Source organism: Achromobacter sp. GbtcB20, assembly GCF_019091095.1.
Taxonomy (GTDB): Bacteria; Pseudomonadota; Gammaproteobacteria; order Burkholderiales; family Burkholderiaceae_B; genus Achromobacter; species Achromobacter mucicolens.
Genome location: NZ_JAGXJZ010000007.1, coordinates 167,688 through 219,212 on the forward strand (window position 1 = coordinate 167,688; position 51,525 = coordinate 219,212).

Below are 51,525 nucleotides of genomic sequence, written 5' to 3' on the forward strand. Positions count from 1 at the left end.
GCCGAACTGCTGCAACTGCAGCGGCCGTACTGGGTCCCCGTCAGTTGCCTGGCGATCATCCAGGGCGCCAGCCTGCGCGCGGCGTGGAGCCGGCAGATGCACCGCATCCTGGGCACCGCCGTGGGCCTGTGCGTGGCCTGGGCGCTGCTCAGCCTGCCGCTCAACGTCTGGACGCTGAGCCTGGTGATGATGGCGCTGTCGTTCGGCATCGAAACGCTGGTGGTGCGCCATTACGCCAGCGCGGTGGCGCTGATCACGCCCTTGACCATCTTCCTGGCCGAGGCGCCGCATCTGGGGCAGGGCTATCCCGTCGATGTGATCGAGGCGCGCTTCGTGGACACGGCGCTCGGGGCATTCATCGGCGTGCTCGGCGCCGTGCTGCTGCACAGCCAACGCATCCGCCCGACGCTGTCGCGCTGGATGCGGGCGGTGCTGCCGCGGCGGGTGAGTTGACCGCCGCCCTGCGCCGGCTGGACGCCGCGGCGGTCGATTTTCCCCGCCGGCTCGGATAGGATGGGTGTTTGCGCAACCTGGAGGCACTCATGGATTGTTCTGTTGAAGGAAAGGTCGCGTTCGCCGACGGTCATTCGTATCACTTCGCGACCGTCGACGCGGCGCTGGCATTCGCGGAGTGCGTCAAAAGCACCCAGAATCCCGCCCAATGCGCCGCCACGCATGGCAGCACCCGTCAGGTCAAGCTGGAAGACGTCGCCGCGCAGGAAGCCGCGGAGCGGCTTGAACAGGAACCCGGCGCGGGGACTTGAATGTCTTGACGCGGCGCGGGTGTCAGCCCTTCGCGGCGGATTTCGCGCCGGCACTTCGCCGCCGCCCGCGCGGCGGCGCCGCATCATCAGCCCCGTCGCCCGCCAGATACGCCTGCACCAACGTGATGATCCGTTCCGCCGTAGGCGACAAGCTGCGCCGGGCGCGATGGATGACGCTGTAGGTCAGCGGACCTGACGCCGGGTAGGGCAGCGGCAACGGCACGAGCGATCCTTGCGCCAGTTCGGCGACGATGGCCTCGCGCGTGCAGAACAGCACCACGTCGCTTCCCACGGCTACGTCGCGCAGCGCGCTGACGCTGTCGCATTCAAACGCAATCGGCAGTTCATCCACGCCGGCCACCTGATACAGCTTGGCCAGATACTCCCGCGCCCGCTGCGGCAGGTCGGTGGCGGCCAGGCGATATTGCGCCAAGGCGGCGCGCAGCTTGGGTTTTCGCACCGATTGCAGCGGATGCCCGGCCCGCACGAAAAGGCCGCCGTGCTGCGGCGGCAGCGCACGCACGATGAAGTCGGCCGGCGGCGGCAGGCTGTGCGTCACCGCCACGGCAAAGTCCAGCTTGTCCTGCAACAGCTTGTCGAGCAGGCGCTGCCAGCTTTCGATCTCGACATGCACGCTCAGGCCGGGATGGTCGTGCGCCAGGCGGACCAGCAGCGGCGACAGAAACCCCGCCGCCGGAAAGGCCCCGACGCCGAAGCTCACGCGTCCCGTGTCGTGGCCCCTCAGCAATTCGGCCTCGCGCCGAAGGGCGAGGACATCGCCCAGGATGCGGCGCGAACGATCGAGAACCATTTTTCCCGCCTGCGTCGGCGTCACGCCGATCGACGCGCGATCCACCAGCACCAGGCCCAGCGTCTCTTCAAGGGACTGGATGCTGCGCGTCAGCGCCGACTGCGTCAGATGCAGCCGCTGGGCCGCCCGAGAGAAGTGCCGCTCTTCGGCAAGGACGGAAAAGTGCTGGAGCGAACGGATCGTCAGGCCCATGTATTTTTCTCATCGGAATTGCGCCAAATATGCAATTGATTCGAGTCAATTGCAAGACTAAAACAGCTTGACCACGGGTCGGTGAAAACGCTGCAAGAACCCGGGAAAACACGACACAGAGCGCTGCGCGGCCCCGCGACACGCCAACCTCGCAGGAGGAGACAACATGAACCGCAAGCCGATCTTCCATCTGGCGGGCTGGGCCGCCGCGCTGAGCATGCTGGCCTGTACGGCCGCCGTCGCGGCGCCATCCCCGCAACCCGACGCCTGGCCCGCCGCGGGCAAGCCGATACGCATGGTTGTGCCGTTCCCGGCGGGGTCGGGGTCGGATTCGCTGGCGCGCATGCTGGCGGCCAAGGTATCGCAGCAGACAGGCGCCTCCGTCATCATCGACAACAAGCCGGGCGCGGGCACGATGATCGGCGCGCAGGACGTGGCGCGCGCCAAGCCGGACGGCTATACGCTGCTGTACACCATCGTGGTCACGCACACGCAGAATCCGCACCTCTACAAAAAGCTGCCGTACGACCCGGTCAAGGACTTCACGCCGGTGTTGCAGGCGGTCAGATCGGCCACCGTGCTGGTCGCCAACAACAACGCGCCGTTCTCCACGACAGCCGAGCTGATCGCCTACGCCAAGGCAAATCCTGGAAAGCTCAACTACGCCTCGTACAGCGCCGGATCAACCTCGCACCTGAATGGCGAGATCCTCAAGATGAAGACGGGCACCGACATCGTCCACGTGCCCTACAAAGGCACCGCCGACGCCAGCCGCGCGCTCTTGGCGGGCGACGTGCAGGTTTACTTCGATGGCACCGCCACAGCGGTCGAGAACGCGCGTGCCGGCAAGGTCAAGCTGCTGGGCCCGCCCACGGACCGGCGCCTGAGCGTGCTGCCAGAACTGCCCACGCTGGAAGAGCAGGGGATCGAGGGACTGAACATCGTGGGCTGGCAAGGCATCTTCGGTCCGGGCGACATGCCGCCCGCACTGGCCGAGCGCGTCGCCCAGGTGTTTCGCGCCGCGCTGGAGACCCCGGAGATCACCCAGACCATCCTGTCGCAGGGCAATGAGGTCAGTGGTGCGGGGCCAAAGGAGTTCTCGGCCATCGTGCAGCGCGACAGCGCGCGGTGGGGCGACGTGATCCGCCGGATCGGGCTGGTATTGGAATAAGGCTGACGGGCCCACGGGCCCCGGGAGACAACGATGCACGATGTAGTGATACGCGGCGGCACGCTGGTGGACGGTTCGGGCGCCAGCGCCCGGGTGGGCGACCTGGCCATCGACGGCGGCACGATCGTCCAGGCCGGCGGCAAGGCGGGCGCGGCGCGGCGAGAAATCGACGCGGCGGGCGCGTTGGTGACGCCGGGGTGGGTCGACATCCATACCCATTACGACGGCCAGGCGACATGGGATCCGTATCTCAGTCCGTCGACATGGCATGGCGTCACCACCGCCATCATGGGCAACTGCGGCGTGGGCTTTGCGCCGGTCAAGCCCGACCGGCGCGAATGGCTGATCAAGGTGATGGAAGGCGTCGAGGACATTCCGGGCTCGGTACTGTCGGAAGGCATCGAATGGGACTGGGAGACGTTCCCCGAGTACCTGGACGCGCTGGACCGGCGGCCCAAGGCGCTGGACATCGGCGCGCAGATTCCGCACAGCGCGGTGCGCGCATACGTGATGGGCGATCGCGCCATTCATCACGACGAGGCGTCTCCCGCGGACCTGCTGGCCATGCGCGAGGTCGTGCGGGCCGCCTTGCAGGCAGGCGCGGTCGGCTTTTCGACGTCGCGGACCTTCCTGCACAAGTACGACGAGCGCAAGTATCCCCCGGGCACGTTCGCCACCGGCGAAGAGATCAGCGCGCTGGGATCGGTCATGGGCGAGGTCGGCCACGGCGTGTTCCAGATGACGGCCAACCATCCCGCGATGGAAGGCGAGATCCCCTGGCTGGAACAGCTTGCCCGCCACAATCGTCTGCCGGTGCTGTTCAACCTTCAGCAGACCGACGGCGCGCCAGACGTCTGGAAGCAGATCGTGCGCACGCTGGACAAGGCGCGCGACGAAGGCGTGCCGCTCATGGCCGGCATCAGCGGCCGGCCGCTCGGCATCCTGTTCTCCTGGCAGAGCTCGCTGCACCCCTTCATTGCCCATCCGACCTATCAGGCGCTGCACGCGCTGCCCCTGCCGGAAAAGCTCGCGCAGCTGCGCGATCCGCAGGTCCGCCAGAAGATCATGAGCGAGCAGCGCGGCCTGCTGGACCGCCGGGCCGAAACGCTATTCAGCAGCTTCCACAAGATCTACCGGTTGGGCCAGGATCCCGACTACGAACCGCTGCCCGAAGACAGCGTGGCGGCCATGGCGGCGCGCACCGGGCGCCCGCCGCTGGAGCTGGTGTACGACCTGATGCTGGAGAATGACGGCCGGGCGATTCTTTATTACCCGTCCTTCAACTACTCCTATGAGAACCTGGATCACCTGCACCAGTTGATGCAGCACGCCAATACCGTGAACAGCCTGTCCGACGGCGGGGCGCATTGCGGCTACATCTGCGATGTCAGCATGCCGACCTTCATGCTCAGCCACTGGACGCGCGACCGCCGCCGCGGCCCGCTATTGCCGCTGGAACACGTGGTGCGCCGGCAAACCCGCGATACCGCGCTGGTGTATGGCTTGCACGACCGCGGGCTGTTGCAGCCGGGGTTCAAGGCCGACATCAACGTCATCGATCCCGATGCGCTGAAGGTCCACTGTCCGGAAATGGTCTTTGACCTGCCGGGCGGCGGGCGCAGGCTGGTGCAGCGTGCCGATGGTTACGCGGCCACGCTGGTCAACGGCCTGCCGATCTTCGAACGCGGACAGGCCACGGGCGAGCTGCCAGGCAAACTGCTGCGCGGCGCCGGACCGCAACGCGGCTAAGCATCCGGGCATTCCCGAATATATTGATTGCACCGATTAATCCACTGGAATTTCTCATTTGTGGCGCAGGATTGCGCTCCCTATGATCGGCAGGGTTGCTTCACCAGCAACCCAAAAATCAAGGGGAAAAAAAATGAAGAAGTGGAAACTGGCCGGCGCGGCGCTGGCCGTGCTGTCCTGCGTGGCCACGGCCTCGGGCGCGCAAACCGCCTATCCGAAGGGCCCGGTCACGCTGGTCGTGCCTTTCGCGCCCGGCGGGTCGACGGACGTGATCGGACGGCTCCTGGCCGAGCGGCTGGCGGTGGCGCTCAAGCAGCCGGTGGTGGTCGAAAACCGCTCGGGCGCGGGCGGCAACATCGGCGCGGCCATGGTGGCCAAGTCCGCGCCCGATGGCCAGACGCTGCTCTTTGGGACGACGGGCATCCTGGCCATCAACGAGTTCCTCTACAACAACCCGGGCTACAAGGCCGACCGCGACCTGAAGCCCGTGGTGTACACCGCGTCCATCAGCAACGTGCTGATCGTGAACAACGACATGCCAGTGTCCAGTGTGGACGACCTGATCAAGCTGGCCAAGGCCAACCCCGGCAAGTATTCCTTTGCGTCCTCGGGCGCGGGCAGCTCCACGCACCTGTCGGGCGAATTGTTCAAGAACATGGCGGGCGTGGACCTGATGCACGTGCCGTACAAGGGCAGCGGCCAGGCGCTGGTGGACCTGGTCGGCGGCCAGATCAACATGATCTTCGACAACGCGCCGTCGGCGGTGCCGCTGGCGCAATCCGGCAAGGTCAAGGCCCTGGCCGTCACCAGCACCACGCCGCTGTCGGTGCTGCCGGGGATTCCGCCGTTGACCGAGGCCGGCCTGAAGGGATACGAGTCCCTGTCCTGGACCGGCGTGGTCGCACCCGCCGGCACGCCGCAGGCCGTGGTGGACCGGCTCAACAAGGAGGTCAACGCGATCCTGGCCGACGAGGCCGTGCGCAAGAAGCTCACCGAACTGGGTGCGCAGGCCACGGGCGGCTCGCCCCAGGACTTCACCGCGCACATCGAAGCCGAACGCGCCAAATGGGGCAAGCTGGTAAAGGAAGCGAAGATCGCGGTGCAGTAGCCACCGGCGGCGCAGGTGTCAGACACCGGCAGACGCCGCCTTCCTGGTCCTTTTCCCCGACACCTTCACCCCCGCCGGCACCGGCTTTTCGTTGATCACGTCCCGCATGTACTGCAGGAACAGCTCCGAACTTGCCGACAGCGACCGCAGCCGCCGCGTAATCAGACAGACCTCGCGCGACAACCGGGGCGAACTCAATTCCCGAAACACGAACGTCCCCGGTTCGGTCCCCCGCGTCTGCGGCGGCGCGATGGAACTTGCCGCCAGCGCCGGCAGAATCGAGTAGCGCCCGCCGCCGCGCAGCACGGCGTGTAGCGACGACGTCCGCGACACTTCGTCGTGCTGCTGCTCAAAAAACCCAGGCTTGCCGGCATGCGCGCGCAGGAACGCCCCGATGCCCGTGTCCTCGGTAAACCCCACATATTCCGCCGGATCCAGATCAGCCCACTTCAAGGGCTTAGCGCCTTGCGCGTACGGATAGGACGCCGCGCAGATCACGCCGTAGCGGTCCTCGAACAGCGGCGTGTAGACCAGCTCGTCAAAGCCATGATGCGACGTCGAAATCGCAAAATCGATGTCGCCGTTGGCTATCATCTTTTCCACCTGTTCCGAGCCGGCGTCGTGCAACGAGAACGTGATCTTGGGATAAGCCTGGCGGAACGCCGCGATGGCATCGCCCAGGAAGTAGTTGGTGACCGACGCCACCACCGCGATCCGCACATGCCCCTGACGGCCTTGCGACAATGCTTCCAGGTCGCTCAAGGCGCCGTCGAACTGGCTGAGGATGCGCTCGGCCTCGGCCTTGAAGCGCGCGGCCTCCGGCGTCATCGCCACGCGCCGTGTGCTGCGGTCAAACAGCTTGACGCCGACCGCGTCCTCGAACTGCTGGATTGTCGCCGTCAGCGAAGACTGGGTCAGGAACAGCTGCGAGGCCGCCACGGTGAACGAACCCGTGTTGGCCACGGCGACGAAACTGCGAAAGTGCCGCAGGGTGATGCTGCGTTTGGCCGTCATGCTGCCCACCGTTTCATATATTGGTGAAACCGAATAATAAGCAAAAACCAACAATTTGTAGTGAAGAAAACCGCGCTCTAGAATTTCCTTCGATCTGGCGCATCGCGCCGTCTCCACCGCACGCAACAGGGAGCGAACTGAAATGAGCGCTGCAGGCGTATTGCCCACATGAGCACACCACAACCCTTGCGCATCCTCATGTCCGCATCGACGCGGGACCGGATCGGCGACGCTATCAGCCAGGCCCTGGACGGGCGCCCCTTCGAGGCCGTCATTGCGGCCCAGACGCACGGCAACGAGCCGGCGGATGTGGATGCCGCCTTCATCTCGCGCGACGTGACGGGCCTGTCGACCAAGCATCGCGTCCTGGAACCCCTGGAGGCGTTTTACGTCACGCTGCGCCGGTCGCCGAAGCTGGCCTGGGTGCACGTGCATTCGGCGGGCGCCGACCGCCCGATCTTTGGCGAACTGAAGGCGCGCGGCGTGCGCGTCACGACGTCGTCCGGGGCCAATGCGCAGGTGGTGGCGCAGACGGCGCTGGCCGCGATCCTGTCGCTGGCCCGCGAGTTTCCCCGCCTGTTCGACGCGCAGCGGGCGCGCACGTGGACGCCACTGATCGGCAGATTGCTGCCGCGCGACCTGGCCGGGCAGACCGCCGTGATCGTGGGGTGGGGACCGATCGGCCAGACGCTAGCCGGGTATCTGCGGGTGTTGGGCCTGAACGTCATCGCCGTGCGCAGCGCGGCCACGCCGCCCGCCGATGGCGTCGAAACCTATGCGTTCGAGGATCTGGCACGCATCGCCGGACGCGCCGACTGGCTGGTGTTGGCCTGTCCTTTAAGCGATCGCACACGCGGGCTGGTAGACGCGCGTGTGCTCGCCGCCATGGCGCCGCATGCCCGGCTCGTCAACGTGGCGCGCGGCGAGATCGTGGCGGAAGCCGATCTGATCGACGCCCTGCGCGCAAAGACGCTGGCAGGCGCGTATCTGGACGTGTTCGAACACGAACCGCTGGATGCCGAATCGCCGCTATGGACGCTGCCCAACGCATTCGTCACGCCGCATTCGGCAGGCCACTCGGATGGCAACGAGGCGCGCGTGGACCGGATCTTTCTTGATTACCTGCGGCAGTGGCGGCAGTAACGCCAGCCTGATTGCACCCGCACCTCACCTGCTTGCAACCCGTCAATTCCAGGACCTTCCATGATCCAGACCGCCGCGCGCATCCAGCGCATCAAACCCTCGCCCAGCTCGATGGCGGGCCAGCGGGCCCGTGAACTTCGCGCCACCGGCCGCGATATCGTCGCGCTGACGGCCGGCGAGCCCGACTTCGATACGCCCGACAACGTCACGCAGGCGGTTGTGCGCGCGATGGCGCAGTCGCGCACCAAGTACACCGACGTGGGCGGCACACCCGAGCTCAAGGCCGCGATCCGCGAGAAATTCCGCCGCGACAACGGCCTGGACTACGCCGCCAGCGAAATCATCGTCGGCAACGGCGGCAAGCAGATCATCTTCAACGCGCTGCTCGCCACCGTCGACGAGGGCGACGAGGTGATCGTGCCGACCCCGTACTGGGTGTCGTATCCCGACATCGTGCTGCTGGCGGGCGGCACGCCGGTCTTCGTGGCCTGCCCGCCCGCGCAGGGATTCAAGCTGCAGCCCGCCGACCTGGACAAGGCGATCACGCCCCGCACACGCTGGGTGATCCTGAACGGTCCCAACAACCCCAGCGGCGCGGCCTATTCGCGCGAAGAGCTGCTGGCGCTGGCCGAAGTGCTGCGGCGCCATCCGCATGTCTGGTTGATGTCTGACGACATCTACGAACACATCCTGTACGACGGCCGGCAGTTCGCCACCCTGGCGCAGGTGGCCCCCGACTTGAAGGCGCGCACGCTCACCATCAACGGCGTGTCCAAGGCCTATGCGATGACCGGCTGGCGTATCGGTTACGGGGCGGCGCCGACCGACCTGATCAAGGCGATGACCAAGCTGCAGTCGCAGAGCACGTCCAACCCGTCTTCGATCAGCCAGGCGGCCGCGCAGGAAGCGCTGTCCGGCCCGCAGGATTTCATGGCCGAACGAACCCGCATCTTCCAGACGCGCCGCGACATGATCGTGGCCAGCTTGAACCGCATCGACGGCATCGACTGCCACATGCCGGAAGGCGCGTTCTACGTGTTTCCGTCCTGCGAGGGGCTGCTGGGCAGGACGACGCCCGCGGGCAAGCAATTGAAGACCGACGAGGACTTCATCATGTACCTGCTCGACGAGGAGAACCTGGCGGTGCTGCAAGGCGCGGCGTACGGGGTGTCGCCGTTCTTCCGGATCTCGTACGCGGCGTCGATGGAACAGTTGGAAGAGGGCTGCGCGCGCATCAAGCGCGCTTGCGCGAAGCTGGGATAAAGGCGGTTGGGGCGGGCGTTTGCGCCGGACGATTAGGCTGCCGCCCCGCAATACGGGCAGTCGGATTCACCGGGCTGCGCGGGCGCCATCCGTTCAGCAGCCGGCTTTCCCGGCGCGGGACGCACGTCAGTGGGCAGGGCGGCATCGCCGCCGTGCCCGCCGTGAAAACACTCGTGCGCCAGCCACTGGCTCAGCCGTTCGTAGCTTTCCATGTTGCTGCGCCAGTTCGGCGCGCAAAGATAATAGCCAAGCGGGCTTTCAAAAGTCCGGTCGAAAATGTCCACCAGTTGCCCTGTGGCCAGTTCCTTTTCGATCAGGCAATGCGGCATTAGCGCCACGCCAAAGCCGGAAGACGCGGCCTGGATAATCATCGAAAACAGATTGAAGCCCGGGCCGAACCGTGCGCGGTCATAATCGCCCAGGTAGGTCGAGAACCAATATTCCCAGGACAGCGGAATCTCGATGTGCTGCAGCAGCGTGCATTGCTTGATGTCTTCGAGACTGCCGATGGGGTGCTGATCCAGATATTCCCGCGAGCACACCAGACGGGTTTCACGGCCCGTCAGGTATTTGGCGTCGCCATCGTGCCAATCGCCATACCCATATTGGATCGACGCATCGAAATCGAGCTCGGTGCTTTTGTAATCCGCCACGCTGTAGCGCACGAAATTGATGGAAATGTCCGGGTTGACCTCGCGGAACGTCTTCAATCGCGGAAACAGCCATTGCGCCGCAAAGGTGGGCGCGGCCGATACGTTCAGGGATTTTGCCGACTGCTGCGTCGCCATGACCTGCGACGTGGCGCTTTCCAGCGTATGCAGGGCCGGCCGGATCAGGCTGAGATAGGTGGCGCCCATGCGGGTGAGCTGCAGCCCGTTGGTGCCCCGGATGAACAGCGCGTGTCCCAGGTAGCTTTCCAGCGTGGCGATATGCCGGCTGATGGCGCTTTGCGTGACGAACAGTTCCTTTCCCGCCTTGGAAAACGACAAGTGCCGGGCCGCCGCGGAGAATGCGTTTAACTCAGAAAGGGTGGGGCAGCGACGTCTCATAGGGGGGTATGAGTAATGCTCATAAGGCTGTTCAAATTTGTGTCGAACGCATAGGGGGAGACCCGGTAGCGGACCCCCGAATTGTACCGGTAGAGTTCGGCATGCCGTGATTTCCCGGCGTTTTGAACTGTTTACGTGGTCGATTTATGAAGCCGGTTGTCATCAAGAATTGCAGGATCCTCAATACCCGAACCTTGGCCCTTGAAGCCGCCGCGACCGTGCTGGTCGAGGATGGCGTGATCACCCGCATTGGCGCCGATGAACCGGCTGCCGCGGATGCACAGGTGGTGGACGCCAAGGGCATGACCCTGATGCCCGGCATGATCGACTGCCACGTGCACGTCGTGGCGTCGTCGTTCAACCTGGGCCGCGTGGCGGCCCTGCCCAACGCGCTGGCGCTGCTGCGCGCGCTGCCCATCATGCAGGGCATGCTGGACCGCGGCTTCACGTCCGTGCGCGACGCGGGCGGCGCGGACTGGGCGCTGGCGCAGGCGGTGCTGGACGGCACCATCGACGGCCCGCGTCTCTTCTGCTCGGGCAAGGCTCTGTCCCAGACCGGCGGCCACGGCGACTTCCGCCAGCGCAACGACGAGCTCGATCCGTGCCCGTGCTCGGTCAAGATCGGCAACATCGGGCGCGTGGTCGACGGCGTGGACAACTGCCGCCTGGCCGTGCGCGAGGAAATCCTGAAGGGCGCCACGCAGATCAAGGTCATGGCGTCTGGCGGCGTGGCCTCGCCCAACGACCCCATCCAGAACCTGGGCTTCTCCGAAGCCGAGCTCATCGCCATCGTCGAAGAGGCCAATAACGCCAATACCTACGTGATGGCTCACGCCTACACCCCGCGCGCCATCACCCGCGCCGTGCGGTGCGGCGTGCGCACCATCGAGCACGGCAACCTCGTCGACCGCGAGGCCGCCGAGGTCATGAAGGAACATGACGCCTACATGGTGCCCACGCTGATCACCTACGAAGGCCTGGCCAACGATGGCGAGCGCTATGGCCTGCCGCTGGACTCGGTCAAGAAGATCGCCACCGTGCGCACGCAAGGCCTGACCGCGCTGGAGATCCTGGACGAAGTCGGCGTGAAGATGGGCTACGGCAGCGACCTGCTGGGCGAAACCCACTACATGCAGTCCGACGAACTGGTGCTGCGCAGCCGCGTGCTGGGCAATGCCAAGGTCATCCAGCAGGCGACGCTGATCGGCGCCGAGATCCTGAACCAGGAAGGCCTCCTGGGCGAAGTGTGCGAAGGCGCCTACGCCGATCTGCTGCTGATCGATGGCAATCCGCTGGACGACATCGAACTGCTGACCAAGCCCGATTTGATCAAGCTCATCATGAACCGCGGCCTGCTGCACAAGAACGCCTGCTGACGGTCCCCTTCCTTTTATCTCCGGAACTTCCCCATCATGTTTTCCGTATCCGACCGCCTGGAGCGGTTGCCCTTCAGCAGCTTTCATTTCCGGCTGCTGATGATCGGCGGCCTCGGGCTCGCCTTCGAAGCACTGGACGCCGGCATCATCGCCTTCATCATTCCCTCGCTGCGCACGCAGTGGGGCCTGACCACCGGCCAGATCGGCTGGATCGCCAGCAGCACGTACGTCGGCTTCCTGGTCGGCGCGCTGTTCTCCGGCATCCTGGGCGACCGCTACGGCCGCAAGAAGATCATGATGTGGGCGCTGCTGCTGTTCTGCGTCGCCACGTTCGTCAACGCCTTTGCACGCAACTATCACGAGTTCTACATCCTGCGCATGATCGCCGGCATCGGCATCGGCATGGGCGCGGAAGGCGCCATCATCGCGCCGTACCTGGCCGAGTTCGTCAGCAGCAAGTACCGAGGCCGGTTCACCGGCGCGCTGGCGGGCTTCTTCTCGTTCGGCTTCGTCATGTCGGCGCTGCTGGGCTACTTCATCGTGCCGATGAGCGACGACGGCTGGCGCTACATCATGATCATCGCTTCGGTGCCGGTCGTGTTCCTGCTGTGGTGGCGCAAGTCGCTGTTCGAGTCGCCCCGCTGGCTTGAGCACACCGGCCAGACTTCCGAGGCCAACCGCATCTGCGAAGCCATCGAAGCCGAAGTGCTGCAAAGCACCGGCCGCCCGCTGCCCACGCCTGTCGCCACGCGCAAGGCTGCGTCCTCGCCCGCTGACCAGCAGACCGCCATGGCCAAGCTGGCGTCGCTGTTCTCCAAGCAATACCTGGGCACCACCGCGCTGGTGTGGGTGTTCTGGATCACCGTGCTGTTCTGCTACTACGCCTTCCTGGTGTGGATCCCCAGCCTGCTCGTCGAGCGCGGCTTCACCATCACCAAAAGCTTCTCGTACACGATCCTGATCTACCTGTCGCAGATCCCGGGCTACTTCTCGGCCGCGTACTTCAACGACAAGATCGGCCGCAAGTACACGATCCTGGCGTACATGCTGCTGTCGTGCCTGTCGGCGCTGGGCCTGGCGCTGGCTAGCGGCGAGCATCAGATCATCATGCTGAGCATGCTGCTGTCCTTCGGCATGAACGGTGTGATCGCCGGTCAATACACCTACACCGCCGAAATCTATCCCACGTCGATCCGCGCGACCGGCATGGGCGCGGCCTCCGCCTTTGCCCGCATCGGCTCCATTGCATCGCCCACCATCGTTGGCGTGGCGTATCCGGTCCTGGGCTTTGCCGGCGTGTTTGCCATGATGACCGCGATCCTGCTGGTCGGCGGCCTGGGCATCCTGTTCTACGGCAAGAACACGCGTGGCGTCGTGCTCGAGGAAATCAACGCATGACCAAGGCCTCCGCATTCAACGCGTTGGCTGGCCACGCCCGCGATCTGGCGCTGGCCGGCGACCGGCAGGCGCAGTGGGGCGTGATCTCCAACCTGCTGCAAGACTGCTTTGGCCACAAGCTGTTCACGGCGCTGCTGTACTTGCAGGACCACAAGCTGATGAAGCGTCTGCACACGTCGGACGACACCATCAGTCCGCTCGGCGGCTTCAAGGCCACCGGCAACGGCCCGTGGTCCCGGCTGGTACTGGAAGAAGGGCGCCTGTATGTCGCCAGCAACGAAGACGACGTGCGTACCGTTTTCTCCGAAGCGCCGATGCTGATCGAGCGCGGGCTGCAGTCGGCGTTCAACATCCCGGTGCGGCACGCGGGGCGGGTGATCGGCTCGCTGAACATGCTGGCCGCGCGTCATGCCTATGACGATATCGATCCGGATCTGGCGGCGGTCGTGGCTGGGTTGTGCGCGCCCGTGTTCATCGAAGCGATGCAGGACGCGGCGTCCGCGGCGGCAAGCGTGGACCGGTCCGCGTTGGACAGCGTGTGAATTGCGTAATTTGAGTATCGGTCCCGGTGCGGGACGATGTTTACGGGCCGCTTTCGAAGCGGCCCTTTTTTCGTCCGGAAATAGGGACGGCCCCGGTTTTGCACATTGTTGCGGGAACTGGTCTGAATTGTTGCGTGTTACCGCGTTTTTGCAAGAGGGGGAGCGAGCTTTAGAAGTCTTTCGATGTGCGAGCTTGCGCGACGTCAAGAGAATGGTCGCTTTTTTTCGTGGCGGTTCGGCGTTGCTGCACTTGGCTGGCATCTGGCTTTTCGCATCTCCGAGGCCGCGCACGGGTTACGGAGCTTGCAATGCATTTCCCCCTTTCCCCGGTTGTCGCGGCGATTCTCGCCGCCACGGTCCCGGCCTTTCCCTTGATGGTGTTGGCGGCACCGGCAGCGCCTATCCTCATTGATGACCCGGAAGGCAACACGTCGATGGAGGTGTTCCCCGGCGCGAGCATCAACGTCAACACTGGAGACGCAATCCGCGTCAACAATCAGGGCAATAGCATCTTCGTAAACGGTATCACCGTGACCGCAGAGGCGGACGCCCGAGGCGCCCATGCCCAAAGCGGTGGCTCGATCACGATCACGGACAGCACGATCCAGACGCAAGCCGGGCCTGCATTGTCCGCGTCCCAGGAAAATAGTTTTGTTCACGCCGACATTTCCCTCATCTCCTCGGAGGCAACGGCCGTGCTTGCGACCGATGCGGGCCGCATCAATCTGCTTGGCGGAACGGTGTCGGGATCGGGCGGCTTCGAGGCGACAATCCGCGCTTCCGAGGGCGGGGTCATCACGGCAAGAGACCTTGAGATCAAGAGTATTGATCGCAACGGGGTGAACAGTTACGGCGTACGCTCCCAGTTAGGGGGGCGCGTCGAGTTGTCCAACGTCATTCTCTCCAGTGAGGATGAGATGGGCACGGCGACGGGTGCGCACATCTCGGTCCAAGACGCTGATTTCATGATGACGGACAGTCACGTCAAGGCAGGAAGCGTACCGGGTGATGCGGCGTCTCTGCATGTGTCCGGCAGCGCCGTGGCGACCGTGCAAGGAAGCGTCATCGAAGGCGGCGTTACCGCTTCTGACGGTGCAACCCTGAGCATCGCCGACACGGTCGTGGGAGGGCCGCACAGCGTCTTCATTGGGGTCTACTTGTTGGGCACGACGGCATCCACAGCGTCACTCGATAACGTGACGATCGGTAGCGAGGCCGTCGCCGTCACTGACGGCGTCGTCGGGCGGGCCAACCAAGTGATCAACGCGAAGGACGTGGATATTCACGCCAGCCGGTACGGGATTCGCACTGCCAACGGGTCGGCTCAGGTTCAAGGAGGCACGCTGCGTGCAGGACAAGCCGGCCTGTATGCGTTTTCGGAGGATGACACGGCGCCAACAACGATTGCCGCCGTCGGCACGCATGTGCTGGCCGAAGCCACCAATGCGGTAGGGGCGAGCGCCGCACAACGCGGCGCCCAAGTTTCGCTGGACGGCGTCACGGTGGACGTGTCCGGCACAGGGGGAAGGGCGCTCCGGGCCACCGACGGGGCGCACATCGACGCCGTCCATTCCCAATTGAATGGCCAGTCCACAAACGCGACCGGCGTGCAGTTGCTTGGAAACATAGGCTCCGGCGACACGGCTGTTTCGCTGAGCGACACGCAAGTCATCATGACGGGTCAGAACGCAAACGGCGTACAGAGCGTGCGCTACGAGCCGCAGGGCGCCAACTCGGTCGTATTGGCCGACGGCAGCAACCTCCAGACCCACGATGGCGTGGGGTTTCTCGTCAGGGGTGGAGATCACGACATCTCCGTCCAGAACGCCACGGTGATGACCCGATCCGGCGGCGACGAAGCCAGCGGCATCCTACTTAGAACGCAGGCGACTCCCAACGCGGGAATCGTCCCCGGGCAACCGTACCAGACGCAACGCGTCACCCTGAACGCCACAGACGCGCTCATGACGGGCGACGTGCTGACTTCCGACAGCGGCCGCGTCGACATTGGCCTGGCCAGCGGCACTGCGTGGACCGGCGCGGTGCGCGCGGGGCAGGGTTCGGTGGACAGCGTCAAGTTAGACGGCAGCAGCGTCTGGAACATGCGCGGCGATTCGGTCGTCAAGACCCTGACGAACGCGGGCGTCGTCCGGTTCGTGTCTCCCGATGCGCAATCTGGATTCAAGACGCTGACCGTCTCCGACTACATCGGCGGCGGCACCTTGGTCATGAATACCCAGCTGGGCGACGATACGTCCTTGACCGACCGGCTCGTCGTGGACGGCGGCGCGGTCACGGGCACCACCGGGCTGCGTGTCTTGAACGCCGGCGGGGCAGGCGCGTTGACCACGCAAGGCATCCGGCTCGTGCAGGCCACCAACGGAGCCACGATTTCAGGCAATGCTTTTTATCTGGACGCCAACTCGACTGGCTACCGGCCCTCAACCATTAGCCTCGGTTTGAATGGCTACGACTATTTCCTGGTTCAGGGCGGCACGGGCGGCGTTGCGTCCGATTGGTATCTGACGTCGACGACGCTGCCGGGAAGTGGCATTGAAACGCCGCCGGGCAGCGGTACTGAAACGCCTCCTGGCAGTGGTACTGAAACACCTCCGGGCAGTGGAACCGAAACGCCTCCCGGCAGTGGTACTGAAACGCCTCCCGGCAGCGGTACTGAGACGCCTCCCGGCAGCGGCATTGAAACGCCGCCGGGTAGTGGCACCGAAACGCCACCGGGCGGTGGTGTGACTACGCCTCCCGGCAGTGGCGGTGGCTCAACCGGTTCTACCCCGCCGGGATATCTGCAGAACGTCTCGCCGGAAAACGGCGCGCATATCGGCAATCAGGTCGCGGCGACCCGGATGTTCGTGCATCGCCTGGCGGATCGGACCGTGGCGCAAACGTCGGCAGGTCAATCAGCACCCGGCAGCGCGTCCCGGCAGGTGTGGGCACGTACTGCGGGCGCGCGCCACACCGGCATGAAACTTAACGAAGGTCACGTCAGCATCGACACCGACACCGCCATGCTGCAGATGGGCGCCGACCTCGTGAGCACGCGACTGGGTCAGCAAGGCGTCCTCAAGGCGGGGGTCATGGCCGGGGCGGGCGATGCGCGCACGCACGCCACTTCCCAACTCATCCACCCGGGAACCGGCATGGCGATGCGTGCCGATGCCCGAGGCAAGGTCACCGGGTATTCGATGGGCATCTATGCCACCGCTTACGCCGACGATGCCACCCGCTTGGGCGCATACGCCGATTCGTGGTTGCAGTTCGGCCGCTATTCCAACGAAATCAATAGCGAACTGGGCTCGGCCCGATACCGCTCCAACACCTGGACCGCGTCGGTGGAAGCGGGATATGCGTTCAAGCCCTTCGCCGCCGATTCCGCGTTGGGTGCGATGGTCGTGGTGCCGCAAGCGCAACTGGCCTACACGCGATACGACGCCCAGGACGCTGTGCTGCCCAGCATGACGCTGAAAAACTCGCCCGCCAGTTCAGTCACTTCGCGCGTGGGTGTCCGCGCATACCCGCTTGGCAACGACGCCGCCACGTCCGCTGTGCGGCCTTACGTCGAAGCCAATTGGCTGCACAACTCGGGCAGCGCGAAAGCCAACGTGGGCGCATCGACCTTCCAGGCCACGCCCATGCGCGACGCGGCGGAACTGCGAATCGGCGTGGCAGGCAATGTCCGCGAGTCGTGGCAGGTCAGCGGCGAGCTGTTTGGCCAGGCTGGAAACGGCGGCCAGCGGGGCTACGGCGGCATGCTGAATGTTGGGTATCGCTGGTAACCACAAACCGCGCAGGCCGCGCCGTGCGGGCGGCCTTTGCCAGCCGGGGCTGTCTGCGCTCCCACGTCAGGCACCCCGGCGGTTCACGCCGCGCGCTTGTTGAAGATCACCAGCGACACGCCGGTCAACACCAAGGCCGACGCCGCGATCAGCAACGCGGTCATCGGTTCGTCCAGGAACACCGTCCCGCCCAGCGGCGCCAGCACGGGCACGCTGAGCTGTACGGTGGCGGCGCGCGTCACGGTCAACTGTTTGAGCGCGGCGTACCACAGGATGTAGCCCAGCCCCGAGGTCACCGCGCCAGAGGCCACCGCATAGGCCGCGCCGGCGGTATCGAATCGAACGTGGGAGGCGGCCAATTGCGCAAGCAGCAGCGCCACCGCGACGGGCGCTGCCCGGATGAAATTTCCGGCCGTCGCGGCGGCCGGGTTCTTTGCGCCTCGGCCCAACAGCGAATAGATGCTCCATGCCACCCCGGACAGGATCATCAGCAATCCGTAAAACACCGGTGGCGCATTGGCGCTGGGCCACATCAACGCGACGAGTCCGGCAACCGCCAGCGCCGTGCCGGCCCATTGCATCGCCGCCAACCGTTCCCCGGCCACGAGGCCATACAGAATCATGCTGATTTGAATGGCCCCGAAGAGCAGCAGCGCACCCGTGCCCGCAGGCACATGCGTATAGGCATACGAGAAGGCGAGCGCATAACCCACCAGCGCCAGCGCGCCCGCCCACGTGCCTTCGACACGCCCGGTCTGCCGGCGAAGCGCCAGCACCAGGCACAGCATCAGCGCGCCCGACACGATGCGGATGGTGAAGAAGGTGGTGGGATCAATGGCCGTCTGCTTGAGTGCGACCCGGCAAAGCAGTGAGTTGCCGGCAAAGGCCAGCATGGCCAATAGGGTGAGCGCGAAGAGGCGGAAGGTCATGGCGAAGGACGCGGCTGCCGCTTCCTTTACTGCGCGGCCTGGGCGGTTTCGCGGAACCGCTGCACCAGCGCGGACCCATCCTCCGAACGATACGCCAGCAATACCTGGCTTTGCGCATCCGGCGTGTCCAGTTCGCGATAGGCCACGCCGGGAATGCCCGTCTTCATGTAGGTGTCGGGCAGGATCGAGATGCCCATTCCTGCCGCCACCAGGCCGATGATGGTCGCGCCTTCGCGCGCTTCCTGGCCCACTTGCGGGGCAAAGCCCGCGCGGCTGGCCAGCACGCCCACGTGGTCGAACAAGCCGCAGCCCAGCCCGCGCGGGAACAGGATGAAGGACTCGTCCGCCAGGTCGGTCATCGACAACGGCGCGTTGCGGCGCGCCAGCGGATGCGATTGGGGCAGGGCGGCCATGAGCCGGTCGGTCCACAGTGGCAGCGTCGCGATATTGGGCGGCGGCACGAACAGGATGGATGGGCGCAGAAAGCCCACGTCGATGTCCTTGGACGCCAGCGCGCGCAGTTGCTGTCCGGTGGACTGGTGGCTCAGGTCCACACCCACGCCCGGAAAATCCGTGCGAAAGGCATGCACGATACGAGGGAACGCGTCGAACATCGGCACAGACGCCGTGAATGCCACGCGGATCTCGCCGGTTTCACCCAGCGCGGACTGCCGCACGACCTCGCCCGCGCGTTCCAGATGCGCCAGCGCGCGGCGCGCCTGATCCAGAAACAACGCGCCCGCCTGCGTCAGTTCCACGCTGCGGCTTGTGCGCGTCAAGAGCGGCGACCCCAGCTCTTCTTCCAGCGCCTTGATCTGCAGGCTGAGCGGCGGCTGGCTCACATGCAGCCGGCGCGCGGCCTGGCTGAAGCTCAGTTCCTCGGCGACGGCGACGAAGTAACGCAGTTGGCGAAAATCCATATCGATTTGGAAAGCAAATAGATCGTCGTGGAAAACGGTATTGGACGGTATGAGTGTACAGCGCGCATCATGCGCCCATACCAACACGCATAACGACATAGGAGACAACCATGAAGGCTTACGCGCCGTCCCGGTCCCGCCGCACCTTTGCCGCCGCCGCAGCAGTAAGCGCCCTGATGGCCGCGATGCTGGCGCCCTTGCCGGCAGCCGCCCAGGGCGCCTATCCCGACAAGCCGATCCGCATCGTGGTGCCCTACGCCGCGGGTGGCGGCGTCGACATCGTTACCCGCCTGGTCAGCCAGAAAATGGGCGACGCGCTGAAGCAGACGATCATCGTCGACAACCGCCCCGGCGCGGCGACGAACATCGGCATGGACGCGGTGGCGCGCGCCCCGGCGGACGGCTACACGCTGCTGACCGCATCGAACACGCTGGCCGCCAACGGCGCGCTGTTCTCCAAGCTGACCTTTGACCCCGCGCGCGACTTCACGCCGGTGGGCGCGATCGGTTACGCGCCGCTGGCGGTGGTGGTGCCCGTCGAATCGTCGTTCAAGACCTTGAAGGATCTGACCGACTACGGCCGCGCGCACCCGGACAAGCTGACCTACGCGTCGGCCGGCAATGGCAGCTCGGGCCATCTGGCCAGCGAACTGCTCAAGCGCGAGAGCAGCATGAAGGCGCTGCACGTGCCGTACAAGGGCGGCTCGCCCGCGGTCACGGATCTGTTGGGACAGCGGATCTCCTTCATGTCGATCAATCCGCTGGAAGTCGTCTCACACGTCAAGGCTGGAAAGCTGCGCGCGCTGGCCGTGCTTGACGACGAGCCGGCGAGCATGCTGCCCGATGTGCCCACCGTGGTGTCGCAAGGCCTGCCGGGCGCGATGGCGACGGTCTGGTGGGGACTTATCGGCCCCAAGGATCTGCCGCCCGACGTCACCGCAAAGCTCAACGCCGCGCTGCAATCCGCGCTGAATGACCCCGACGTGAAGAAGCGCTTTGCCGAGATGGGCGCGGTGGTCACGCCCGGCTCGGACAAGCAGTTTGGCGAATTCGTGGCGGCTGAAACCACCAAATGGACCAAGGTCATCAAGGACGCGGGCATCAAGGCCGATTGATGGGCTTTGCGCCAGCCCGGGGCCGCGGCGCGGTCCGCGGGCGAAACACAGCATAAAGGAACTGAAATGGAACGGCAAAAGAACGCGCTGGTCGTCAGCGCGCACTCCGCGGACTTTGTGTGGCGCGCGGGTGGCGCCATCGCGCTGTACGCCAAGCGCGGCTGGAAAATCACCGTGGTGTGCCTGTCGTTTGGCGAACGCGGCGAATCGGCCAAGCTGTGGAAGCAGCCCGGCATGACGCTGGAGCGGGTCAAGGCCGACCGCCGCGACGAGGCGCGTCTGGCCGCCGGCATCCTGGGCGCCGACATCCGCTTCATGGACTGCGGCGACTATCCCTTGCGCGTATCGGACGAGGCGCTGTTCGAGCTGGTGGACGTCTACCGCGAATTGCAGCCGGAGTTCGTGCTGACGCATTCCCAGAAAGACCCGTACAACTTCGACCATCCGCTGGCGACGCACGTGGCGCAGGAAGCCCGCGTGATCGCGCAGGCGCATGGGCATCATCCGGAGCAAGCGGTGCTGGGCGCACCGCCAGTATTCCTCTTTGAGCCGCATCAGCCCGAACAGTGCGAATGGAAGCCCGAAGTGCTGCTCGATATCTCCGAAGTCTGGGATCAGAAGCGCCGGGCCTTCGAGACCATGGCCGCGCAGGAACACCTGTGGGAGTACTACACCCGCGTCGCCCTGCAACGCGGCGTGCAGGCGTCGCGCAACTCGAACCTGAAGATTAAATACGCCGAGGGCTACCAGCGCGTTTTCCCGCAGGTCACTGGAGAGTTGGCATGAGCCTCGCGGTCAGGAACATCGAGCGGGCGGACAGCACGGTCATCGCACGCCTGGCGTCGGCAGGCGTCGCCACCGCGCACGAAGCGCAGCAACGAACGGGCCTCTTGCAGCCCACTCTTCGGCCCATCTACGCTGGCGCATCCATCGCGGGCAGCGCGATCACGGTGCTGGCGCAGCCGGGCGACAACTGGATGCTGCACGTCGCCATCGAACTCTGCCGGCCTGGAGATATCGTCGTGGTGGCCTGCGCGTCGTCCAATGAAGACGGCATGTTCGGAGAGCTTCTGGCAACTTCCATGCGTGCCCGGGGCGTGCAAGGACTGGTGATCGACGCGGGCTGCCGCGATGTCGCCGCGTTGAAGGACATGCAGTTTCCGGTGTGGTCCAAGTGCGTATCGGCCAAGGGCACGGTCAAGGCAACGCCGGGATCGGTGAATGTGCCGGTCGTGTGCGCTGGGGCGCTGGTGCAACCCGGGGATGTCGTCATTGCGGACGACGATGGCGTGTGCATCGTGCCGCGTGCGCGGGCGGCGCAAGTGGCCGATGCGTGCGACGCGCGCCTGCGCAACGAGGCGGACAAGCGCAAGCGGCTGGCCGCCGGGGAATTGGGGCTGGATATTTACGGCATGCGCGAAAAGCTGGCGGCTGCCGGGCTGGTGTACGTGGACCGCACCCCGGGAGGCTGAAACGCCGGCGCTGCTTACCGGGTGGGCGTTAGCGCTGCCCTTGCGCGTCCACCGGTCCGGTCACTGTAATCACCAACGGGACGCCATTGATTTCGCGGGGCAGGCGCGCCGCGACGTTGGCGTCCGTCACGCCCACGGCAAGCGCTTCTTCGCCGGGGCGCCCCGTGGTGACGCCCACCGAGACGACGCCCGGCGTGGCAAGCAGCCTTGCTTCCTCGCTGGCAAGTATCTGACCAGCGGCGCCGGCCGGCTGCGTTTGATCCGGGTTGTATTCGACGGCGCCTGCGCCGGAGAAGTCGGGTCCGGGTTTTCGTGTGTCGCTCATGGCTCCAGCTCCTCGTGCTTCGGATATGGCTTGATAAGCGGCCGCCCTGGTTGGGCAGGGCGGCCGGAACGTCAATCAGGGCAATAGCCTGATGTTCAGTGCGGACAGCACGGACGCAATCGGATTGGCAAACGTCGTGCCGCCGCCGCCCGCAAACAGCAAAGCGACGGGTCGCACCCCGGATGCCCAGTGCCAGATCAGCGAGCCGGAATCGCCGCCCGCGGAGAACGGGTTGGCGTTGACGGACTGAATGGCAATCTGATTACGGAACAGCGCGACGCGGCCGCCGCCATAATTGACGTTAACCGACACGCCAATCTGTGTCACGCGGCCCTGAGTCAGACCCGTGGTACGGCCGCTTTTGCCGACGATCAGCCCCAGCGACGCGGCAAGCGGCGCCGTGCCGGTTTTGTAATACGCGGCGCTGCCCCCCGATAAATAATATTGATCACCGCGGATACGCTCGTGCCACGCCCAGCCGAATGCGGCGTCCACAAAATTCGCCGCGCCGCCAAATGCAATGGGAACCCAGCGTGCCAGCACGGCAATCTGATCGCCCGGATGCCGGCCACCGTCCGCCGTCCCCGGCTGGATGATGCTGTCGTTCACGCTGGCGACGTTGGAGTTTGCCAGCACGTGGTTGTTGCTGAGGATCAGATGGCGATTGGTCCACGGCGCCGTCAGCCCGATCGCCCGGCTTCCGAGCGTACCTGCCGTGACGTTGACGTGACCGACCGACACGCCGGCAGGCGCGGGCCGATGCCGCGCGCGATGCGAATACGCATCCACCACGCCCACCGGCACCTGCTGCACCGGCACACTCGATAGGGCGCGTGTACCTGCCGCCTGCGCCACCTGGCCAAGCACCGCCTCCTGCGGCATGGCGCTTTCGGTGAAGATCGTCAGCACGGGCTCACCGGGCCCGCCCGGTCCGAATGTGACATTGGTGGGGTCCGGCAATCCTATGCCGACCCCGACGATGCCTTCGGAAGAGCCAGCATCCGAAAGCGTCCGGAATTCGCCGGACGCGGTCAGCAACTGCGCCTCGATCGCGTCCCGCAGCGCCAGCAGATCATTGGATACGCCCGCTTCGGCAAATACGGCTTGTTGTTCCGCCTCTTGGCCCAGCGCTTCGAGTCCGGCGGCGTCAGAGTCCGGGTTCTCGGGCGCCCCGGAAGCGGACTTGCCGTTGGCCGGCCCGCCTTGGTCTTCTTCGCCCGGGTTGTCCACCCGTGGGGTGTTGTTGTTCTTTCCTGACATGACAATGTCCTCCAACTGATTGGGTAAGCGTTAGCTAGAACCGTGTGATTGCCACTAAATGGTTTGTCGATGGCTCCTTGTGATGGATGGCCGGTCTGGCCGGACAAAGGCAGCCCCAGCCCGCGGGCGCGCCTTGCGGCGAGCGCACCAGGCAGTTGGCGGCGGGCGGATCGGGGCTGGAGAGAAATGTCGGGGAGGGGCTCGGAGAAGGCGGCAGGGCTGGACGCCGCGCCACCGGCGTGTGCTGCGGTAGCCCGCCGGCTATCGGCCTCGGCGCTCCGCAGGAAGGGGAAACGCGCGGCAGTCCGCCCGATGCGCGGGCTGCCAGGCGCTTCAAGCCGCGGGATCTGGCGGCGGATTAGGCCTTTTGAGCGGTCATGCGGCCATTATTTGACGGTGCCCCGCGCTTTGGTATGGACAACTTTTGGTATGGACATCAAGCGATTGGCGGTGGCGGATGAGATCCGGATTTCGCGACATTGATGCGTCCGCACCACATCCAGACAAACCCCCGTAGCGATATGTAATAAGAATGCTTATCATGCGCGTTTTATATAAAAGAACGCATGGGGTGGGGCTGTGGGTAAAGCATCGAATGGCCGTCAAGGCAGGCAGAAGGGCGTCGCCCTGGCGGTGAAACAGGCGTTGGCGGGCAGCGCCGCGCTCTACGCCGCCTCGGTATCGGCGCAGACGCAGGCGCCGGCCGCGATCACCGTCCTGCCCACCGTCACGGTGACCAGCGCGCCCGTTGCCCTGGGCGAGGCGCCCGCGCCCATCGCCGGCGGTCTGATCGGCGGCGGCGCCCGCATGGGCATCCTGGGCAACACGTCCGTCATGGACACCCCGTTCAGCGTCACCAGCTATACCGCCCAGACGATCGAGAACGAGCAGGCCCGGTCGGTCGCCGACGTGGCCACCATGGATCCGTCCGTGCGCATGAGCAGTGCCCGGTCCAACATCAACGAAGACCTCACCATCCGCGGCTTCAATGTGCCGACCGCAGACTTCGCGTTCAACGGCATGTTCGGCCTGACGCCCTATTGGCGCGCACCGGTCGAGACCCTGGAACGCGTGGAGATCATCAAGGGACCGTCGGCGGCGCTCTTCGGCATGACGCCGGGCGGCAGCGTGGGGGGCGTCGTCAATCTGGTGCCCAAACGCGCCACCGATGAGCCCATCACCCGGGTCACGGGCTCGGTCATGTCGGACTCCGTCTTTGGCGTGCATGCCGACGTGGGACGCCGCTTCGGTCCCGACAACGCGTTTGGCATCCGCGTGAACGGGATGCTGCGCGACGGCGACACGCCAATCAAGGACCAGTCGACACGCGAAGCGCTGGGGTCGGTTGCGCTGGACTATCGCGGTGAAAAGCTGCGGTCCTCCCTGGACCTGATCTGGCAGAAGGAACGCATCGACAACGTCGTGCGCCAGTTTCAGCTTGGCGCGGACCTGACCTCGATTCCCGAGGCGCCTAGCAACAAGAATCCGTATCCGGGCCTGGGCTGGAGCGACGGCCGCAATACCGCCGGCGTGTTCAAGATCGAATACGACATCACCGACTACCTGACTGCCTACGCAGGCTACGGCCAACGCAAGCTGGACTGGGACGCCTTCGCCGCCAACCCCGTGCTGCAGAACACGCAGGGTGATTACTCCTTCTTCGGCGGCTGGCAGCGGATGACGGTGGACAGCAAGTCCACCGAAGCCGGCCTGCGCAGCAACTTCAAGACCGGCCCCGTGAGCCACAAGGTCGCCTTCAGCTACACGCTGCTGGACCAGAAGTCCGATCTGGGTTTCTACACCGGTTTCCCGCCGGGCAATTCCAATATCTACGCCGGCAACATCTTCGACACGCCGTCCATCTCCGGCATCAGCAATCCGCTTAACCGCTACCAGAGCACCAAGCTGACCAGCTACGCGCTGGCCGACACCCTGGGTTTCATGGACGACCGGCTGCAACTGACGCTGGGCGCGCGCCGCCAGAACGTGCAGGGCCAGAACTACAACTTCGCCAACGGCGAGCCCAGCGGCCCGCGCTATGACAAGAGCGCCACCACGCCGCTGGCCGGCGTCGTATTCAAGGTGCGGCCGGATCTGTCGGTCTACGCCAGCTACGTCGAAGGCCTGTCGCAAGGCGACACCGCGCCCACCAGCGCGGCCATCACCAATCCAGGCGAAATGCTGTCGCCCTTCAAGTCCAAGCAGAAGGAACTCGGCGTCAAGTACAACCTGAACGACGACATGCTGGCCACTGTCGCGCTCTTTGAGCTGACCCGCCCCAGCTCCGGCATCTCGGGCAACACCTTTGGCGAATTCGGCGAACAACGCAACCGAGGCGTCGAAGCCAGCTTTGCCGGCGAAGTCGCGAAGGGCGTGCGCCTGTTGGGCGGCATCAGCTACATCGACGCCGTCATCAACAAGGCCACCACGCCTGGCCTGCAGGGCAACAAGGCCATCGGCGTGCCCGACTGGCAATTCAACCTGGGCGCCGAGTGGGACACCCCGTTCGTCCCGGGCCTGACGGTGTTGGGCCGCGTCATCTACACCGACAGGACGTATGCCAACGCCGACAACACCTTGTCGGTGCCAAGCTGGACCCGCGTTGACGCCGGAGCGCGCTACGAGACCAAGATCAGCGGCACGCCCGTCACCTTCCGCTTCAACGTCGAGAACCTGTTCAACCGGAACTACTGGGGCACCGCCACGGCAGGCTACCTGTTCGTGGGCTCGCCGCGCACCTACACGTTCTCGACCAGCATCGCCTTCTAAGGAAGCCGAGATGTCCACGCAAGCCTGGTCCTGGATACACAAGTGGAGCAGTCTGGTCTGCACGGTCTTCATGCTGCTGCTGTGCCTGACCGGACTACCCCTGATCTTCCACGAAGAGATCGAGCACCTGTCGGGCGTGGTCGAAGCGCCGCCCATGCCCGCCGGCACGCCCAACGCCAGCATGGACCAGATCGCCCAGACCGCGCTGGAGCGCCGCCCGGGCGAAGTCATCCGCTACATGTTCTGGGATCAGGACGAGCATCCCGACATTACGTATGTCTCCATGGCCAGCGCCGTCGACGCGCCGCCCGAGGAAAACAACGCCGTCGTCATCGACTCGCGCACGGCCAAGGTCCTGGACGAACCGGCCACCGACGAAGGCTTCATGTACGTCATGCTCAAGCTGCATACCGACATGTTCGCCGGCTTGCCGGGGATGCTGTTCCTGGGCGCGATGGGCCTCTTGATGGTGGTCGCCATCGTGTCCGGTGTGGTGCTGTATTACCCCTTCATGCGCCGCCTGAAATTTGGCGCGCTGCGCACGCAGCGCAGCACCCGCGTCAAATGGCTGGACTGGCATAACCTGTTGGGCATTGTCACGGTGGTGTGGCTGCTGGTCGTTGGCATCACGGGCAGCATCAATACGCTGAACCGCGTCGTGCTTAGCCTCTGGCAGATGGACCAGATGGCGGAAATGACCGCGCCGTTCCGCGGCCTGCCGCCCGTCACGCAGCCCGCGCATCTGGAAGCTTCCATCCGCACGGCACGCGCCGCCGTGCCGGACATGGCGGTGAGCCTCGTCGCGTTTCCGGGGACGATGTTTTCCAGTCCGCATCACTACACGTTCTTCATGAAGGGCAACACGCCCGTGACCTCGCGCCTGCTAAAGCCCGCGCTGGTGGACGCCACTAACGGCGAGCTGACCGACACGCGAGAGATGCCCTGGTACGTAAAGACCTTGTTCCTTTCGCAGCCGCTGCACTTTGGGGATTACGGCGGCCTTCCGCTCAAGATTCTTTGGGCGGTGCTGGATCTCTTTGCAATCGTGGTGCTGGGTAGCGGACTGTATCTGTGGCTGCGCAAGCCCAAGGCCGCAACGGCTTCGAAACCGTTGACCCCGGATGCCGCTGAGACCGCCAACGCGCTGCGGCAGGGTGATCGGCAAGGGGCAGCGCAATGAGCAAGAACGTTGATGCGCGCGGCGCGCGAACCGAGAACCTGCAAACGGCGGGCGAGGTGTTCCGCGTGCCGATCTGGCTAGGCGTGGCCTCGGTGGTGGGGCTGGTGTCGGCGCTGCTGGGCGATGGGGTGTGGGACGGGGTGTCGTGGTTGGCGATCTTTGCGCCGATCGGGGCGGTCTGGTGGGCCTGGCGGCGCCGGGGCGGATAGGGCCGCCTTCTTATTCGGACGGCTTGGCGTCAATGGCGCGCGGCCATCAGCGTAAGCACATCGCTCAGCGAACGTACGGACTCCGCTGAATTCGATGTTGCCGCGTGCCGATCCAGGTGATACCCGTGCATACCGAACTTCCGAGGCCCGATCATATCGGCCTCGATGGTGTCGCCGATCATCAGGACTTCCTCGGGCTGGCAAGCAATGCCCTCGCACAGATGCTGATAGATCTCAGGCTGCGGCTTCACTGCCCCGGCCTCGTACGACCAAGCGCAAAAGTCCGGCTGAAACGGCAGCAAGTCCAGGACGGGCGGGCCGTACGGCGCTGCCAGGTTGGAACACAGCGCCACCTTGATGCCGCGCGCCTTCAGTGCCAGTAACGTTGGCACGGCGTCCGAGAACAACGTGATGGATTCAATCTCTTCGCGCAGCTCGGCTTCGAGTGCGTTCAGCGCATCTTCGCTGATCATCCCGCCAAACAAACGGGCAGCCTGCCGCAGGTCGATCGCACTGCTCATCGCCCGAATGCCGTCGTCGCGCTGGCGCGGGCGGCCCGCTTCGTGCAGCAAGCGGACCAGCTTGCGGAAGGGACGGGTTGGCCGATCGATGTTGACCAAGGTTCCGAATACGTCGAATGCCACGGCCTTGATTGCCATTGACCTCCTGCGCCAATAAAGCTTTCCGTTGGTTGGCCGGATCGTGATGCCCAGCCTGTCTGCGACGGAATTCTAGCGGTAAAGGTGCGGCAGCTTGATTGCTCCCCTGGTCTTAGGTGAGCAGGGGGGGCACCAGCGCCGGGTGCGGGACTACTCGTCGCGCCCGACCGTGACGAATATCCCGTCGGCTTCATTCAAGCCGCGACCCGCCGGCAGGATCAATACCGACACGTCATCGGGCAGATGGGGCGCCAGGGCTTTCAGCCGTTCGCTGACGACGCTCTCCAACGAATCGCGGCGCGCCTCTGCGGACACCGTGAGGCTTAACCCAACCTTGTTCCAGGCTTCCCAGGATTCCGGCGCTTGCAGGTATGTCAATGTCGTCCATTCCGATGGGTTGATGACGGTGCCATCGGCGAGCCTTGGGGGCGCATCACTCCAGGCTTCGAGCTTCTCGCGTGTGGCGCCGGAATAGATCCACGCGTGGGGCGGCCGGACTCCCTGGGTGGGCTGGGCGGAGATCCCCAGTTTGGAAGCCAGCGCCTCCAAGGCCTGATCCGTGGACAGCTTGGCGTCCCGAAGCCGCGCGGGGTCGATCGAGAGCCAAAGCTGGATGGGTTCCGGCACATTGCTCCAGACCTGGGTGATGGTTTGGTTATCGCCAATCCCACGACCGATCTTGTCGGCCACTAGTTGTTGCAGCTCGGGCCTGCTGAGACGCGGGCTGGCCACCAGCAGGTACAGATCCGCGCTGGGAACGGCGCCCCACACGAGGGTTGGCGGGTGGACGGCGTCTGACGAGGATGCCTGCGCGGCACTTGCGGGCAGGCAGAGGCAGAGGGTCAAAGCGGCAAGCAAACTGCAGCGCGTGGTCTGCAAGCGGGAAATCCAGGTCTTCAGAGGCATAGGGGCTTAGATATTCAAACGCGGGTGAATCCCATGCGCGATGGTCACGAGTAGGGATTCGACGGATATGATCATGGTTTCGACACCGGTCTACCGTCGCGTCGTTTCGCGCTTCTGATGGATCTGACGGTCGAGGGCTCGTGGATTATCCCAGACGAAGAAAAACCCGCAGCGCGTTAGCGGGTGCGGGTTTAAGTACTACTTGATATCAATCCAGACAGATAGGCGTTTGCCGCGCTGCTCAAATGGAACCGAGAGCAACCGACGTTGAAAACCAACGCGCGCATGCAGTCATGCACTCACGCGCCGCGGCAGGGGCCGACCGCGGCGCGTGCATCGATCAACGCCGACGCGCGGTCAGCCAGTCGATCGGCTGCAGCGCCCGATCGACAATACGCACCTCACCCACGCTGCCAAAGAAGCCATCGGCCCGCGCGCCATCCCACGAACCCGCGCCGATCACCCAAGGCATATTGGCAGCCAGCGTCGCAAGGCCCGGCGCGTCCGACGTATTGCGCAGCACCGGCGCGCCTTCCACGTACAGAATGGTTTCGTGCGTGGTGTCGTCGTTCACCACTGCCACGTGCATCCACTTGTCGGGAATGATCTCGCCCGACCAGTTGGCCTTGGCGCCACGCGCGCCCGACACATCGGGCACGACTTCCCACTGAATCTCGCGCAGGCTCGAAATGGCGAACAGCAGCGGCGGCGACTCCGGATCTCCCCCGGTAAATCCTGGCAGATCACCGCGCTTGCCGTCGCGCGTCATGATGTTCATCCACGCATGCTTGGACGCTACCCAATCGCGGTCGATCTTGATGAAGGCTTCCACCGTGTAACCGTTGGGCGCGGTTTGGCCGTTGTCACCGGACAAGAAGTCTGTCCATCAATCGGCGGCTCCCTCGCTCGAATTCGCCTGGCCGATCACTCCCAAAAACTCGCCCACCACCCGGTAGCGATGTTCGTCGTCTTCCCTGTTGAGTTCGATCGGAAGCAAGTCCGGATTGGTGGATCGCGGTTTCAATAGGATCTGCCGATTCTCAGTCCCGTCTCCGGTTCGCACCTTGAAGCTCCGATATTCCTTCACCGTGTATCGCGAACCGGCGTCGCCGTCCTGCGTATCGGCACATTCCACTAGCACGATTTTTCCATTCCGGCTGCCGCCGGGGTTCAAGCGGAACAGGCAGATGGCGCCGTCGGGGATGACCTTGTTCATTGATTCACCGACGACATGACAAGCAAAAATATTCGTTCCCACGGGCATGTCACCTGGCACCGCCACCCAGTTTTCATGTTGGACGTGTTGGAGCGCGCTGAAACCGCCAGCCGCCGCTCTCAGGTCATAGAGCGGGACCGCGTTGACGTAAGGTTCCAAGGACTCGCCGACAGGCCGCGGGAAGGCTATGACGTTGGATTTGTAGCTGTCCACGTGCCGCTTCAGATAGCGCCTCAAGCTATCGTCGCATGCGTAGAGAAACGTGCCGCGTATGCCGCGCAGCATGATGGTCCGGTAGATGTTCAGTATGTACTGCTTGAGCTCATTCGGATCTTCAATGGTCTGCTTACCGTTCCGGTCATGATAGTTGCGCGGGTCAATGACGATCTGGTCCAGCTCATCGTCATAGCGGATTTCGTGGCCGAAGATTACGGCGGTGTAGTTCAGGTCATAGCCTTGGATGGTATGGATGCAGCCCACCTCGTCCGCGGCGCCTTTCGCGTTGATCCAATCCACGGTAGTGCTGTTCCACCGCAGCCGCACGTCACCGATTTCGATGTCATGTTGGTAGGGGGGCTTTCTGGAAACCCAGGGCCAGGAGAAACCGGCCACGAGCCGCGCCAAACCGTAGCTGGCGTCTCTTTGTCCTATCTCCTTCACCATGTCGGAGAGCTCGTCAAAAACCAGAAACTCATATTTGCTGGAGCTGAACTTCTTGTCAGCCGGAAGCCGCATGTGCAGGAGATCATCAACGAACCGCACATAGTGCTGCCCAGCGCGTACCCGGAACTGGGACGCCAGTGTTATGACCGTGCTGTTCGGCGAAGATTTGATCTCCACGAAGTCAGCTGCATCGGCATCGGATGGCTTGATGCTCTGGCCTGGGTCGTAGAAAAAGACGGCTTTGTCTGACTGGCGCGTTACCCAATCCACCTCGCTGCACGTATTCTTGTCCATTCCAAGCGCGGTGCAGGACGCGTCGAAGCTCCCGAAATAGGCTCCCAGGTTTACGCGCTTGCGCAAGCGGTGTGACTCGTCCACCAGGACGATGTCATAGCGCCGTTTTGTCAGCTCGGAAGGACTGATCACCATATCGGGACGTAGGCCCGCAACGTTCCGGAACGCCTTCTTGAGTGTGCTCCTGAAGGAACTCATGGGGACCACCAGCGCCATGCGCGGCTGTGGAATCGACTGCTTGATTTGCCGCAGCAGGTCTCGGACTTCCTTCTCCTCATCGGAAAATTCGCGCAGATCCAGTTCATCAAGGTCGGAGTGAATGAGCTTGAATAGGAATATCGCCAATACCGATTTTCCGGTTCCTGCGCCTCCCTGGACCACGACATGTCTAAGCCGGGGATCAACCAGCGAGCGCATTATCTCGATCAGGCCTTGTTGTTGGTCAGTAGACAGAGATTTATACGGCGAGTATTTAAAAACGTCGGAGTTGTCGATGGCCTCGATCGACCTTTGAGCGATTCCGTGCTGACGCAGCCTGTCCCAGGTCTCCCGAAATATCCTGGAATAGAGTTCGTCCCTCTGATAGTAGTTGTGGTCGCTCAGCCCCAGGTTGCCGTTCAACATGCTGAAGCGGCCATCGGCTGACATGTACTTTATGAGGGAAGACTCTATATCGAGAGTCGCTGACTTGTTGAAGCGTTCACTGCTGACGAGGTGTACCGTCGTCAATGATCGCTTCAGAGGGTGTTTGAGATGCGTACCCAGGCGAGCCAGCGTGTCTGTCGTTTCGCCGACGTAGGCGCAACGTGTCGATCCATCGCTGAGGATATAAACAAGCGGCCAGTTGTTCGCTGCGTATGCGTTGGTCTCGATTTCGGTCAGCGCTTCTACGGAGAACCGATAATGATTCACTTCGACAAGATGCGGCTGGGTCATAGCTCGTTGTATTTTTTCGCGGTGCCCTTTGCTTTCTGTACGGGGTACTTAAGTTCGTTCTTTTCGATCTTCTCCAGAACGATTTTCCTTATGTCGAAGTTGTACGTATCAGATAGCAGCAGCGCATAAGCCAAAACATCGGCCAACTCTTCTTTCACCCTTTCGCGGTCAGCGGCTTCTGGAGGTTTCCATAGGAAAACCTCCAGAAGTTCGCTTGCCTCGACGCTGAGTGCCAAGGCCAGGTCTTTAGGGTTGTGGAATTGTTGCCAGTTTCGCTCATCACGAAACTGGCGTAGCCGTTGAATGACTTCTTCCATTTCCTGTCTTTGCGGATGTGATGTTGTTGGAATGCATGATAGACCGCTTGGCGCCTAGATGCATTTTTGGAGTTTTTGCGGGGGAAGGGGAGATGCGTCGCGAGGGGGCTCCGCGTGTCCGACTTTGGGGAGCAGCGACGTCGTTGTCACGGGGGGGGAAATCTTGCCGGGACGCCGGCACTTCGCCATTGCGGAAGCGGCATCCGGGTTTATCGACCGGGCGATTCCCTGATATCAGGGGAGTTGAAGACTCGCACTCGATGCTTGTAAACACCGACGATCTATAAAGATGGTGCCCGGGGCCGGAATCGAACCGGCACGCCTTGCGGCGGGGGATTTTGAGTCCCCTGCGTCTACCAATTTCACCACCCGGGCTAGGGGGTCGCGAGCGCGTCCAGGTGACGGCTGCGGGAGATGCGAAGACCGCGATTATATGCGGTCTTTGGCATCTTGTCAGGCGAGGGCCGGGCGGCCCTGCCGTTCAGGGGCTGGTCGGGGGCAGCATATCCCCGACACGCAACCCATCGATCCTTACTTCTTCTCAGGCAGGAACCAGTTCATCACCAGCGCGCAGATCCCGCCGGTGGCGACGCCCGATTCCAGCACGCTCTTCACCGAGTGCGGCAGGTGCGACAGGATTTCCGGCACTTGCGACACCCCCAATCCCAGCGCCAAAGACACGGCGATGATGAGCAGCGCGCGGCGATCCAGCTGGATTCCCGCCAGGATATTGATCCCGGACGCGGCCACGGCGCCAAACATCACCATGGCGGCGCCGCCCAGGACGGGTTCGGGCACGGCTTGCAGGACACCGGCCACGACCGGGAACAGGCCCAGCAGGATCAGCATGCCGGCAATCCACACGCCCACATGGCGGCTGGCGATGCCGGTCAGCTGGATGACGCCGTTGTTTTGCGCGAATACCGAGCTGGGGAACGTGTTGAACACGCCGGCCAGCAGCGAGTTCGCGCCGTTGACCAGGACGCCGCCCTTGATGCGCTGCATCCAGAGCGGACCTTCAACCGGCTGCTTCGAGACCTTGCTGGTGGCGGTGACGTCGCCGATGGCTTCCAGGGAGGTGACCAGGTAGATGATCAGCATCGGCACGAATAAGGCCCACGAGAAACCCAGGCCGAAGTGCAGCGGAACCGGGACCTGGAAGACGGCGGCTTCGCGGGCGCCGGTGAAGTCCAGGCGGCCCATGTAGGCGGCGGCGATGTAGCCGACGGCCAGCGCCAGCACTAGCGCGGTGCTGCGGATCCAGACGACCGGGACGCGGTTGAGCAGGATGATGGTGCCCAGGACGAGGCCGGACAGGGTCAGGTTCTCGGCGCTGGCGAAGGTGCCGTTGGCCATGGCGCCGAAGCCGCCGCCCATGCTGATGAGGCCGACCTTGATGAGGGTCAGGCCGATCAGCAGCACGACGATGCCGGTGACGAGCGGGGTGATGAGGCGTTTGACGAAGGGCAGGATGCGGCTGATGCCCATTTCGACGAAGGAGCCGGCGATGACGACGCCGAAGATGGCGGCCATGACGGCTTCGACCGGCGTGCCTTGCTTGACCATGACCGAGCCGCCGGCGATCAGCGGGCCCACGAAGTTGAAGCTGGTGCCCTGCACGATGAGCAGGCCGGCGCCCAGGGGGCCGAAGCGCTTGCACTGGACGTACGTTGCGATGCCGGAGATGACCAGCGACATGGAAACGATCAGGGTGGTGTCGCGGCTGCTGACGCCCAGCGCCTGGCAGATGAGCAGGCCAGGGGTGACGATGGGGACCAGGATGGCCAGCAGGTGCTGCAGGGCGGCGACGAAGGCGACGGGCGGCGCGGGGCGGTCGTCGGGGCCGTAGACCAGGTCGTGGGGGGCGTCGGCGTCGTCGGGCGCACCGTGGCGGGCGGGTTGGGAGAGGGAGGCGGGTTGCATGGCGGGAGGGCCGGCCGGGGAGGGGGAGGTGAGAAAAGTGCGGGATTTTACCGGGGCCAGCCGGTTGTCAGGTTGCAGGGCCGCCACCGTGGCCTTGAAAAGTTCCCATTGGCCCCCACATCAGTAGGGTTTCCCGGCGCCAGCGCAGGCGCATCGCCCTAGCCGCCGGATATTTGTCCCTAATTTATTTTCCGAGCCACGTAGAACTATGAGCCAAACCGCCACGAATTCCGCGTCCGAAACCCTGGGGTTCCAGGCCGAGGTGAAGCAGCTGCTTCATCTGATGATCCATTCGCTGTACAGCAACAAGGAAATCTTCCTGCGCGAGCTGGTGTCGAACGCGTCGGACGCCTGCGACAAGCTGCGCTTCGAGGCCATCGACCAGCCGGAATTGCTGGAAGGCAACGGCGAACTGGCCATCACGGTCAGCTACGACAAGGCCGCCCGCACGATCACGATTTCTGACAACGGCATCGGCCTGTCGCGCGACGAGGCGGTGGCCAACCTGGGCACGATCGCCCGCTCGGGCACGCGCGAGTTCTTCTCGCAGCTGACCGGCGACAAGCAGAAGGATGCGCAGCTCATCGGCCAGTTCGGCGTGGGCTTTTATTCGTCGTTCATCGTGGCGGACAAGGTGACGGTGGTGAGCCGCCGCGCCGGTTCGACGGAAGCGATCCAGTGGGAATCGGACGGCCAGGGCGAGTTCACGATTGCCGCCGCCGAAAAGGCCGGCCGCGGCACGGACGTGACGCTGCACCTGCGCGCCGACGAGGACGAGCTGCTGAACGGCTGGAAGCTGCGCGAGATCCTGCGCCGCTACTCCGACCACATCTCGCTGCCGATCCGCATGGCCAAGGAAGAGTGGGATCAAGAGAAGGGCGAGCAGGTCAAGACCGACGAACTGGAAACGGTGAACCAGGCGAATGCGCTGTGGGCCCGCAACAAGTCCGAGGTGACGGAAGAGCAGTACCGCGAGTTCTACAAGACGGTTTCGCACGACTATGACGACCCGCTGGCCTGGACGCACAACCGCGTCGAAGGCCGCAGCGAGTACACGCAGCTGCTGTACGTGCCCAAGCACGCGCCCATGGACATGTGGGACCGCGACAGCCGCCACGGCGTGAAGCTGTACGTCAAGCGCGTCTTCATCATGGACGATGCCGATCAACTGCTGCCGTCGTACCTGCGCTTTGTGCGCGGCGTGATCGATTCGGCGGACCTGCCGCTGAACGTGTCGCGCGAAATCCTGCAGGAAAGCCGCGACGTGCGCGCGATCCGTGAGGGCTCGGCCAAGCGCATCCTGTCGCTGCTGGAAGATCTGGCCGAGAACAAGCCGGAAGACTACGCAACGTTCTGGTCGGAGTTCGGCCAGGTGCTGAAGGAAGGCGCGGGCGAAGACGCGGCCAACCTGGAGCGCATTGCCAAGCTGATGCGTTTTGCGTCGACGAACTCGGGCGATCAGGCGCAAACGGTGTCGTTTGCCGACTACGTGTCGCGCATGAAGGAAGGCCAGGACAAGATCTATTACGTCACGGCCGACACGTTCGCCGCGGCCAGCAACAGCCCGCATCTGGAAATCTTCCGCAAGAAGGGCATCGAGGTCCTGCTGCTGTCGGATCGCGTTGACGAGTGGATGCTGTCGTACCTGCGTGAATTCGACGGCAAGCCGCTGGTGTCGGTGGCCAAGGGCGGCCTCGATCTGGCGGAGCTGGCCGACGAGGAAGAAAAGAAGCACCAGGCCGAAGTGGCTGAGGACTTCAAGCCGCTGGTCGAGCGCCTGCAAAAGACGCTGGAAGACCAGGTCAAGGAAGTGCGCGTGACGCTGCGCCTGGTGGATTCGCCGGCGTGCGTGGTCGTGGGCCAGAACGAACTCAGCCCGCACCTGTTGCGCATGCTGAAGGCCGCGGGCCAGGAAGCGCCGAACGTGAAGCCGGTGCTGGAGATCAACCCCGAGCACCCGCTGCTGGCGCGTATCCGTTCGGCTGACGACAGCGAGTTCGATCAGTGGGCGCGTCTGCTGCTGGATCAGGCGCTGCTGGCCGAGGGGGCGCAGATTGCGGACCCGGCGGCGTTCGTGAAGCGCTTGAACGCGTTGCTGTTGAAATAAGCGCGTTGGGGTGAACGAAGGGCGTCCGGGAGGACGCCCTTTTTGTTTGTAGGGGGCTTTGCTTCCCGATCGGTAATTTTTGTGGCCGAGGCGTGCAAAACAGGCTGAAAAATTCCCGATCGGTAATATCAATGCGTTTTTCTTTGAATATTTTGCAAAAACTTCCCGATCGGGAAAAACAAGACCCAAATGCGCTCAAACCTAGCTAAAATTCCCGAACGGTAAAAATGGAGGTGGCGATGGCTTCGAACGTCGACGCGTTTCCCGTGACGGTGCAAACCTCGGCCGAAGTGGGCGAACTGGTAAGAGCCGTCCGGCGGTCCCAGGGGTTGCTGCAAGCGGATCTGGCTGGCCTGTCCGGGACCGGCAATCGCTTCGTGGTGGACCTGGAGCGAGGCAAGCCGACGCTGCAGTTGCAGAAGGTGTTGGATGCGCTGGATCTGCTCGGGCTGGAGGTGCAGATCGCACCCAAGCGCGCGAGGCTGCCATGAGCAACGTAGACGCGCTCGATCTCTACCGGGATGGCCAGAAGGTCGGGCGCCTGTTCGACGAGCAGCCCCTGCGCTTCGCGTATGACGACGCGTGGATCGCGCACCCGGACGCCCGTCCAATCTCGCCGTCGATACCGCTTGTGCAAGGTGATCAATCCACTGAAGCCGTCCACGCCTTCTTCGAGAACCTGCTGCCCGAAGGCCACGTGCGCAAGTTTCTGCAAGCCAGCCGGCATGCGACGACGGTGTTCGGATTGCTGCGCAGCGTCGGCGGCGACACCGCGAGCGGTTTGACGATTTTGCCGCGGGGGGAAGTTCCCCAGCCCGCACAGTATCGACCCGTGACTTGGCCGGAAATCGCGGCGCGTCTGCAGCAAACGGGCGTGCCGGCGTTGGTGGCCGAGAACGTTGAAGGCACGCGGATCTCGCTCGCGGGGGCGCAGGACAAGCTTCTGCTGACGGTCATGCCTGACGGTTCGCCCGCACTGCCGCAGGGTGCGGCCCCCTCCACTCACATCCTCAAGCCGGATATCCGCGGACTGGATGGGGTGTGGGCATCGGCCCTGAACGAGACGCTGGTCAAGCAACTGGCGGCAGCACTTGGGTTGGGCGTTGCGCAAGCCGTTTATCAACCGGAAACGCGCGCGTGTCTGATTCAGCGTTACGACCGCATGCCGGACGGACTGGGCGGTTTACGGCGACTGCATCAGCTGGACCTGTGCCAGTTGGCGGGCAGGCCTTCGAACGTGAAGTACGAATCGGATGGCGGTCCGACGCTGTTGGATTGCCGCAAGTTGCTGGCGGCGACGGGTGTCGGTGGTCCGGACGTAAAGCGATTTTTGCAGTGGATTCTGTTCAACCTGATGGTGGGCAACAACGACAGCCACGCAAAGAATCTCTCCGTGCTTCTGGATGGCGACGGAAAATACGTCCTTGCGCCGTTCTACGACTTGATGTGCACGGCAATTTACCCGGGGTTGAGCGCGCGGTTTGCATTTGCCATTGGCGGGGAAGACAAGCCGGGCGCCATAGGCAAGGAACAACTCGATGCCATGGCGAGCGATCTGGGATTTAACCCGCGCTATGTTGCTGCCGTGGCGCAATCGCTTCTCGGAGCATTGCCGGACGCGCTGGCCCAGGTCAAGGCTCGTTTGTGGGACGAAGCACGGTTGGGAACAGAACGGACGCTTCTGGAGCGGCTGACGCGATGGATCACGACCAACACGCGCAAGCACGCAAAGCGCTGGGGACTGCATCCCTGACGGCGCGCCCAGGTGCCGGGTTCGACATCCGCTGATTAATGACCTGAAGTCAAAAGTGTTTGCCCGCCAGACGCCTTTTTCTGCAAGGATCCGACGGTCATACTGCACGCCTGTCTATCCGATGCGCCGGCCATTTCAGGCCGGGCGCGCCCCAGGAACGTCCTGCCGGCGCCGTCGAACCCAAGGAACTTGCATGAATCCCCAAGAAACCCAGCCGGTTAAGGCCGGCCCGCCGTTGTTGGCGCTTGCCGTCGGTGCCTTTGGCATCGGCGTGACCGAGTTCTCTCCCATGGGCCTGTTGCCCGTCATCGCCGAGGGGGTGAACGTGTCCATCCCCAGCGCGGGCATGCTGGTCAGCGCCTACGCCATCGGCGTCATGATCGGCGCGCCGCTGATGACGCTGGCGTTCTCGCGCTGGTCGCGGCGCAAGGCGCTGATCCTGCTGATGGCGATCTTCACCATCGGCAACATCCTGTCGGCGCTGTCGCCCAACTACACGACGCTGCTGCTGGCCCGCTTGGTGACCAGCCTGAACCACGGCGCGTTCTTCGGCCTGGGCTCGCTGGTGGCCGCCAGCGTGGTGCCGCGCCACAAGCAGGCCAGCGCGGTCGCGACGATGTTCATGGGGCTGACCATCGCCAACGTGGGCGGGGTGCCGGCCGCGACGTGGCTAGGGCAGACGATCGGCTGGCGGATGTCGTTCTTTGCGACGGCGGTGCTGGGCCTGATCGCAATGCTGTCGCTGTGGCTGGCGCTGCCTGCGGGTGAGGCCGGGCGTCGTCCCAACGTGCGTCATGAACTGGCGGTGCTGCGCAGCCCCGCCGTGTTGCTGGCCCTGCTGACGACGGTGCTGGGAGCGGGGGCGATGTTCACGCTGTACACATACATCGCGCCGACGCTGGCCGAGATCACGGGCGCGTCGCCGGCTTTCGTGACGGGCATGCTGGTGCTGATCGGTCTGGGCTTCACGCTGGGCAACGGCGTGGGGGGGCGCATGGCCGACCGCTCGCTCGATGGCACGCTGATTTTCTTTCTGGTGCTGGTGATTGCGGACCTGTTGGCGTTCCCGTGGCTGGCCTCGACGCCGGTCGGCGCGGCGATCGCGCTCTTGATCTTCGGCATCGCGACTTTTGCGGTGGTGCCGCCGCTGCAGATGGGCGTGATGCGCGCCGCGACGGATGCGCCGGGGCTGGCCTCGTCGATGAACGTGGGCGCGTTCAACCTGGGCAACGCGGTGGGCGCGGCGGCCGGGGGCGCGGTGATCTCGGCGGGCATGGGCTACGCGGCGGTGCCGATTGCCGGTGCGCTGATTGCAACGGCTGGCCTGGCGCTGGTGCTGGTGCAGCGCGCCGGGAATGTGCGCCGGCGTAAAGTGGCGATGCAGGGCTGCTGAGGTTATCCATGGCCGGACACTGCTAGTTGAGTTGCCGCCGCTCCAACGGTTGTACGGCCAATCGCAATCCCATTGCCTTCAGGATGGCTGTGAGGCTACTAAGACCGGGATTTCCACTTGGGGAGAGTGTGCGATATAGCTGAGTGGGGTTCAATCGCGCCGTGGATGCCACGGTTTGAACGCCGCCGAAGGCCTGGGTAAGTTGACGCAGCGCGATGAGCAGCTCTGCCTGATCCCCATCTTCCAGAACGCTGTTGATCAGGTCCGCGGCCAGTCCGGGATCATTGCGGTACAGCTCGGCCATCGCCTCGTCGTGTGATCTGCTTTTCATGGTCTTTGTTCCCAGTCTGTGCGATAGCGGACGGCGCACGCAAGATCCGCCGATTGGGTGCTTTTGTCGCCGCCACATAGAAGCAGTACGACCCGGCGTCTCACCAGTGTGTAGTAAAGCCGGTAGCCAGGCCCCATGTCGATGCGCAGTTCCCAGATGCCATCGCGGCAAAAGCGGTGGTCACCGAAATTGCCGAGTTCAATTCGTGCAACTCGCCGTATGACGGCGACCTTGATGCGGTTATCTCGCAGACTGTTCAGCCAATCGAGATAAGGATTCGTATGCCCATCAGGCGCCAGGTAATGTTCAATTTCGACCATGCGAATATTCGTTTATTGACGAATTAAAGTCAAGCCGTATGGGGCGCTGACTCCGTGTTCCTTTATCTCCTCGCAAAGGGGCTGCGAGCTAACGGATGATCCGGCGAACGAAAGGAGCGGCGCAATGGTGGTGCGTGATGGATTCATCACGCCGGCGGCCGAGCACGCGGAAGGGGACGATGTCGTTTGTATCTGGGTGAAGGACGAAACCGGACGTATTGGAATCGGCAAGAAAAAAGGGCGTCCCGCAGGACGCCCCTTCACTCCAAGCCAGGGTTCAAACCCAGGACAAGTCCTCAAGCCTCGATCCGCTCCACCTTCCCAACCAGCAAGATATACGACAGCGCACCCAGCAATGCCAGCGAGGACACATACACGATCGCCGGCGCAAAGCTGTCCTTGGACACCAGCAAGCCGATGACGATGGGCGTGCAGATCGACGACAGGTTGCCGACGAAGTTGAACACGCCGCCGGTCAGGCCCAACAAGCGCACAGGCGCCAGTGTCGAGACCAGCGACCACGTGATCGACGCCAGGCCGTTGCCAAAGAACGCGACGGCCAGGAAGAAGATGACCCAGGGCGTGGAGTCGGTGAAGTTCGCGCCGATCATGGACGTGGAGATCAAGAGGCCCAGGATGATGGGCAGCTTGCGCGCCATGCCGACCGTTGCGCCGCGGCGGATCAGGAAGTCGGATAAGACGCCCGAGCACAGCACGCCGATGAAGGCGGCCAGGAAGGGCACCGACGCCAGGAAGCCGGACTTGATGAAGTCCATGCCGCGGTACTTGACCAGGTACGTGGGGAACCACGTCAGGAAGAACCACAGCGTGGAGGTCAGGCAGAACTGGCCGAGGTACACGCCCCACAGCTTGCGCTTGCTCATGACCAACCCCAGGTCGTTCCAATTGAACGGGGCCTTCTTTTCGCGCACGCGCGTGTCCAGGTCGACGACGCCGCCGCCTTGCTGGATCAATTCGATCTCGGCCGCGTTGGCGCCTTTGAACTGGCGCGGTTCGCGGTAGATCATGAACCACAGCACACCCCAGATGATGCCCAGCAGGCCCGTGCTGACGAACACCATGTGCCAGCCGTAGTGGTGCTGCAACCAGGCCAGCACCGGCGTCAGGAACGCCAAGCCGACGAACTGGCCGGACGTGTAGAAGCCGATGGCGGTGGCGCGTTCGCGTTCCGGGAACCAGGTGGTGACGACGCGGTTGTTGATGGGGTAGGCCGGGGCCTCCAGCGCGCCCACGGCCAGGCGCAGGACGAACAGGATGACGAAGCTGCCGGCAAAGCCCATGAAGAACGTGGCCGCGGACCACAGGATCAGCGCGGCGGCGTACAGCACGCGGGGGGACACGCGGTCCACCAGCCAGCCGCCGGGGATCTGCATGGCGGCGTAGGTCCAGCCGAAGGCGGACAGGATCAGCCCTTCATGCCAGGTGTCCAGGCCGAACTCGTCCTTGAGGGCGGGTGCGGCGATGGACAGATTGCTGCGGTCCAGGTAGTTGATGACGACGGTGATGAACAGCATCACCATGATGATGTAGCGGCTGCGGGTCGGGCGCTGGGCGCTCTGCAGGCCGGTGTGGGCGGCGGTGGACAATGGTGTCTCCTCTCTCTTTTATCGGCTTACCATTCGGCGAAGCTGCCGTCGGCGTGACGCCAGATGGGGTTGCGCCAGCGATGACCCACTGCGGCGCGTTCCTTGACGTATTCCTCGTTCACGTCGATGCCCAGGCCGGGACCTTGCGGGATCGCGACCATGCCGTCCTCGTAGGCAAAGACCTCGCGGTTGCTGACGTAGTCGAGCAGGTCGTTGGCGGCGTTGTAGTGAATGCCCAGGCTCTGTTCCTGGATGAACGCGTTGTAGCAGCCGGCGTCGATCTGCAGGCAGGTGGCCAGCGCGATGGGGCCGAGCGGGCAATGCAGCGCCAGCGCGACGTCGTAGGCTTCGGCCATTGCCGCGATCTTGCGGGTCTCGGTGATGCCGCCGGCGTGCGACGGGTCGGGCTGGATGATGTCGACGTAGCCTTCGGACAGCACGCGCTTGAAGTCCCAGCGCGAGAACAGGCGCTCGCCCAGCGCGATGGGCGTGGACGTCAGCGGCGCCAGTTCCTTCAGCGCTTCGTAGTGTTCGCTCAGCACGGGCTCTTCGATGAACATGAGCTTGAACGGATCAAGTTCCTTCATCAGCACCTTGGCCATGGGCTTGTGGACGCGGCCGTGGAAGTCCACGCCGATGCCCACGTTCGGGCCGACGGCGTCGCGCACGGCGGCAACGTTCTCCAGGCACTTCTCGACCTTGTCGAACGAGTCGATGTACTGCAGTTCTTCGGTGCCGTTCATCTTGACGGCGGTGAAGCCGCGTTCGACGGCGCTCTTGGCGGCCGCCGCGGTATCGGCGGGACGGTCGCCGCCGATCCATGAGTACACGCGGATGCGGTCGCGCACGTTGCCGCCCAGAAGCTGCGAGACGGGTACGCCAAGGTGTTTGCCCTTGATGTCCCACAGCGCCTGGTCGATGCCGGCCAGCGCGCTCATGTGAATGGCGCCGCCGCGGTAGAAGCCGCCGCGGTACAGGACCGTCCAGTGGTCTTCGATGTTGCGGGGATCCTTGCCGATCAGGTAGTCCGACAGTTCCTCGACGGCGGCCGCAACCGAATGCGCGCGGCCTTCGACGACGGGTTCACCCCAGCCGACGATGCCTTCGTCCGTCTCGATCTTCAGGAAGCACCACCGGGGCGGCACGATGTAGGTGGTGAGCTTGGTGATCTTCATGCTTGTGTCTCCTGGGCAGGATAGGCGCGTTGCCAGGCCGCGACGAAAGCGCGCGCGTTCTGGCCGGTTGCTTCGGCCGACAGGCCGGGTTTGTACAAGGCGGAGCCCAGGCCGAAGCCGCTGGCGCCCGCCTGGGCGTAACTGGAAAGGTTGTCGGGCGTGATGCCGCCCACGGGAACCAGGGCGATCGGCGGGCGCATGACGGCGCGCCAGGCCTTGAGCACGGCGGGGCCCAGCTGCTCGGCCGGGAACATCTTCAGCACGTCGGCGCCGGCGGCCAGCGCCGCGAAGGCTTCGGTGGGCGTGGCGACGCCGGGGCAGGACGCCATGCCCAGTTTTTTGGCCTGACGGATCACCGCCGGGTCGCTGTGGGGCATGACGATGAGTTCGCCGCCCGCCTGCTGGATGCGTGCGCAGTCGTCGGGATTGAGAACGGTGCCGGCGCCGATGAGGCAGTCGGTGGGCAGCGCGGCGCGCATGGCGCGGATGCTGTCCAGCGGATCCGGCGAATTGAGCGGCACTTCGATCAGGCGGAAACCTGCGTCGTACAGCGCCTGCCCGACGGGCTCGGCTTCGGCGGGCGTGATGCCGCGCAGGATGGCGATCAGGCCGCAGTGGGCCATGGCGGTTTGGAGACCGGGATGGTTCATCGAAGGTTCCTAGGCGGGGATCGGGGTGGAGGGGATGACGAGGCCGGCGCAGATGGCCAGGTGCCACAGGCCGCGTTCGGTCGCGTTCTGCGCCTGTTCGGGCACGCCCAGGCCGTAGTGCTGCATGGCCAGGGTGTAGCGCTTGCACAGCGCCGGGTCGCCGCACAGCACGATGCGCGGCAATTCGCCCTGCTGGCGCAACATCTCGGCCAGCGCGGCGACTTCATGGCCGATCAGGAGGCCCGACAGATAGTCCGCCTGCGATTCGGGGGCCAGTTCGCCCGTCAGGCCCAGCGCGCGTGTGCTGAAGATGGTGGACATGACGCCCGCGCGGCCCGCTGGCGCACCGGCGATCTTGACGCCGCGCTCGAAGGCAGCCAGGTCAGGGGTGGCGGCGTCAGCCATCGTGCGGCCCAGAATGGTGTGGCCGCGCAGCGCCGCGTAGACCTCGCCGGTCATGAATGTGTCGAAGTGGGTGACGCGGCCGCGGCGCGCGTTGACCCATTTGGAGTGCGTGCCGGGCAGCCCGATGAGCACGCTGTCGGCGTTGACGTTGGCTTCTTCCGCCATCACGCCGAACACCTGGGTTTCTTCCCCGCGCATCACGTTGGGCAGGCCGTGGCGCTGGATGAGGCCGGGCACGATGTGGACGGGCGTGCCGCCCGCGCGGTCCACCACGGTCAGCAGTGTGCCGATGCGTTCCAGGTCGACGGGCACGTCCAGGTAGGCGGCTTCCTTCCAGCCTTGCGCGCTGCCGACCATGCCGCAGGCGATGACGGGCAGGGCGGGCTCGGCGCGCAGCCAGTCGCCGCAAGCCTGTTCAAACGCCAGCTCAAAGCCGGACAGCGTGGTGGTGGCGGCGCCGTCCTGCAGCGGTTGCGGCAGGCGCATGATGCCCCAGGGCAGATGGCGCGTATCGAGCGTGCGGCCCGTGGCATCCAGGCGGTAGGCGCGCAGCGAAGAGGTTCCCCAATCCAGCGCGATAAGAGCCGCACGGGCGGGCGATCCGGTATTCATCAGAGTCTGTCTCGTCTCTGGCCGCGCATCGGGCGCCGTCGCAGCGCCGTTATAGGGCGCGGGACCGGGCGAGGGGGCGCGGACCTTGTTGTCTGAAATCTGCCGTGCGCGCGCGGGAGACGCGCAGCGCACGAATGGCAAAAATTCTAGACCAGCGCTTGAAAAATCTCAAAATATAGAATTAAATCCCACATACAGGGAATTTGAAATGATTTTGAAGCGGCCTTGGACGGGTAGTCGACATGACTTGTTCGCCCCGCGAAGCGCCGTGGATTCCCGCTTTGCTCACATATCCGTGCCGCGGCGCCGGGTATGCTTGCCGATCTGTCCCGCCGCGCCGCAACGCCCTCTTCGCAACATGACCGCCACCACTCTGCCCCCCGAGCCATCCGCCCCGCTGGACCCCGACGCCGCCGCGCCCGCCGGCACGCAGACGCTGATGCGCGGTCTTGCCGTGGTGCAAGCCGTCGCCGATGGCGCACGCGACCTGAAGGAGATCTGCGCGCGCATCGGCGTGGCGCGCAGCACCACGCACCGGCTGGCAAGTTGTCTGGTGCAAGAGCGCTACCTGCGCGCGTTGCCGGGCGTGGGCTACGTGCTGGGCCCCAAGCTGATCGAGCTGGGATTCCAGGCGCGCGAGGCTTTTCCGCTGGCGACGCTGGCACGTCCTTATCTGGACAGCCTGGCCGAACTGACCGGCGACACGATCCACCTGGCGGTGCGCGACAACAACGACGTGCTGTATCTGGAAAAAATCCCGGGCAAGAAGGGATTGGAAATGCGTTCGCGGGTGGGTCACCGCATGCCGCTTGCCGCAACCGGCGTCGGCAAGGCGCTGCTGCTGGACGCCGACGAATCGCAATGGAAATCGCTGCATCGCGTGGGCGCGCCCGTTTCATCCCGCGCGCCGGGCGGGCAGCAGGGATGGGAGGCGTTCCGCGACCGCATGCGCGACTACGCGTCGCAAGGTTACGCGTTCGACCTGGAAGACAACGAGCCCTCGATCCGCTGCGTGGCGGCGCCGGTGCGCGATGCGTCCAGCGGCATCGTGGCCGCGATCAGCGTGTCGAGCACCGTGCCTTATATGTCGCTGGAGCGCATGCGCGAGATGGTGCCGGTAGTGCAGGGCGCGGCGGCGGGGATTTCGGCGGAGATGGGGTGGAAGGTGGAGCGGGGGTGAGGGGGGATCGGCTTGCGGGAAGGTTCTATCTTGGACGAAGCCGCAGACCATCTTGATCACACAGGTAAAAACCGCCGGCGAGCCGATCATAGCGGTAGAAGATGTGCTTGTTGGACGCGACGGGAGTAGTGTCGTTGGCAGAGAGGTCTGCCCCTTCGGCACAAAGTCGTTCCACTTCGTCGGGCCATCGAAATCTGGCTGCGTGGTGAGCTGCCCACCGATCGATCAACGGGCCGAATCCCACCCAATAAAAAAACGGATCTCGCGGCATGCGCGAGGGCTTCTTGTACGCAGGCAGATCCGCGGTCGGCTGAATCGCCTCGAGCCCTTCTTTCATGTATCGGCGGATGAATTCGAAGCGACGTGCCGCAAATAGAACGTGCGAGTCATCGACGGCGTCAAAACCCCCGTTAAGCCACAAGACGCCCCTTTGCTCGTAAACCTTGGCCTTGTTGTTGGGGGGGACAGGAAATCCGAGGTCCAGCTTGGCCCGGCCTGGTGGTTTGAACCGCAAGAAAGCGCGAACACTATGCCATGGCACCGTAACGACGTTGCTCTTCCCATCTATGGTTTGCACGACCTGAGCTTGCCTGTTGTACCGGATGCGCTGTGGCGATCGGGCCAAGGCGCCGAGTGACAAAAGGAAAACGCGTTGAACACCGGATAAAGCAGTGCAAAGAACCAATTTGACGGCTCAGTAATAAAGCTCGCCGCCCCGACCACGCAGTAGAGCGTGTGGAGCATGGAGAACAGATAAGTGTTGTCGAGAAGCTCTTCCTGGCCCAGACGGCTTTCGTTGTATCGCTCATTGAATAAAGTTGAATCGCCAATGTCGTTTCCGAATCTGGCGTCGCCTGGCCACATTGCCAAACTTACGGGCTCCATTTCCGCGTTGTCGCCACGCTTCTTCCAAAGTTCGATGCCTTCCTCGAAACTGAGCGAGGAATTGCTTTTACGGTCCATCAGTTCGTAACCTTGTAGATAATGTCCGGGGCGCTGAAGGCGCAGATTCGATAGATCCGGACGGTATTTCCTGGCACGCGCTAGCGGCAATTGCCCGCCGAAGTCGGAATTTTCGGCTCAAGAGCCATGGGAAATTGATGATGGGGGGCTGATAGGAGTTGGGCTAAAGGAGGCACCCGAGCACCGTTGCAATCGCACAGGTAAAAGCCGCCAGCCAGACGGTCATAGCGATAGAAGAAGTGCTTATTGGAGGCAACAGGCGTGGTGTCGTAAGCAGACAGGTCCGCCCCTTCGGCGCAGAGCCGCTCCACTTCGTCGGGCCATTGGAATTTCGCGGCGTGGCGAGCTGCCCACCGGTCGATCAACGGGCCGAATCCCACCCAATAAAAGAACGGATCTCGCGGCATGCCCGAGGGCTTCTTGTACGCAGGCAGATCCGCGGTCGGCTGAATCGCATCGAGACCTTCTTCCATGTACCGGCGGATGAATTCGAAGCGAAGCGCTGCGGATGGAACACGCATGTCATCGAGGGCATCAAAGCGCCCGTCAAGCCACAAGACGCCGTCTTGCTCGTAGATTTTGGCCTTGTTGTCGGGAGGTGGGGGGAATCCCAATCGGAGGCCGACACGGGCGTGCATTCTTAGCCAGAAAAAAGGTTGTACAGCGCGCCAAGGTACGGAGACCACATTGCCGCTCCCATCTACCGTCTGCACCAACTGCGCTTGGCGATTAAACCGGATGCGGCCGCCTGGGCGAGTCAAAGCGGCCATCGACAAAAAGAAAAACGAACTGAACAAGAGGTACGGGAAGACCAGAGGCCAACGTTCCACATTCGTGATGACGCTAGCTGCCACCGTCACGAGACAGAAGGTGTGCCACATCGACACCATGTATGTGTCGTCGAGGAGCTTGTCCTGACTAAGCTGGCTTTCTATGAACCGCTCGTTGAACAAAGCGCTATCACGAATATCGTTTCCGAATTTGGCGTCGCCTGGCCACATTGCCAAACTTACGGGCTCCATCTCCGCGGTGTCGCCCCGCTTTTTCCAGAGATTGATGCCTTCCTCAAAGCTGAGCGAAGAATTGCTTTTACGGCCCATCAGTTCGTAACCTTGTAGAGGATGTCTGGTTCGCCGAAGGCGCATTGCCGATAGATCCAGTCGGTATTTCGTGCCAAGCGCCAGCGGCTTGTGGCTGGTGAGGTTGAAATTCTCGGCTTGGGCGCTACTGGGAGTTTGTGAAAGTGCGCTGATCGGAATCCGGCGTGTCTGCGCCGGACAACGGCGGCAGCCGGACACCATCGCGATCGCATAAGTAAAGCCCGCCGGCGCGGCGGTCATAGCGATAGAAGATGTTCTTGTTGGAGGCGACAGGTGTGGTGTCGTAGGCAGATAGGTCCGCCCCTTCGGCGCAGAGCCTCTCCACTTCGTCGGGCCATCTGAATTTGGCTGCATGGTGGGCCGCCCACCGGTCGATCAAAGGGCCGAATCCCACCCAATAGAAGAACGGATCTCGCGGCATGCCCGAGGGCTTCTTGTACGCAGGCAGATCACCGTTAGGCTGAATCGCGTCGAGACCTTCTTCCATGTATCGGCGGATGAATTCGAAGCGAAGCGCTGCGGATGGAACACGCATGTCATCGAGGGCATCAAAGCGCCCGTCAAGCCACAAGACGCCGTCTTGCTCGTAGATATTGGCCTTGTTGTCTGGAGGTGGGGGGAATCCCAATCGGAGGCCGACACGGGCGTGCATTCTCAGCCATAAAAAGGGTTGCACATCGCGCCAAGGTACGGAGACCACATTGCCGCTCCCATCGACCGTCTGCACCAATTGCGCTTGGCGATTAAACCGGATTCGGCCGCCCGGGCGAGTCAATGCGGCCATCGACAAAAAGAAAAACGAACTGAACAACAGGTACGGGAAGACCAGATACCATAGCGAGGCATTGGTGATGATATAAGCTGCCACCGACACGAAACAAAAGGTGTGCCACATCGACACCATATACGTGTCATCGAGGAGCTCGTCCTGACGAAGCTGGCTTTCTATGAACCGCTCGTTGAATAAAGCGCTATCGCTAATATCGTTTCCGAATTGGCCATCGCCTGGCCACATGGCCAAATTTACGGGCTCCATCTCCGCGGTGTCGCCACGCTTCTTCCATAGATTGATGCCTTCCTCAAAACTGAGCAAAGAATTGCTTTTACGGCCCATCAGTTCGTAACCTTGAAGAAAATGTTCGGACCTCTGAAGGCGCAGGGTCGTTAGGTCCGGACGGTATTTCGTGCCAAGCGCCAGCGGCATGTGGCTGGCGAGGTGGAATTCTCGGCTTAGGCGCTACTGGGAATTTGTGAGTGTGCGCTGATCGGAATCAGGCGTGTCTGCGCCGGACAACGACGACAGCCGGACACCATCGCGATCGCACAAGTAAAGCCCGCCGCCGCGGCGGTCATAGCGATAGAAGATGTTCCTGTTGGAGGCGACAGGTGTGGTGTCGTAGGCAGACAGGTCCGCCCCTTCGGCGCAGAGCCTCTCGACTTCGTCGGGCCATCTGAATTTGGCTGCATGGTGGGCCGCCCACCGGTCGATCAAGGGACCAAGTCCGACCCAGTAGAAAAACGGGTCTCGCGGCAGACCCGAGGGTTTTTTATACGCAGGGAGATCGGCGGTCGGCTGGATTGCATGAAGACCTTCTTCCATGTACCGGCGTATGAACTCGAATCGCAGCGCGGTACATAGCGTATGCACCTCATCGACGGCATCAAAGCCGCCGCCAAGCCACAAGACGCCGTCTTGCTCGTAGACCTTTGCCTTGTTATCCGGCGGGGGAGGAAAGCCTAATCGAAGTTCGACGCGGGCGGGCACCTTCAGTCGGAAAAACGGTTGTACATCACGCCAGGGTACTGCCACCACGTTTCCCTTCCCATCCATCGTCTGCACCAGCTGCGCTTGACGGTTAAACCGCACGCGGCCGCCCGTTCGCGTGAGGGCTCCGAAAGACAGAAAGAATGGCGAACTGAACAACAGATACGGTATGAACAAGTACCAAAGCGCCGCGTTTGTGATGACATAAGCTGTCACTGTCACAAAGCAAAAAGTGTGCAGCATCGACAGCATATAAGTGTCATCAAGGAGCTCGTCCCGACCGAGTCGGCTTTCAATGAACCGCTCGTTGAACAAAGTTCCCTCACTAATGTCGTCCTTGAATTCCGCATCGCCCGGCCACATTGCCAGATCGACAGGCTCCATCGGCGCTGTATCGCTCCGGTTCTTCCAGATCTCAATGCCCTCCTGGAAGCTGGGCGTCGCTTTTCTCGTGCTGACCATCAGTTTTTTACCGTGAAGGAAACTTCTGGATCACTGAAGGCATTCGGCCAGTAGGTCAGCACGGTATCTCCGATGAGAGTTGCCGTCTCTACAGTGAGATACCCCACGCCGTCGACCAGCTTGACCTTGCTTGGGTCGCCGAATTCTCGTTCTTTGTTCGGATCCCCATAGCCTTGCTCCTTGCCTTGGCTGCTGAAGTTCTTGTATTGAGTAAGCGCATAGGCGCTGGCCTGCGGGAGCCAACCGGGGAGGAGGACTGTTACGGTGCGGACAGGCATGAGAGTGACCAGCACCGGTCCGATGACCGGGATGGTGGCTTTGCCGAGTTTCTCGTTGAACAGCATGTCTGACTCAATGCGGGGTTCCTGGTGAAGGCGCGTGAACTCCAGGCGTTCCTTGCTTGCTGAGTCCCACTGCGGATGATTGCCCCATAGGCAATGTTCTAGCCAGTCGCAAACCTTTTGCTCGGATTTCTGCCCTTCGACGTAGCTTGCCCACAGTGTCCGCAGGACGTCGAAGGCGACCAGTCCAACCCCAACGGGACCGGGTGGGCTGGATGAGAATTTAGTGAGGGCCGCAATCCCAAACATTTCGCCCCATTTTCGGCCAAACAAATAAGCGGCGGCGACTGCCGCTTCGCTAAACTGCATAAGGCTGTCAATGATTATGTATGTGCGAACCTTGCCCCGGGCATCAAGTTGATCGCCACCCGCCTTAAGTGCGCCCGCCAGAGCAGACACGCTCAATGCGCCGATCATCCGACGCTCTGCCAGGGTTGTTGCGACGTTTGAGACACTTGTGCCTAGTCCCTTCGCTCGGATCACGGCTCTTTGCATGGCGACATACTGCATTGCGCTCTGGAAACCATAGCCGCTGGCGACAGTGCCCGCGGCGTTATTACCTACATCCAGAAGCCTGGCGATGACATCTCCGTCGTGCTGGCCAAGCCTCTTGATAGCGGTTGAAAGGTTGACCGCGCTGCCCCACATGCCAAGCGTGCTTGCGCCCAGCTTCAGACCGTGCCAGAGGGAAATCCGCCGCTCCAAACCTCGGACGTGTTCAATTCGTTCCGTCTCCTTGGCGCTCGCCGCATGGGCCTCAAAGAACGGCATCGATTCACTTATGACCGCATTGAGCTTGGTGCGTCGAAACGGCGTCAAACTGAGCTAACCCGGGTTTTCCGGACACTCGTAAAAGTAGACAATACTTGAAGGAGGTGTCCAATGGATAAATCCACT

At 63.5% G+C, this 51,525-nt stretch carries 46 protein-coding genes, 1 tRNA gene and 1 pseudogene (1 of these 48 cut by a window edge); 22 read left to right on the forward strand and 26 right to left on the reverse strand.

Annotated features, from left to right (window positions below):
- Together KVT32_RS12220 and KVT32_RS12225 are read left to right on the forward strand one after the other, a co-directional pair.
- Nucleotides 1-453 carry the 3' portion of an FUSC family protein gene (locus KVT32_RS12220; RefSeq protein WP_217618267.1) on the forward strand. It extends 672 nt beyond the left edge of the window, so the window shows 453 of its 1,125 coding nt (coding positions 673-1,125); its start codon lies beyond the left edge, outside the window; the stop codon is at nucleotides 451-453.
- Between the two features lie 89 nt (nucleotides 454-542).
- Nucleotides 543-764, forward strand: a complete 222-nt coding sequence (locus KVT32_RS12225; RefSeq protein ID WP_175156175.1) for a hypothetical protein — start codon at nucleotides 543-545, stop codon at nucleotides 762-764.
- Nucleotides 765-786: 22 nt separating this feature from the next.
- Here KVT32_RS12225 and KVT32_RS12230 read toward each other — a convergent pair whose 3' ends face one another.
- On the reverse strand, nucleotides 787-1,767 hold the full coding sequence (locus KVT32_RS12230; RefSeq protein WP_175156174.1) for a LysR family transcriptional regulator: 981 nt from the start codon (nucleotides 1,765-1,767) through the stop codon (nucleotides 787-789).
- 166 nt (nucleotides 1,768-1,933) lie between these two features.
- On the opposite strand from KVT32_RS12230, the gene KVT32_RS12235 reads away from it, so the two are divergent.
- From KVT32_RS12235 to KVT32_RS12245, 3 genes are all read left to right on the forward strand, one after another.
- A complete protein-coding gene (locus KVT32_RS12235; RefSeq protein ID WP_217618268.1) occupies nucleotides 1,934-2,938 on the forward strand; it encodes a tripartite tricarboxylate transporter substrate binding protein in 1,005 nt (334 codons plus the stop codon).
- A 33-nt stretch (nucleotides 2,939-2,971) separates the two neighbouring features.
- Nucleotides 2,972-4,687, forward strand: a complete 1,716-nt coding sequence (locus tag KVT32_RS12240) for an amidohydrolase family protein (RefSeq protein ID WP_152382737.1) — start codon at nucleotides 2,972-2,974, stop codon at nucleotides 4,685-4,687.
- 133 nt (nucleotides 4,688-4,820) lie between these two features.
- On the forward strand, nucleotides 4,821-5,795 hold the full coding sequence (locus tag KVT32_RS12245; RefSeq protein WP_217618269.1) for a tripartite tricarboxylate transporter substrate binding protein: 975 nt from the start codon (nucleotides 4,821-4,823) through the stop codon (nucleotides 5,793-5,795).
- Nucleotides 5,796-5,813: 18 nt separating this feature from the next.
- Here the strand turns inward: KVT32_RS12245 and KVT32_RS12250 are convergent, their stop codons facing one another.
- Entirely contained in the window at nucleotides 5,814-6,977 is a 1,164-nt protein-coding gene (locus tag KVT32_RS12250; RefSeq protein ID WP_371825583.1) for a LysR family transcriptional regulator, read from the reverse strand.
- Here KVT32_RS12250 and KVT32_RS12255 point away from each other — a divergent pair, their 5' ends adjacent.
- Both KVT32_RS12255 and KVT32_RS12260 read left to right on the forward strand, forming a co-directional pair.
- Nucleotides 6,978-7,952 (forward strand): D-2-hydroxyacid dehydrogenase, encoded by a 975-nt coding sequence (locus tag KVT32_RS12255; RefSeq protein ID WP_217618270.1) that lies wholly within the window; start codon nucleotides 6,978-6,980, stop codon nucleotides 7,950-7,952.
- 60 nt (nucleotides 7,953-8,012) lie between these two features.
- Nucleotides 8,013-9,215 (forward strand): pyridoxal phosphate-dependent aminotransferase, encoded by a 1,203-nt coding sequence (locus KVT32_RS12260; RefSeq protein WP_217618271.1) that lies wholly within the window; start codon nucleotides 8,013-8,015, stop codon nucleotides 9,213-9,215.
- Between the two features lie 32 nt (nucleotides 9,216-9,247).
- On the opposite strand, the gene KVT32_RS12265 is transcribed toward KVT32_RS12260, so the two are convergent.
- Nucleotides 9,248-10,264, reverse strand: a complete 1,017-nt coding sequence (locus tag KVT32_RS12265; RefSeq protein WP_217618272.1) for a LysR substrate-binding domain-containing protein — start codon at nucleotides 10,262-10,264, stop codon at nucleotides 9,248-9,250.
- Between the two features lie 146 nt (nucleotides 10,265-10,410).
- Between KVT32_RS12265 and KVT32_RS12270 the strand changes: the two genes are divergently transcribed.
- The 4 genes from KVT32_RS12270 (at nucleotide 10,411) to KVT32_RS12285 (ending at nucleotide 17,371) form a co-directional block, all read left to right on the forward strand.
- Complete coding sequence (locus KVT32_RS12270; RefSeq protein ID WP_217618273.1) at nucleotides 10,411-11,640, forward strand: amidohydrolase family protein; 1,230 nt, start codon at nucleotides 10,411-10,413, stop codon at nucleotides 11,638-11,640.
- Between the two features lie 36 nt (nucleotides 11,641-11,676).
- Nucleotides 11,677-13,038 (forward strand): MFS transporter, encoded by a 1,362-nt coding sequence (locus KVT32_RS12275; RefSeq protein WP_217618274.1) that lies wholly within the window; start codon nucleotides 11,677-11,679, stop codon nucleotides 13,036-13,038.
- Nucleotides 13,035-13,580 (forward strand): GAF domain-containing protein, encoded by a 546-nt coding sequence (locus KVT32_RS12280; RefSeq protein ID WP_056324802.1) that lies wholly within the window; start codon nucleotides 13,035-13,037, stop codon nucleotides 13,578-13,580. Before KVT32_RS12275 ends, KVT32_RS12280 begins: the two co-directional genes overlap by 4 nt.
- 308 nt (nucleotides 13,581-13,888) lie before the next feature.
- Complete coding sequence (locus KVT32_RS12285) at nucleotides 13,889-17,371, forward strand: autotransporter outer membrane beta-barrel domain-containing protein (protein WP_217618275.1); 3,483 nt, start codon at nucleotides 13,889-13,891, stop codon at nucleotides 17,369-17,371.
- Nucleotides 17,372-17,454: 83 nt separating this feature from the next.
- Here the strand turns inward: KVT32_RS12285 and KVT32_RS12290 are convergent, their stop codons facing one another.
- Both KVT32_RS12290 and KVT32_RS12295 read right to left on the reverse strand, forming a co-directional pair.
- The gene (locus KVT32_RS12290; RefSeq protein ID WP_217618276.1) at nucleotides 17,455-18,300 is read right to left on the reverse strand and encodes a DMT family transporter; all 846 of its coding nucleotides are present in this window, start codon (nucleotides 18,298-18,300) and stop codon (nucleotides 17,455-17,457) included.
- A gap of 26 nt (nucleotides 18,301-18,326) precedes the next feature.
- A complete protein-coding gene (locus KVT32_RS12295; RefSeq protein ID WP_128829353.1) occupies nucleotides 18,327-19,220 on the reverse strand; it encodes a LysR family transcriptional regulator in 894 nt (297 codons plus the stop codon).
- A gap of 110 nt (nucleotides 19,221-19,330) precedes the next feature.
- Here KVT32_RS12295 and KVT32_RS12300 point away from each other — a divergent pair, with 110 nt between their 5' ends.
- From KVT32_RS12300 to KVT32_RS12310, 3 genes are all read left to right on the forward strand, one after another.
- The gene (locus tag KVT32_RS12300) at nucleotides 19,331-20,335 is read left to right on the forward strand and encodes a tripartite tricarboxylate transporter substrate binding protein (protein ID WP_217618277.1); all 1,005 of its coding nucleotides are present in this window, start codon (nucleotides 19,331-19,333) and stop codon (nucleotides 20,333-20,335) included.
- 66 nt (nucleotides 20,336-20,401) lie between these two features.
- On the forward strand, nucleotides 20,402-21,121 hold the full coding sequence (locus KVT32_RS12305) for a PIG-L deacetylase family protein (RefSeq protein ID WP_062841221.1): 720 nt from the start codon (nucleotides 20,402-20,404) through the stop codon (nucleotides 21,119-21,121).
- On the forward strand, nucleotides 21,118-21,807 hold the full coding sequence (locus KVT32_RS12310) for a 4-carboxy-4-hydroxy-2-oxoadipate aldolase/oxaloacetate decarboxylase (protein WP_152382726.1): 690 nt from the start codon (nucleotides 21,118-21,120) through the stop codon (nucleotides 21,805-21,807). Before KVT32_RS12305 ends, KVT32_RS12310 begins: the two co-directional genes overlap by 4 nt.
- Nucleotides 21,808-21,835: 28 nt before the next feature.
- Here the strand turns inward: KVT32_RS12310 and KVT32_RS12315 are convergent, their stop codons facing one another.
- Together KVT32_RS12315 and KVT32_RS12320 are read right to left on the reverse strand one after the other, a co-directional pair.
- On the reverse strand, nucleotides 21,836-22,132 hold the full coding sequence (locus KVT32_RS12315) for a hypothetical protein (protein WP_175156161.1): 297 nt from the start codon (nucleotides 22,130-22,132) through the stop codon (nucleotides 21,836-21,838).
- A 75-nt stretch (nucleotides 22,133-22,207) separates the two neighbouring features.
- Nucleotides 22,208-23,392 (reverse strand): S1 family peptidase, encoded by a 1,185-nt coding sequence (locus KVT32_RS12320; protein ID WP_218895224.1) that lies wholly within the window; start codon nucleotides 23,390-23,392, stop codon nucleotides 22,208-22,210.
- A gap of 579 nt (nucleotides 23,393-23,971) precedes the next feature.
- Here KVT32_RS12320 and KVT32_RS12325 point away from each other — a divergent pair.
- From KVT32_RS12325 to KVT32_RS12335, 3 genes are read left to right on the forward strand one after another with little or no spacing between them, the layout of a single operon-like run.
- Nucleotides 23,972-26,161, forward strand: a complete 2,190-nt coding sequence (locus tag KVT32_RS12325) for a TonB-dependent receptor (protein WP_217618278.1) — start codon at nucleotides 23,972-23,974, stop codon at nucleotides 26,159-26,161.
- Between the two features lie 10 nt (nucleotides 26,162-26,171).
- The gene (locus KVT32_RS12330; RefSeq protein WP_217618279.1) at nucleotides 26,172-27,341 is read left to right on the forward strand and encodes a PepSY domain-containing protein; all 1,170 of its coding nucleotides are present in this window, start codon (nucleotides 26,172-26,174) and stop codon (nucleotides 27,339-27,341) included.
- A complete protein-coding gene (locus KVT32_RS12335; RefSeq protein WP_180097545.1) occupies nucleotides 27,338-27,550 on the forward strand; it encodes a hypothetical protein in 213 nt (70 codons plus the stop codon). The genes KVT32_RS12330 and KVT32_RS12335 overlap by 4 nt, the downstream gene beginning before the upstream one ends.
- Nucleotides 27,551-27,579: 29 nt before the next feature.
- Here the strand turns inward: KVT32_RS12335 and KVT32_RS12340 are convergent, their stop codons facing one another.
- The 7 genes and pseudogenes from KVT32_RS12340 to KVT32_RS12370 all read right to left on the reverse strand — a co-directional run bounded on the left by KVT32_RS12340 (nucleotide 27,580) and on the right by KVT32_RS12370 (nucleotide 34,464).
- Nucleotides 27,580-28,209 carry an HAD family hydrolase gene (locus KVT32_RS12340; protein WP_217618280.1) on the reverse strand — a complete coding sequence of 210 codons (630 nt, stop codon included), beginning with the start codon at nucleotides 28,207-28,209 and terminating at the stop codon, nucleotides 27,580-27,582.
- A gap of 150 nt (nucleotides 28,210-28,359) precedes the next feature.
- On the reverse strand, nucleotides 28,360-29,088 hold the full coding sequence (locus KVT32_RS12345; protein WP_217618281.1) for a DUF4403 family protein: 729 nt from the start codon (nucleotides 29,086-29,088) through the stop codon (nucleotides 28,360-28,362).
- A 367-nt stretch (nucleotides 29,089-29,455) separates the two neighbouring features.
- Nucleotides 29,456-29,977 (reverse strand): annotated as a pseudogene (locus tag KVT32_RS12350) (LamG-like jellyroll fold domain-containing protein); the annotation flags it as partial.
- A 24-nt stretch (nucleotides 29,978-30,001) separates the two neighbouring features.
- The gene (locus KVT32_RS12355; RefSeq protein ID WP_217618282.1) at nucleotides 30,002-32,224 is read right to left on the reverse strand and encodes a DNA/RNA helicase domain-containing protein; all 2,223 of its coding nucleotides are present in this window, start codon (nucleotides 32,222-32,224) and stop codon (nucleotides 30,002-30,004) included.
- Entirely contained in the window at nucleotides 32,221-32,541 is a 321-nt protein-coding gene (locus tag KVT32_RS12360; protein WP_217618283.1) for a nucleotide pyrophosphohydrolase, read from the reverse strand. Before KVT32_RS12360 ends, KVT32_RS12355 begins: the two co-directional genes overlap by 4 nt.
- Nucleotides 32,542-32,831: 290 nt before the next feature.
- Nucleotides 32,832-32,916, reverse strand: a tRNA-Leu gene (locus KVT32_RS12365).
- 156 nt (nucleotides 32,917-33,072) lie between these two features.
- Nucleotides 33,073-34,464 carry a uracil-xanthine permease family protein gene (locus KVT32_RS12370; RefSeq protein ID WP_217618284.1) on the reverse strand — a complete coding sequence of 464 codons (1,392 nt, stop codon included), beginning with the start codon at nucleotides 34,462-34,464 and terminating at the stop codon, nucleotides 33,073-33,075.
- Nucleotides 34,465-34,672: 208 nt separating this feature from the next.
- Here KVT32_RS12370 and htpG point away from each other — a divergent pair, with 208 nt between their 5' ends.
- The 4 genes from htpG (at nucleotide 34,673) to KVT32_RS12390 (ending at nucleotide 39,717) form a co-directional block, all read left to right on the forward strand.
- Complete coding sequence (htpG, locus tag KVT32_RS12375; protein ID WP_217618285.1) at nucleotides 34,673-36,571, forward strand: molecular chaperone HtpG; 1,899 nt, start codon at nucleotides 34,673-34,675, stop codon at nucleotides 36,569-36,571.
- Between the two features lie 239 nt (nucleotides 36,572-36,810).
- Nucleotides 36,811-37,062 carry a helix-turn-helix domain-containing protein gene (locus KVT32_RS12380; protein WP_056324848.1) on the forward strand — a complete coding sequence of 84 codons (252 nt, stop codon included), beginning with the start codon at nucleotides 36,811-36,813 and terminating at the stop codon, nucleotides 37,060-37,062.
- Complete coding sequence (locus tag KVT32_RS12385) at nucleotides 37,059-38,324, forward strand: type II toxin-antitoxin system HipA family toxin (protein ID WP_217618286.1); 1,266 nt, start codon at nucleotides 37,059-37,061, stop codon at nucleotides 38,322-38,324. Before KVT32_RS12380 ends, KVT32_RS12385 begins: the two co-directional genes overlap by 4 nt.
- A gap of 193 nt (nucleotides 38,325-38,517) precedes the next feature.
- Nucleotides 38,518-39,717 (forward strand): MFS transporter, encoded by a 1,200-nt coding sequence (locus KVT32_RS12390; RefSeq protein WP_142052837.1) that lies wholly within the window; start codon nucleotides 38,518-38,520, stop codon nucleotides 39,715-39,717.
- Between the two features lie 22 nt (nucleotides 39,718-39,739).
- Here the strand turns inward: KVT32_RS12390 and KVT32_RS12395 are convergent, their stop codons facing one another.
- The 6 genes from KVT32_RS12395 to KVT32_RS12420 all read right to left on the reverse strand — a co-directional run bounded on the left by KVT32_RS12395 (nucleotide 39,740) and on the right by KVT32_RS12420 (nucleotide 44,817).
- Nucleotides 39,740-40,048 carry a DNA-binding protein gene (locus tag KVT32_RS12395; protein WP_082586349.1) on the reverse strand — a complete coding sequence of 103 codons (309 nt, stop codon included), beginning with the start codon at nucleotides 40,046-40,048 and terminating at the stop codon, nucleotides 39,740-39,742.
- Nucleotides 40,045-40,368 (reverse strand): type II toxin-antitoxin system RelE/ParE family toxin, encoded by a 324-nt coding sequence (locus tag KVT32_RS12400; protein WP_180097601.1) that lies wholly within the window; start codon nucleotides 40,366-40,368, stop codon nucleotides 40,045-40,047. Before KVT32_RS12400 ends, KVT32_RS12395 begins: the two co-directional genes overlap by 4 nt.
- 296 nt (nucleotides 40,369-40,664) lie before the next feature.
- Nucleotides 40,665-41,975 carry an MFS transporter gene (locus tag KVT32_RS12405; RefSeq protein WP_056324855.1) on the reverse strand — a complete coding sequence of 437 codons (1,311 nt, stop codon included), beginning with the start codon at nucleotides 41,973-41,975 and terminating at the stop codon, nucleotides 40,665-40,667.
- A 26-nt stretch (nucleotides 41,976-42,001) separates the two neighbouring features.
- On the reverse strand, nucleotides 42,002-43,150 hold the full coding sequence (gene dgoD, locus KVT32_RS12410; RefSeq protein WP_056324857.1) for a galactonate dehydratase: 1,149 nt from the start codon (nucleotides 43,148-43,150) through the stop codon (nucleotides 42,002-42,004).
- A complete protein-coding gene (locus tag KVT32_RS12415) occupies nucleotides 43,147-43,800 on the reverse strand; it encodes a 2-dehydro-3-deoxy-6-phosphogalactonate aldolase (protein ID WP_062839854.1) in 654 nt (217 codons plus the stop codon). Before KVT32_RS12415 ends, dgoD begins: the two co-directional genes overlap by 4 nt.
- 9 nt (nucleotides 43,801-43,809) lie before the next feature.
- Nucleotides 43,810-44,817 carry a 2-dehydro-3-deoxygalactonokinase gene (locus KVT32_RS12420; RefSeq protein WP_175156151.1) on the reverse strand — a complete coding sequence of 336 codons (1,008 nt, stop codon included), beginning with the start codon at nucleotides 44,815-44,817 and terminating at the stop codon, nucleotides 43,810-43,812.
- Between the two features lie 358 nt (nucleotides 44,818-45,175).
- Between KVT32_RS12420 and KVT32_RS12425 the strand changes: the two genes are divergently transcribed.
- Complete coding sequence (locus KVT32_RS12425; protein ID WP_128829335.1) at nucleotides 45,176-45,997, forward strand: IclR family transcriptional regulator; 822 nt, start codon at nucleotides 45,176-45,178, stop codon at nucleotides 45,995-45,997.
- Between the two features lie 25 nt (nucleotides 45,998-46,022).
- Here KVT32_RS12425 and KVT32_RS12430 read toward each other — a convergent pair whose 3' ends face one another.
- The 6 genes from KVT32_RS12430 to KVT32_RS12455 all read right to left on the reverse strand — a co-directional run bounded on the left by KVT32_RS12430 (nucleotide 46,023) and on the right by KVT32_RS12455 (nucleotide 51,447).
- The gene (locus KVT32_RS12430) at nucleotides 46,023-46,574 is read right to left on the reverse strand and encodes a hypothetical protein (protein WP_217618287.1); all 552 of its coding nucleotides are present in this window, start codon (nucleotides 46,572-46,574) and stop codon (nucleotides 46,023-46,025) included.
- Nucleotides 46,562-46,960 (reverse strand): hypothetical protein, encoded by a 399-nt coding sequence (locus KVT32_RS12435; protein WP_217618288.1) that lies wholly within the window; start codon nucleotides 46,958-46,960, stop codon nucleotides 46,562-46,564. Before KVT32_RS12435 ends, KVT32_RS12430 begins: the two co-directional genes overlap by 13 nt.
- An 80-nt stretch (nucleotides 46,961-47,040) precedes the next feature.
- The gene (locus tag KVT32_RS12440; RefSeq protein ID WP_217618289.1) at nucleotides 47,041-48,300 is read right to left on the reverse strand and encodes a hypothetical protein; all 1,260 of its coding nucleotides are present in this window, start codon (nucleotides 48,298-48,300) and stop codon (nucleotides 47,041-47,043) included.
- A complete protein-coding gene (locus tag KVT32_RS12445) occupies nucleotides 48,185-49,264 on the reverse strand; it encodes a hypothetical protein (RefSeq protein WP_217618290.1) in 1,080 nt (359 codons plus the stop codon). Before KVT32_RS12445 ends, KVT32_RS12440 begins: the two co-directional genes overlap by 116 nt.
- A gap of 33 nt (nucleotides 49,265-49,297) precedes the next feature.
- Nucleotides 49,298-50,287 (reverse strand): hypothetical protein, encoded by a 990-nt coding sequence (locus tag KVT32_RS12450; protein ID WP_152382709.1) that lies wholly within the window; start codon nucleotides 50,285-50,287, stop codon nucleotides 49,298-49,300.
- Nucleotides 50,287-51,447 (reverse strand): hypothetical protein, encoded by a 1,161-nt coding sequence (locus tag KVT32_RS12455; RefSeq protein ID WP_217618291.1) that lies wholly within the window; start codon nucleotides 51,445-51,447, stop codon nucleotides 50,287-50,289. The genes KVT32_RS12450 and KVT32_RS12455 overlap by 1 nt, the downstream gene beginning before the upstream one ends.
- Nucleotides 51,448-51,525: the final 78 nt, after the last annotated feature.

Excerpts from the sequence above, each read along its gene's own strand:
- KVT32_RS12225 (WP_175156175.1), top strand. The coding sequence starts at position 543 with ATGGATTGTTCTGTTGAAGGAAAGGTCGCGTTCGCCGACGGTCATTCG.
- KVT32_RS12230 (WP_175156174.1), bottom strand. The coding sequence starts at position 1,767 with ATGGGCCTGACGATCCGTTCGCTCCAGCACTTTTCCGTCCTTGCCGAA.
- KVT32_RS12235 (WP_217618268.1), top strand. The coding sequence starts at position 1,934 with ATGAACCGCAAGCCGATCTTCCATCTGGCGGGCTGGGCCGCCGCGCTG.
- KVT32_RS12240 (WP_152382737.1), top strand. The coding sequence starts at position 2,972 with ATGCACGATGTAGTGATACGCGGCGGCACGCTGGTGGACGGTTCGGGC.
- KVT32_RS12245 (WP_217618269.1), top strand. The coding sequence starts at position 4,821 with ATGAAGAAGTGGAAACTGGCCGGCGCGGCGCTGGCCGTGCTGTCCTGC.
- KVT32_RS12255 (WP_217618270.1), top strand. The coding sequence starts at position 6,978 with ATGAGCACACCACAACCCTTGCGCATCCTCATGTCCGCATCGACGCGG.
- KVT32_RS12260 (WP_217618271.1), top strand. The coding sequence starts at position 8,013 with ATGATCCAGACCGCCGCGCGCATCCAGCGCATCAAACCCTCGCCCAGC.
- KVT32_RS12265 (WP_217618272.1), bottom strand. The coding sequence starts at position 10,264 with ATGAGACGTCGCTGCCCCACCCTTTCTGAGTTAAACGCATTCTCCGCG.
- KVT32_RS12270 (WP_217618273.1), top strand. The coding sequence starts at position 10,411 with ATGAAGCCGGTTGTCATCAAGAATTGCAGGATCCTCAATACCCGAACC.
- KVT32_RS12275 (WP_217618274.1), top strand. The coding sequence starts at position 11,677 with ATGTTTTCCGTATCCGACCGCCTGGAGCGGTTGCCCTTCAGCAGCTTT.
- KVT32_RS12280 (WP_056324802.1), top strand. The coding sequence starts at position 13,035 with ATGACCAAGGCCTCCGCATTCAACGCGTTGGCTGGCCACGCCCGCGAT.
- KVT32_RS12285 (WP_217618275.1), top strand. The coding sequence starts at position 13,889 with ATGCATTTCCCCCTTTCCCCGGTTGTCGCGGCGATTCTCGCCGCCACG.
- KVT32_RS12290 (WP_217618276.1), bottom strand. The coding sequence starts at position 18,300 with ATGACCTTCCGCCTCTTCGCGCTCACCCTATTGGCCATGCTGGCCTTT.
- KVT32_RS12295 (WP_128829353.1), bottom strand. The coding sequence starts at position 19,220 with ATGGATTTTCGCCAACTGCGTTACTTCGTCGCCGTCGCCGAGGAACTG.
- KVT32_RS12300 (WP_217618277.1), top strand. The coding sequence starts at position 19,331 with ATGAAGGCTTACGCGCCGTCCCGGTCCCGCCGCACCTTTGCCGCCGCC.
- KVT32_RS12305 (WP_062841221.1), top strand. The coding sequence starts at position 20,402 with ATGGAACGGCAAAAGAACGCGCTGGTCGTCAGCGCGCACTCCGCGGAC.
- KVT32_RS12310 (WP_152382726.1), top strand. The coding sequence starts at position 21,118 with ATGAGCCTCGCGGTCAGGAACATCGAGCGGGCGGACAGCACGGTCATC.
- KVT32_RS12315 (WP_175156161.1), bottom strand. The coding sequence starts at position 22,132 with ATGAGCGACACACGAAAACCCGGACCCGACTTCTCCGGCGCAGGCGCC.
- KVT32_RS12320 (WP_218895224.1), bottom strand. The coding sequence starts at position 23,392 with ATGTCAGGAAAGAACAACAACACCCCACGGGTGGACAACCCGGGCGAA.
- KVT32_RS12330 (WP_217618279.1), top strand. The coding sequence starts at position 26,172 with ATGTCCACGCAAGCCTGGTCCTGGATACACAAGTGGAGCAGTCTGGTC.
- KVT32_RS12335 (WP_180097545.1), top strand. The coding sequence starts at position 27,338 with ATGAGCAAGAACGTTGATGCGCGCGGCGCGCGAACCGAGAACCTGCAA.
- KVT32_RS12340 (WP_217618280.1), bottom strand. The coding sequence starts at position 28,209 with ATGGCAATCAAGGCCGTGGCATTCGACGTATTCGGAACCTTGGTCAAC.
- KVT32_RS12355 (WP_217618282.1), bottom strand. The coding sequence starts at position 32,224 with ATGACCCAGCCGCATCTTGTCGAAGTGAATCATTATCGGTTCTCCGTA.
- KVT32_RS12360 (WP_217618283.1), bottom strand. The coding sequence starts at position 32,541 with ATGGAAGAAGTCATTCAACGGCTACGCCAGTTTCGTGATGAGCGAAAC.
- KVT32_RS12370 (WP_217618284.1), bottom strand. The coding sequence starts at position 34,464 with ATGCAACCCGCCTCCCTCTCCCAACCCGCCCGCCACGGTGCGCCCGAC.
- htpG (WP_217618285.1), top strand. The coding sequence starts at position 34,673 with ATGAGCCAAACCGCCACGAATTCCGCGTCCGAAACCCTGGGGTTCCAG.
- KVT32_RS12380 (WP_056324848.1), top strand. The coding sequence starts at position 36,811 with ATGGCTTCGAACGTCGACGCGTTTCCCGTGACGGTGCAAACCTCGGCC.
- KVT32_RS12385 (WP_217618286.1), top strand. The coding sequence starts at position 37,059 with ATGAGCAACGTAGACGCGCTCGATCTCTACCGGGATGGCCAGAAGGTC.
- KVT32_RS12390 (WP_142052837.1), top strand. The coding sequence starts at position 38,518 with ATGAATCCCCAAGAAACCCAGCCGGTTAAGGCCGGCCCGCCGTTGTTG.
- KVT32_RS12395 (WP_082586349.1), bottom strand. The coding sequence starts at position 40,048 with ATGAAAAGCAGATCACACGACGAGGCGATGGCCGAGCTGTACCGCAAT.
- KVT32_RS12400 (WP_180097601.1), bottom strand. The coding sequence starts at position 40,368 with ATGGTCGAAATTGAACATTACCTGGCGCCTGATGGGCATACGAATCCT.
- dgoD (WP_056324857.1), bottom strand. The coding sequence starts at position 43,150 with ATGAAGATCACCAAGCTCACCACCTACATCGTGCCGCCCCGGTGGTGC.
- KVT32_RS12415 (WP_062839854.1), bottom strand. The coding sequence starts at position 43,800 with ATGAACCATCCCGGTCTCCAAACCGCCATGGCCCACTGCGGCCTGATC.
- KVT32_RS12420 (WP_175156151.1), bottom strand. The coding sequence starts at position 44,817 with ATGAATACCGGATCGCCCGCCCGTGCGGCTCTTATCGCGCTGGATTGG.
- KVT32_RS12425 (WP_128829335.1), top strand. The coding sequence starts at position 45,176 with ATGACCGCCACCACTCTGCCCCCCGAGCCATCCGCCCCGCTGGACCCC.
- KVT32_RS12435 (WP_217618288.1), bottom strand. The coding sequence starts at position 46,960 with ATGGACCGTAAAAGCAATTCCTCGCTCAGTTTCGAGGAAGGCATCGAA.
- KVT32_RS12440 (WP_217618289.1), bottom strand. The coding sequence starts at position 48,300 with ATGACCGCCGCGCCGGCGGGCTTTACTTATGCGATCGCGATGGTGTCC.
- KVT32_RS12445 (WP_217618290.1), bottom strand. The coding sequence starts at position 49,264 with ATGCCGCTGGCGCTTGGCACGAAATACCGTCCGGACCTAACGACCCTG.
- KVT32_RS12450 (WP_152382709.1), bottom strand. The coding sequence starts at position 50,287 with ATGGTCAGCACGAGAAAAGCGACGCCCAGCTTCCAGGAGGGCATTGAG.